Annotated in this window: 49 protein-coding genes and 3 pseudogenes (2 of these 52 cut by a window edge); 39 read left to right on the top strand and 13 right to left on the bottom strand. The window is 65.3% G+C overall.

Features of this window, described 5'->3' with window-relative positions; all coding sequences use genetic code 11:
- The 3 genes from NG698_RS06580 to NG698_RS06570 form a co-directional block, all read left to right on the top strand.
- Positions 1 to 848, top strand: partial view of an NAD(P)-dependent alcohol dehydrogenase gene (locus NG698_RS06580; RefSeq protein ID WP_252599423.1) — the 3' portion only. Its footprint begins 214 nt before the window's first position; the window shows 848 of its 1,062 coding nt (coding positions 215-1,062); the start codon falls outside the window, past its left edge; the stop codon is at positions 846 to 848.
- Complete coding sequence (locus NG698_RS06575) at positions 848 to 1,513, top strand: nucleoside/nucleotide kinase family protein (RefSeq protein ID WP_252599422.1); 666 nt, start codon at positions 848 to 850, stop codon at positions 1,511 to 1,513. The genes NG698_RS06580 and NG698_RS06575 overlap by 1 nt, the downstream gene beginning before the upstream one ends.
- Positions 1,514 to 1,740: 227 nt before the next feature.
- Complete coding sequence (locus NG698_RS06570; RefSeq protein WP_252599421.1) at positions 1,741 to 3,219, top strand: mannitol dehydrogenase family protein; 1,479 nt, start codon at positions 1,741 to 1,743, stop codon at positions 3,217 to 3,219.
- Positions 3,220 to 3,468: 249 nt separating this feature from the next.
- Here the strand turns inward: NG698_RS06570 and NG698_RS06565 are convergent, their stop codons facing one another.
- From NG698_RS06565 to NG698_RS06555, 3 genes are all read right to left on the bottom strand, one after another.
- A complete protein-coding gene (locus NG698_RS06565; protein WP_252599420.1) occupies positions 3,469 to 6,516 on the bottom strand; it encodes a Tn3 family transposase in 3,048 nt (1,015 codons plus the stop codon).
- Positions 6,517 to 6,734: 218 nt separating this feature from the next.
- Positions 6,735 to 7,217 carry an SRPBCC family protein gene (locus tag NG698_RS06560; RefSeq protein ID WP_252599419.1) on the bottom strand — a complete coding sequence of 161 codons (483 nt, stop codon included), beginning with the start codon at positions 7,215 to 7,217 and terminating at the stop codon, positions 6,735 to 6,737.
- Positions 7,214 to 7,573 (bottom strand): ArsR/SmtB family transcription factor, encoded by a 360-nt coding sequence (locus NG698_RS06555; RefSeq protein WP_252599418.1) that lies wholly within the window; start codon positions 7,571 to 7,573, stop codon positions 7,214 to 7,216. The genes NG698_RS06560 and NG698_RS06555 overlap by 4 nt, the downstream gene beginning before the upstream one ends.
- Positions 7,574 to 7,743: 170 nt before the next feature.
- Between NG698_RS06555 and NG698_RS06550 the strand changes: the two genes are divergently transcribed.
- From NG698_RS06550 to NG698_RS06510, 9 genes and pseudogenes are all read left to right on the top strand, one after another.
- Entirely contained in the window at positions 7,744 to 8,148 is a 405-nt protein-coding gene (locus tag NG698_RS06550) for a tautomerase family protein (RefSeq protein ID WP_252599417.1), read from the top strand.
- Positions 8,149 to 8,335: 187 nt separating this feature from the next.
- Positions 8,336 to 9,370, top strand: coding sequence for a 5-dehydro-2-deoxygluconokinase (iolC, locus tag NG698_RS06545; protein WP_058932781.1), 1,035 nt, complete (start codon positions 8,336 to 8,338; stop codon positions 9,368 to 9,370).
- Positions 9,367 to 10,290, top strand: a complete 924-nt coding sequence (locus tag NG698_RS06540; RefSeq protein ID WP_252599416.1) for a Cgl0159 family (beta/alpha)8-fold protein — start codon at positions 9,367 to 9,369, stop codon at positions 10,288 to 10,290. Before iolC ends, NG698_RS06540 begins: the two co-directional genes overlap by 4 nt.
- Before the next feature lie 34 nt (positions 10,291 to 10,324).
- Positions 10,325 to 12,253 (top strand): 3D-(3,5/4)-trihydroxycyclohexane-1,2-dione acylhydrolase (decyclizing), encoded by a 1,929-nt coding sequence (gene iolD, locus NG698_RS06535; RefSeq protein WP_252599415.1) that lies wholly within the window; start codon positions 10,325 to 10,327, stop codon positions 12,251 to 12,253.
- Positions 12,254 to 12,282: 29 nt separating this feature from the next.
- Positions 12,283 to 13,791 (top strand): annotated as a pseudogene (locus NG698_RS06530) (CoA-acylating methylmalonate-semialdehyde dehydrogenase); the annotation flags it as partial.
- Between the two features lie 178 nt (positions 13,792 to 13,969).
- Positions 13,970 to 14,887 (top strand): sugar phosphate isomerase/epimerase family protein, encoded by a 918-nt coding sequence (locus NG698_RS06525; RefSeq protein WP_252599414.1) that lies wholly within the window; start codon positions 13,970 to 13,972, stop codon positions 14,885 to 14,887.
- A gap of 28 nt (positions 14,888 to 14,915) precedes the next feature.
- Positions 14,916 to 15,929 carry a Gfo/Idh/MocA family protein gene (locus tag NG698_RS06520; protein WP_252563952.1) on the top strand — a complete coding sequence of 338 codons (1,014 nt, stop codon included), beginning with the start codon at positions 14,916 to 14,918 and terminating at the stop codon, positions 15,927 to 15,929.
- 114 nt (positions 15,930 to 16,043) lie between these two features.
- Positions 16,044 to 16,916, top strand: coding sequence for a sugar phosphate isomerase/epimerase family protein (locus tag NG698_RS06515; RefSeq protein WP_252599413.1), 873 nt, complete (start codon positions 16,044 to 16,046; stop codon positions 16,914 to 16,916).
- 32 nt (positions 16,917 to 16,948) lie between these two features.
- Complete coding sequence (locus NG698_RS06510) at positions 16,949 to 18,391, top strand: sugar porter family MFS transporter (RefSeq protein ID WP_252599412.1); 1,443 nt, start codon at positions 16,949 to 16,951, stop codon at positions 18,389 to 18,391.
- Positions 18,392 to 18,525: 134 nt separating this feature from the next.
- Here NG698_RS06510 and NG698_RS06505 read toward each other — a convergent pair whose 3' ends face one another.
- From NG698_RS06505 to NG698_RS06495, 3 genes are all read right to left on the bottom strand, one after another.
- A complete protein-coding gene (locus NG698_RS06505) occupies positions 18,526 to 19,167 on the bottom strand; it encodes a Gfo/Idh/MocA family oxidoreductase (protein WP_374209878.1) in 642 nt (213 codons plus the stop codon).
- A 145-nt stretch (positions 19,168 to 19,312) separates the two neighbouring features.
- Entirely contained in the window at positions 19,313 to 20,332 is a 1,020-nt protein-coding gene (locus tag NG698_RS06500) for a sugar phosphate isomerase/epimerase family protein (RefSeq protein ID WP_252563947.1), read from the bottom strand.
- Positions 20,329 to 21,516, bottom strand: coding sequence for a Gfo/Idh/MocA family protein (locus NG698_RS06495; protein WP_252563944.1), 1,188 nt, complete (start codon positions 21,514 to 21,516; stop codon positions 20,329 to 20,331). Before NG698_RS06495 ends, NG698_RS06500 begins: the two co-directional genes overlap by 4 nt.
- 154 nt (positions 21,517 to 21,670) lie before the next feature.
- Here NG698_RS06495 and NG698_RS06490 point away from each other — a divergent pair, with 154 nt between their 5' ends.
- From NG698_RS06490 to NG698_RS06455, 8 genes and pseudogenes are all read left to right on the top strand, one after another.
- The gene (locus tag NG698_RS06490; protein WP_252608902.1) at positions 21,671 to 22,684 is read left to right on the top strand and encodes a LacI family DNA-binding transcriptional regulator; all 1,014 of its coding nucleotides are present in this window, start codon (positions 21,671 to 21,673) and stop codon (positions 22,682 to 22,684) included.
- Between the two features lie 148 nt (positions 22,685 to 22,832).
- Positions 22,833 to 23,828, top strand: a complete 996-nt coding sequence (locus NG698_RS06485) for a substrate-binding domain-containing protein (protein WP_205630641.1) — start codon at positions 22,833 to 22,835, stop codon at positions 23,826 to 23,828.
- Positions 23,829 to 23,892: 64 nt separating this feature from the next.
- A complete protein-coding gene (locus NG698_RS06480; RefSeq protein WP_058929934.1) occupies positions 23,893 to 24,960 on the top strand; it encodes an ABC transporter permease in 1,068 nt (355 codons plus the stop codon).
- Between the two features lie 13 nt (positions 24,961 to 24,973).
- Positions 24,974 to 25,909 carry an ATP-binding cassette domain-containing protein gene (locus NG698_RS06475; RefSeq protein WP_252608899.1) on the top strand — a complete coding sequence of 312 codons (936 nt, stop codon included), beginning with the start codon at positions 24,974 to 24,976 and terminating at the stop codon, positions 25,907 to 25,909.
- Between the two features lie 103 nt (positions 25,910 to 26,012).
- A pseudogene (locus tag NG698_RS06470) lies at positions 26,013 to 26,997 on the top strand (Gfo/Idh/MocA family oxidoreductase).
- The gene (locus NG698_RS06465; protein ID WP_252599408.1) at positions 26,994 to 28,055 is read left to right on the top strand and encodes a Gfo/Idh/MocA family protein; all 1,062 of its coding nucleotides are present in this window, start codon (positions 26,994 to 26,996) and stop codon (positions 28,053 to 28,055) included. Before NG698_RS06470 ends, NG698_RS06465 begins: the two are co-directional and overlap by 4 nt.
- Positions 28,056 to 28,093: 38 nt before the next feature.
- On the top strand, positions 28,094 to 29,212 hold the full coding sequence (locus tag NG698_RS06460) for a Gfo/Idh/MocA family oxidoreductase (RefSeq protein WP_252599407.1): 1,119 nt from the start codon (positions 28,094 to 28,096) through the stop codon (positions 29,210 to 29,212).
- Positions 29,212 to 30,009, top strand: coding sequence for a TIM barrel protein (locus NG698_RS06455; protein WP_252599406.1), 798 nt, complete (start codon positions 29,212 to 29,214; stop codon positions 30,007 to 30,009). The genes NG698_RS06460 and NG698_RS06455 overlap by 1 nt, the downstream gene beginning before the upstream one ends.
- 9 nt (positions 30,010 to 30,018) lie before the next feature.
- Here the strand turns inward: NG698_RS06455 and NG698_RS06450 are convergent, their stop codons facing one another.
- Positions 30,019 to 31,041: a LacI family DNA-binding transcriptional regulator gene (locus tag NG698_RS06450; protein WP_252563923.1), complete on the bottom strand. Its 1,023-nt coding sequence runs from the start codon at positions 31,039 to 31,041 to the stop codon at positions 30,019 to 30,021.
- A gap of 134 nt (positions 31,042 to 31,175) precedes the next feature.
- On the opposite strand from NG698_RS06450, the gene NG698_RS06445 reads away from it, so the two are divergent.
- Positions 31,176 to 32,210: a Gfo/Idh/MocA family protein gene (locus NG698_RS06445; RefSeq protein ID WP_252563921.1), complete on the top strand. Its 1,035-nt coding sequence runs from the start codon at positions 31,176 to 31,178 to the stop codon at positions 32,208 to 32,210.
- Between the two features lie 77 nt (positions 32,211 to 32,287).
- On the opposite strand, the gene iolB is transcribed toward NG698_RS06445, so the two are convergent.
- Both iolB and NG698_RS06435 read right to left on the bottom strand, forming a co-directional pair.
- Complete coding sequence (gene iolB, locus NG698_RS06440) at positions 32,288 to 33,181, bottom strand: 5-deoxy-glucuronate isomerase (RefSeq protein ID WP_252599405.1); 894 nt, start codon at positions 33,179 to 33,181, stop codon at positions 32,288 to 32,290.
- Between the two features lie 16 nt (positions 33,182 to 33,197).
- Positions 33,198 to 33,938, bottom strand: coding sequence for a GntR family transcriptional regulator (locus NG698_RS06435; protein WP_252563916.1), 741 nt, complete (start codon positions 33,936 to 33,938; stop codon positions 33,198 to 33,200).
- A 184-nt stretch (positions 33,939 to 34,122) separates the two neighbouring features.
- Between NG698_RS06435 and NG698_RS06430 the strand changes: the two genes are divergently transcribed.
- From NG698_RS06430 to NG698_RS06410, 5 genes are all read left to right on the top strand, one after another.
- Positions 34,123 to 34,611, top strand: a complete 489-nt coding sequence (locus tag NG698_RS06430; RefSeq protein ID WP_252574941.1) for an SRPBCC family protein — start codon at positions 34,123 to 34,125, stop codon at positions 34,609 to 34,611.
- Between the two features lie 129 nt (positions 34,612 to 34,740).
- Positions 34,741 to 35,448: a FadR/GntR family transcriptional regulator gene (locus NG698_RS06425; RefSeq protein ID WP_104062788.1), complete on the top strand. Its 708-nt coding sequence runs from the start codon at positions 34,741 to 34,743 to the stop codon at positions 35,446 to 35,448.
- Positions 35,449 to 35,647: 199 nt separating this feature from the next.
- Positions 35,648 to 37,033, top strand: a complete 1,386-nt coding sequence (locus tag NG698_RS06420; protein ID WP_252599404.1) for an MFS transporter — start codon at positions 35,648 to 35,650, stop codon at positions 37,031 to 37,033.
- Between the two features lie 26 nt (positions 37,034 to 37,059).
- Entirely contained in the window at positions 37,060 to 37,833 is a 774-nt protein-coding gene (locus NG698_RS06415; protein ID WP_252599403.1) for an SDR family NAD(P)-dependent oxidoreductase, read from the top strand.
- A 146-nt stretch (positions 37,834 to 37,979) separates the two neighbouring features.
- Positions 37,980 to 39,113, top strand: coding sequence for an LOG family protein (locus tag NG698_RS06410; protein ID WP_252608896.1), 1,134 nt, complete (start codon positions 37,980 to 37,982; stop codon positions 39,111 to 39,113).
- A 22-nt stretch (positions 39,114 to 39,135) separates the two neighbouring features.
- Here NG698_RS06410 and NG698_RS06405 read toward each other — a convergent pair whose 3' ends face one another.
- Complete coding sequence (locus NG698_RS06405; protein WP_252608893.1) at positions 39,136 to 40,275, bottom strand: VIT1/CCC1 transporter family protein; 1,140 nt, start codon at positions 40,273 to 40,275, stop codon at positions 39,136 to 39,138.
- Between the two features lie 268 nt (positions 40,276 to 40,543).
- Here NG698_RS06405 and NG698_RS06400 point away from each other — a divergent pair, with 268 nt between their 5' ends.
- Positions 40,544 to 40,768, top strand: coding sequence for a hypothetical protein (locus NG698_RS06400; RefSeq protein ID WP_252599401.1), 225 nt, complete (start codon positions 40,544 to 40,546; stop codon positions 40,766 to 40,768).
- Positions 40,769 to 40,903: 135 nt separating this feature from the next.
- On the opposite strand, the gene NG698_RS06395 is transcribed toward NG698_RS06400, so the two are convergent.
- Positions 40,904 to 42,445 (bottom strand): sodium:solute symporter family protein, encoded by a 1,542-nt coding sequence (locus NG698_RS06395; protein ID WP_252608890.1) that lies wholly within the window; start codon positions 42,443 to 42,445, stop codon positions 40,904 to 40,906.
- Positions 42,446 to 42,729: 284 nt separating this feature from the next.
- Here NG698_RS06395 and NG698_RS06390 point away from each other — a divergent pair, with 284 nt between their 5' ends.
- Positions 42,730 to 43,305: a helix-turn-helix domain-containing protein gene (locus NG698_RS06390; RefSeq protein WP_058929916.1), complete on the top strand. Its 576-nt coding sequence runs from the start codon at positions 42,730 to 42,732 to the stop codon at positions 43,303 to 43,305.
- Between the two features lie 326 nt (positions 43,306 to 43,631).
- Positions 43,632 to 44,357, top strand: coding sequence for a FadR/GntR family transcriptional regulator (locus NG698_RS06385; RefSeq protein ID WP_252599399.1), 726 nt, complete (start codon positions 43,632 to 43,634; stop codon positions 44,355 to 44,357).
- 49 nt (positions 44,358 to 44,406) lie between these two features.
- Here NG698_RS06385 and NG698_RS06380 read toward each other — a convergent pair whose 3' ends face one another.
- Together NG698_RS06380 and NG698_RS06375 are read right to left on the bottom strand one after the other, a co-directional pair.
- Positions 44,407 to 45,528: a Gfo/Idh/MocA family protein gene (locus NG698_RS06380; protein ID WP_252599398.1), complete on the bottom strand. Its 1,122-nt coding sequence runs from the start codon at positions 45,526 to 45,528 to the stop codon at positions 44,407 to 44,409.
- 2 nt (positions 45,529 to 45,530) lie between these two features.
- On the bottom strand, positions 45,531 to 46,733 hold the full coding sequence (locus NG698_RS06375) for a Gfo/Idh/MocA family protein (protein WP_252599397.1): 1,203 nt from the start codon (positions 46,731 to 46,733) through the stop codon (positions 45,531 to 45,533).
- A gap of 236 nt (positions 46,734 to 46,969) precedes the next feature.
- Here NG698_RS06375 and NG698_RS06370 point away from each other — a divergent pair, with 236 nt between their 5' ends.
- The 10 genes and pseudogenes from NG698_RS06370 to NG698_RS06325 form a co-directional block, all read left to right on the top strand.
- The gene (locus NG698_RS06370) at positions 46,970 to 48,031 is read left to right on the top strand and encodes an ABC transporter permease (RefSeq protein WP_252608888.1); all 1,062 of its coding nucleotides are present in this window, start codon (positions 46,970 to 46,972) and stop codon (positions 48,029 to 48,031) included.
- The gene (locus tag NG698_RS06365) at positions 48,028 to 48,825 is read left to right on the top strand and encodes an ATP-binding cassette domain-containing protein (RefSeq protein ID WP_252608886.1); all 798 of its coding nucleotides are present in this window, start codon (positions 48,028 to 48,030) and stop codon (positions 48,823 to 48,825) included. Before NG698_RS06370 ends, NG698_RS06365 begins: the two co-directional genes overlap by 4 nt.
- Positions 48,826 to 48,841: 16 nt before the next feature.
- Positions 48,842 to 49,795, top strand: coding sequence for a sugar ABC transporter substrate-binding protein (locus tag NG698_RS06360; RefSeq protein ID WP_252608884.1), 954 nt, complete (start codon positions 48,842 to 48,844; stop codon positions 49,793 to 49,795).
- Between the two features lie 191 nt (positions 49,796 to 49,986).
- Positions 49,987 to 50,805 carry an HpcH/HpaI aldolase family protein gene (locus NG698_RS06355; RefSeq protein ID WP_256470834.1) on the top strand — a complete coding sequence of 273 codons (819 nt, stop codon included), beginning with the start codon at positions 49,987 to 49,989 and terminating at the stop codon, positions 50,803 to 50,805.
- A gap of 46 nt (positions 50,806 to 50,851) precedes the next feature.
- Positions 50,852 to 52,024 (top strand): M24 family metallopeptidase, encoded by a 1,173-nt coding sequence (locus NG698_RS06350; protein ID WP_252599392.1) that lies wholly within the window; start codon positions 50,852 to 50,854, stop codon positions 52,022 to 52,024.
- Between the two features lie 178 nt (positions 52,025 to 52,202).
- Complete coding sequence (gene speB / locus NG698_RS06345; RefSeq protein WP_056347317.1) at positions 52,203 to 53,267, top strand: agmatinase; 1,065 nt, start codon at positions 52,203 to 52,205, stop codon at positions 53,265 to 53,267.
- Positions 53,268 to 53,272: 5 nt separating this feature from the next.
- Positions 53,273 to 54,967: a thiamine pyrophosphate-binding protein gene (locus NG698_RS06340; protein WP_252599391.1), complete on the top strand. Its 1,695-nt coding sequence runs from the start codon at positions 53,273 to 53,275 to the stop codon at positions 54,965 to 54,967.
- A 343-nt stretch (positions 54,968 to 55,310) separates the two neighbouring features.
- Positions 55,311 to 56,018, top strand: a pseudogene (locus NG698_RS21935) (MFS transporter); the annotation flags it as partial.
- A complete protein-coding gene (locus NG698_RS06330; RefSeq protein WP_374210085.1) occupies positions 55,966 to 57,003 on the top strand; it encodes an MFS transporter in 1,038 nt (345 codons plus the stop codon). The pseudogene NG698_RS21935 and the gene NG698_RS06330, both read left to right, overlap by 53 nt.
- Positions 57,004 to 57,249: 246 nt before the next feature.
- Positions 57,250 to 57,671, top strand: partial view of an ABC transporter ATP-binding protein gene (locus tag NG698_RS06325; protein WP_058929912.1) — the start only. The gene runs 1,312 nt beyond the window's last position; only the first 422 of its 1,734 coding nucleotides appear in the window; its start codon is at positions 57,250 to 57,252; the stop codon falls past the right edge of the window.

The raw sequence follows: 57,671 nt of genomic DNA, 5'->3' as shown, positions 1-57,671 counted from the left end.
TTGTGGACCACCCGCTGATCCTCGGCCATGAACTCTCCGGCCGGATCGCCGCCGTCGGAAGCGCCGTTGACCCGTCCCGCATCGGCAAGCGGGTCGCCGTCGAGCCCCAGCGGCCCTGCCGCACATGCAAGCAGTGCAAAGCGGGACGGTACAACCTGTGCCCGGACATCGAGTTCTACGCCACCCCGCCGATCGACGGCGCGTTCGCCGAATACGTGAGCATCCAGAGCGACTTCGCCTACGACATCCCGGAGAGCGTCAGCGACGAGGCAGCCGCCCTGATCGAGCCGCTCTCCGTCGGGCTCTGGGCCTGCGAACGCGCCGAGATCAGGCCCGGCAGCCGTGTGCTGATCGCCGGCGCCGGCCCGATAGGCATTATCGCCGCCCAGGCAGCCCGGGCCTTCGGCGCCACCGAAATCTACATCACCGACATCGCAGAAGACCGGCTCGCTTTCGCCCTGGAACACGGCGCGACCCACGCGCTCAACGCCAAAACCGACAGCGTGGAGGGCCTGGACGTCGATGCGTTCATCGACGCCTCCGGCGCGCCGCAGGCCGTCCGCTCCGGCATCAAGGCCGTGGGGCCGGCCGGCCGGGTCATCCTGGTGGGGCTTGGGGCCGACGACGTCGAACTCCCCGTCTCGTTCATCCAGAACCGGGAGATCTGGCTCTCCGGGGTGTTCCGCTACACCAACACGTGGCCTTTGGCCATCCAGTTGATAGCCGACGGCAAGGTGGATCTGGACGTCCTGGTCACCGGCAAGTTCGCCCTCGCCGAATCCGAGGAAGCGCTCAAAGCCGGCAAGCAGCCCGGCCAGCTCAAAGCCGTCGTCTACCCGGGCCGCTGATGGACCTCGCTGACACCGGACTGCCGGGGACCCGGGGGCCCCGGTCACCGGAGGCGGAACGGGCCGTGGCGGATCTCCGGCTTCGCCTCGCCGACGGGAACAGAATGCTGCTCGGTATCGTGGGAGCCCCCGGATCGGGTAAGTCCACCTTCTCCGCCTGCCTGCAGAAACTTCTCGGAGCCGGGTCCGCCGTCGTGGTGCCGATGGACGGCTTCCACTTGGGAAACAAGATCATCGACGGCACACCGCTCAGGGAACGCAAAGGCGCCATCGACACGTTCGACGTCGGCGGATACCTCTCCCTGTTGCAGCGCCTCGCACGGCGGGACGAGCACGTGGTCTATGCGCCCGATTTTCGCCGCACCATCGACGAACCGGTGGCCGCGTCCATTGAAGTACCCGCAGCCGTACCGCTCGTCATCACCGAGGGCAACTACCTCCTCGCGGAACTGCCCCCGTGGCAGCAGGTCCGGGCGCAGCTGGACGAGGTGTGGTTCCTGGATACACCCCGGCACCTGCGCCTTTCCCGGCTCGTGGACAGGCACATCCTCTTCGGCAAAGACCGCCCCGCAGCGCAAGCGTGGGCGGCCGGTTCCGACGAAACCAACGCCCAGCTGATCGAAGCCACCCGCCATGCGGCAGACCGGATCATCCCGTGGTCCTGACCCCTGCACAAGCAAGGAGGCAGTAAATGCCACCACCTGAAGCTCTTCCACCGGGCGTTCAGCCGAAAACGGCAGGCGCGGCTCCATCCCGGACACGTTCAACGCACTTTCTGTCCTTCCCGGCAAGGCAAGAATCATTGGCTGTTTCCGGGAAGAGGCCAGCCCGCCATGGGCCCGGGAACCGGGCTCCATGCCGATCGACCAGCACATTCTGAAAGGCTAAACACATGCATTCACTCACCAGCTCAACTCTCCCGGAACTCCCCGCTGCTGTGGGCAAACCCTCTTATGACCGCTCAGCTTTGACGGCGGGAATTGTCCATTTCGGCGTCGGCGGCTTCCACCGCGCACACCAGGCCATGTATCTGGACCGCTTGATGAGCACCGGCCACGCACTTGACTGGGCGATCTGCGGCGTTGGGGTCCTGCCCGGCGACGCCCGCATGAAGCAGGTAATGGACAGCCAGGACTGCCTCTACACCCTCGTGGTGAAAAACCCGGACGGCACCCGGGAGGCGCGGGTCATCGGCTCCATCATTGAATACCTTTTCGCCCCCGACGACCCGGATGCTGTTATCGAAAAGATGGCCTCGGACGCCGTCCGCATCGTCTCGCTCACCGTGACGGAGGGCGGCTACAACTTCCACCACGTCACCGGGGAATTCAACACCGAGAACCCGGACGTCATCCACGATCTCCAGCCCGGAGCCGCACCGCGGACAACCTTCGGGCTGGTCACCGAGGCCCTTGCCCGGCGCCGCGAACGGGGTTTGGAGCCATTCACGGTGATGTCCTGTGACAACATTCAGGGCAACGGCGACGTCGCACGGAAAATGTTTACCGCCTTCGCATCTCTCAAAGATGCCGAGCTTGGCGGGTGGATCGAGGAAAACGTGCCTTTCCCCAACAGCATGGTGGACAGAATCACCCCCGTGACCACGGACGAGGACCGAGGCGCCATTGAGGAGGAATTCGGGGTGAAAGACGCATGGCCCGTGGTCTGTGAGCCCTTCGAACAATGGGTGCTCGAAGACCATTTCAGCCTCGGCCGTCCGCCCTTCGAAGACGTCGGGGTCCAGCTGGTGGAAGACGTGGAACCCTATGAGCTCATGAAGCTGCGCCTGCTCAACGCCAGCCACCAAGGCATGTGCTATTTTGGCTACCTCGCCGGCTACCGCTACGCGCATGAAGTCTGCCAGGACCCGTTGTTCTCCCAGTTCCTGCTCGACTACATGGACAAGGAAGCCACGCCGACCCTGCAGCCCGTTCCGGGCATCGACCTCGACGCCTACAAGCACACTCTCATCGAGCGCTTCTCCAATGAATACGTCCGCGACACCCTGGCCAGGCTGTGCGCCGAGAGCTCAGACCGTATTCCCAAGTGGCTCCTGCCGGTGATCCGCATCAATCTGGCAAACAACGGCGAAATCCATCGCTCTGCAGCAATTGTGGCCAGCTGGGCGCGGTACGACGAAGGCACCGACGAGCAGGGCAACCCCATCGAAGTGGTTGACCGCCTGAAAGATACCCTGATGGCCGCCGCCGCCCGGCAGCGCCAGGACCCGCTGTCCTTCATCTCGGACCGCGAAGTCTTCGGCGCCCTCATCGATGATGAACGGTTTGTCATGGCCTACTCCGACGCCCTGACGGGCCTCCATGACCATGGCGCCAAAGATACCCTTCGATCCCTAAAGCCGGGGCTCTAGACTCCACGAATCGTATCTTATGGAGGGGCGCGACCGACTGCCGAGCTCCTGACCGGCCCGAAATTCTAATCCCTCGAGCGCCCGTTCAAGTTTCCGCATGACCGACGCCGAAACCGGCAACTCATCCCGCGAATTAACCGCCTTTCTCGGCTAACAATCACACGCCGGCAGTGACCGGGTGTCGGTAGATGATCGTTTTCCGACACCCCTTAATGCCCCGGTTTCTTTCCGTTGCCTCTCAGGCTCTTCTTACTCCTCGTTGCTGTCGCGGTGGTCGGGATCGCGCAGAGTGCGCCGGCCACCGGCGAGGTCGGGAAGTTGGAAGGAGTAGTGACCGTGGACGTTGATGTGCCGGCGCACGTACGCCGACAGGCGGGCGACATCGGCATCGAGCACCGGGTAGCCCTGTTCCCGCAGCGTGGTCAGGGCGTGGTCAAGGTAGACCGTGTTCCACAACGTCACACAATTCAAGACAAGGCCCAGGGCGCCGAGTTGGTCTTCCTGCCCGTCACGGTACGCCTGGTGGAGCTTGCCCTCCCGGCCGTGGAAGATGTGCCTGGCCAGGGCGTGGCGGCCCTCCTGGAGGTTGCGCAACGCTTTCATTTCCCGGCGGTAGGCCGGGTCATCGACGAAGGTGAGGATGTGGAGGGTTTTGAAGATCCGCCCGTAGTGTGCCACCGCCTCGCCCAGATCAGTCGGTCGTCCGTCGCGTTGCAGGATACGGATCACATCGTGGGCGGAGACCTCGCGGGTGTGGATCGAGGCGGCGATCCGGCAGATGTCCGGCCAGTGCCGACGGACCTTCTCGATGTCGATCTTTCCCCGGGCGGTCCTGTCGAGCCTGCCGTAGTCGGCTGACCGGTTGATCCGCCACAGCTTGGCGTCGGGCAGGTCCGCGAGCACCGGCCGGTAGTCGAATCCCAGCAAGGTGACCAGGCCGAACACGATGTCGGAATAGGAGCCCTGGTCGGTGATCAGCACCTCGGGCCGGTGGCTACCGTCGGGGTTGTAGAGCAGGTCCACGAAGTGAAGGGTGTCCTTCGGCGTGCCCGACACCACCTTGGCCGCCAGCCCGACGGACTGATCGGAGATCATGTTCAGCCAGGTCACGCCCTTCTTTCGGTGGAAGTACTTCGGGTTTGGGCGGGCGTCGACGGAGCGGACCGGCACGATGAACCGGATCCCGTCGACGGCGGCAACCAGCCCGCCGCCCCACTCCTGCGCCAGGTCGCTGGCGCCCTGGGCCTCGATGAGCACCGCGTTGGCTGCGGCGTAGGAGTCCGAGCCGAGGTAGTGCTGGTCGACGTGGGAGAGCCGGTCGCGGGTCAGCGCGGGAGCGTCGGCGATCACCGGTCCGAACCCGATGTTGAGCGCGTGCGCGGTCAGCAGCGCGGCGACCGAGACGTGCAGGTCGGTCAGCCGGGAGGACACGCCTGCTGCGGAGGTGAAGGAGGCGGTGAAGTCCGGGTGCCAGCCCATCACCTCGAGCACCAGTTCGGACAGGTCCACGCGCGGGATCATGCCCGCTACACGGGTGCGCAGGTCTTTCAGGCTGGGCGACTCCTCCAACGCGTCGTCCTTGCCGAGGTGCATCCGGCCGTCGGTGTCCACGGTGATGTCCCCGCCGGCGGTCATCCCGCCGGACACCGTTCGCCACGCCGCATCCAAGGTCCCGGCATGCTCGGCGAGCAGCGAATCGGGCTGCTCCGGCAGCAGCAACGCGCCCAGCGCCGGGCCCTTCGCGTTCTCCCACGCCGGGCCAGATAGCAGCCGGGCCCGGGGATCTGACCAGCGGTCGGAGGTGGCCGCGAAGATGTCGCGGTGCTTGAGCGCGGTGTGGAACTGCTCCAGAACGCAGAACACGTAGGCGTTGCGGTCCACCGTGCCCCCGGGCCTGCCGGCGGGGAACACCAGCTTCTGCCACCAGCCCTTCGGCACCACCGACAGGTCGACCTTGCGGGCATCCAGGTAGCCCTTGGGCACCTTCACCGTCTCCCGCAGGTCCAGCAGATGCGCCAGATCCTGCATCGCCCCCAGGATCTTGTGTGCGTCGGCGGTCGCCGCGAACCCGACTACCTCGCACAGCATCTTGGCGAAGCCGCGCACCGTGGCGTACCGCTCCACGACCGCCTCCCGCCACTGCCCCTCCGGTTCGGCCTGCGGCGGCGGGATGATCTCCCGGATTCCCTCCACCGCCGCAGCGATCTGTGCCCGGGAGCCCACCTGGTGCTCGATCATCGCCCACACCATGCCCAATGGCATCGTCTCACTCGCATCCTCGGCCTCGAGCAGAAGTTCCACCACCGACTGGAGTATCCGGGCGTGCCGGGCGACCATCGGCGCCCGCTTTATGGTGGCCTTCTCCGCGGCCTTGTTTGCCCGCCCGATCAGCTCGTTAGACATGAATACGTCGAACAGTTCCAGGGCATCGTCGGTGGCGCTCACCTCCAGCCACCGCACCGTGGCCAGCAGCGTGGCGATCTTCTTCTCGTACGGCAACCGGTCAAGCTTGGTCGCCGTCTCGTTCCTGCCCTCCTTCGCCAGGGCGATCAACCGCCGCTTGGGCACCCCGGCCACATCCACCTCGCCCAGGTGCATCCCGGCGATCTCCGATACCCGGTTCAGCGCCATGACCATGCCGCGCCCGGTCGTGTTCTTACCCGCCTTGCGCCACATCTCCAACTGCGACCAACGGCTACCCCCGGGCACCTGCAGCAGTTTCTCCAGCTCAAGGGCCTGCCCGCCGGTCACGGCCCGCGCCAGGGCGGCGTACAGCCTGGTTTCGGCCTTTTTACGGACGCTGGCCACCTCGTCCCGTAACGTCGTGACCCCCGGCAGGAGTGCTCTCCGCGCCCGTAGCCATCCCACCGCTGCGTAGAACAGCGGCTTCGGTTGATCACCGGTCGTCCACGCCTGCCCGTCCAACCAGCCGATCAACTCCGCTTCCGCCGAGGCGTAGGAAACGTAACCGTATACCTTGGCGATCTCTGCCTGATGCTCAAACCGTGTCGGCCGCCGCTCCAAGTACCCCTTCACGCACGACGGATCGGCCACCCCGACTTGTCCGGCCACATAATCCACCACCGCAGTCGGTACGTCGAGAGGATCTTCCAGGAACGTGCCCAGGCGCCGGACGGTCACCAACTGGAGACTGAACCCGAGCCGGTTGTGATCACCGCGCCGTTTCGCTACGAGGTCCAGATCGGCGTCGTCCAGGAAGAAGAACCGTTCCAACACCGCCTGTTCCGGGGCCTGCGCCTCGAATCGCCCGTACGAGGCCTCCTCGGCCGCAGTCAAATATTTATGTTTAGCCACACAGGCTCAACGAACCGAGGCAACCATCGTTACCGCCGGAGATCGGCTTAGCGTGACTTTCCCGAGCATTGGTCCTCAAGCCCCGGCTCGACCACCGGTGCAGCGACGGGTCTCGACGGGCTCGACCACGAGTACGACGGCGGCCGGTTACCTTCTCCAGGAAGGTGACCGGCCGCCGTCGTACTTGTTTAAGGGCTGTTCTAGACCTTGGCGCCGCTGAGCAGTTCGTCGAGCCGCTCGTAGCCCTCGGACATGCCGCCCTCCATGCCGGACTGCGCCATGCCGTCGCGGGCCTCCTGGGTGGGGTAGACGGAGTGGCCCCGGACGCGGGACCGGCCGTTGCCGAGGTCTTCGAAGGTGAGGAACTCGAGGCTGACAACGTCAGGGTAGCCGCCGAATTCGAAGGTCTGGATGGCAAATTCGTTCTCGCGGACGGTGTGATAGACGCCGCTGAATTTGTAAGCGACGCCGTCGGGCCCGGTGTGCAAGTAGCTGTAGCTGCCACCGGTCCGGAAATCGAGATGGTTGATTTCCATCTTCATGCCACGCGGGCCGAGCCACTGGATGACAAGGTCCGGGTCCTTGTGCGCGCGGAAGACGTCCGCAACCGGGAAATCGAATTCGCGGTCGTAGTCGATGAAGGGGAGTCCTTCAGGAATGGTGAGGTTCAGCGGATTGCTCATGATGATTCCTTTAGGTGGTTGCCGCCGGTTGCGGCATTGGATCTGAGCACGGCGTCCAGGCTGCGGAACTGCTCTTCGCGGACCAGCCGGTACTGGTCGATCCACGCTGTGAGAGCCTCCAGCCGTGCGGGATTCAGGTGGACGGGCCGGCGCTGGGCTTCCCTGCTGCGGGTGACGAGCCCTGCCTGCTCGAGGACCTGGATGTGCTTCGAGACTGCCTGTTTGGTGATCGCGAAGGGTTCCGCCAATTCGTTGACTGTGGCCTGCCCGCGGCTGAGCCGGGCGATGATCCGCCGCCGCACGGGGTCGGCCAGGGCCATAAAGGCCGAGTCCAGGGTGCCGTCGTCGGGGTTCATCGTGGTGCAGGCCTTTCTGGATTATTAATCAACTAAATCATTGATCAACCATTTGGTTGTTTAACCATACTCCCGGCCTCGCCGGGGCGGAAGGGCTATCTGGGGATTTTCCTTGCCGATCCTCTCGGAAGTTTGTTAGTATGTCAGGACAAACTTCAGGGAGATGAAAAATGCCGCTGGTACGAATCGATGTTAACCAAGGGCGCAGCGCCGAACAGTTGCAGCGTTTGAGCCGGGGCATACATGATGCCATCCTCGCAGAGTATGCCATCCCGGAGCGCGACTACTTCCACGTTCTCACGGAGCACCCGCAGGGCCAGATTGTCGCCCAGGATGCAGGGCTCGGCTTCGAGCGCACCCCCAACGTGGTGATGATCCAGATCTTTACGCAAGGCGGTCGGAGCCAGGCCGCCAAGCAATCCCTCTTTGCGGCGATCGCCGACCGGCTGGCGGAACTTGATGTTGCCGGTGAGGACGTGTTTATCGGATATGTGGAGAATGCCGCCGGTGACTGGTCGTTCGGCTTCGGGCGGGCGCAGTACGTCACGGGTGAACTGGCCGTCCCCCGGAAGTGATCCCGACGGCGCCAATTCGGCGCCTTGTGCAGGTTGTAAATATGTCAGTACAAACCTTTGACAGGACAATGATTCTAGGGCAAGGTAGTGGTTGTGGCCCCGCTCACGGGGGCCCGGCCAGGAACCCGAGCTCTAGCTCTTGCAGTACAGGGGTATGGAGCTCAAACCAGAAAGGTCCGCGATTACCGTGACCCACGAACTGCTCACGATCGGGCGCATCAGCGTTGATATATACCCGAACGACATCGGGGTGGATCTGGAGGACGTGACGTCCTTCGGAAAGTACCTCGGAGGTTCCCCGTCCAATGTGGCCGTGGCCGCGGCGCGGCATGGCCGCAACGCAGGCGTCATCACGCGCACCGGCGACGACGCCTTCGGAAAATACCTCCACCGTGAACTGCGCAAGTTCAACGTGGACGATACATTCGTTACGCCGGTGAAGGAATGGCCCACCGCGGTGACGTTCTGCGCCATTATGCCGCCGGATGATTTTCCGCTCTACTTTTATGGGCGTTTCCCCACGGCGCCTGACCTGCAGATCAAGGCCGCGGAGCTGGACCTGGTAGCCATCCGCGAGGCCGGGATCTTCTGGTCGACGGTGACTGGTTTGTGCCAGGAGCCCAGCCGCGAGGCCCACCTGGCCGCCCATGCTGCCCGTCCCCGGACCGGTCTCAAGGAAGGCCAGTACACCATCCTGGACCTGGACTACCGGCCCATGTTCTGGGCTTCCGAAGAGGAAGCCCGGGCCGAGGTTGCAAAGATCCTGCCGCACGTCACGGTGGCTATCGGCAACGACAAGGAATGCGCCGTTGCCGTGGGCGAAGGAACCCCTGACGAACAGGCCGACCGGCTGCTGGCCGCCGGCGTCGAGATCGCCGTCGTCAAGCTTGGGCCGGAAGGTGTGATGGCAAAGACCCGCACCGAACGCGTTGTCTCCGCGCCGGTCCCGGTGGAAACCCTCAACGGCCTTGGTGCCGGCGACTCGTTTGGTGGAGCCTTCTGCCACGGACTGCTGTCCGGCTGGCCGCTGGCCCAGGTCCTCGATTACGCCAACGCCGCCGGCGCCATTGTGGCCTCCCGTCTTTCCTGCGCCGACGCCATGCCGACGCCGGAGGAAGTCACCTCGCTGCTGGCCGAACGCGGCCGCCTGGTACCCGCCCTGGCCGGTGCCGCCGCCTCACGCCCGTCCCACACCACAGTTTCCGAAGGAGCAGCGTCTTGAGCGCCAACGATGATCCCCGCCGCTACCAGCACCTGAGCGCCCTCCGGCTCGAAGACCCCGACGCCGTTGCCCGCGCGGCAGCCACCCGCCGGCGCCATCCGGGGCTGAAGTACGGTGTGCAGAACTTCATCGTTGCCGCCGACCACCCCGCCCGCGGAGCCCTCTCCGTGGGGAACGATCCGGTGGCCATGGCGGACCGCCGCGATTTGTTGGACCGCCTGCAGATCGCCCTGGCGAATCCCGCCGTCGACGGTGTCCTCGCGTCCCCGGACATCATGGACGACCTGCTCCTGCTGGGGGCGCTCGAAGGCAAGCTGGTCTTCGGCTCGATGAACCGCGGTGGCCTGGCCGGGCTCGTCAACGAAATCGATGACCGCTTCACCGGCCACACGGCCGCAGCCTTGGAAGCCCTGGGCGCCGACGGCGGCAAGATGCTGACCCGCATCTGCCTCGGCGACCCGGACACCGCCTCCGCCCTGGAAGCCACGGCTCGGGCCGTCAACTCCCTCGCCGCACGCAAGCTGATCGCCATGGTGGAACCGTTCCTCTCGATCTGGCAGAACGGCAAGGTCCGCAACGACCTCAGCCCGGACGGGGTCATCAAGTCCATCGCGATCGCCCAGGGTCTGGGCTCCACGAGCGCCTACACCTGGATGAAGCTGCCCGTAGTGGCCGAGATGGAACGCGTCATGGCGGCCACCACGTTGCCCACCGTGCTCCTCGGCGGGGACCCGGAAGGCACCCAGGACGAGGTCTTCGCCAGCTGGCAGGCCGCCCTGGCCCTGCCCGGCGTCCAGGGCCTCACCGTGGGGCGGACGTTGCTGTACCCGGCCGACGGCGATGTGGCAGGCGCCGTCGCCACCGCCGCCTCGCTGCTCAAGTCGCCGGTGCTGCAGTCATCAGCGAAAGTATCGGAGTAACGTCTCAATGAGTACAGGAACAGCAACACGCAGAATGACAGTCGCCCAGGCCGTCGTCGAGTACCTTTCCAAGCAGTACACGGTGGACCGCATCGGCACCGAGGACTACCGGGAGCGGCTGATTCCGGGGACGTTCGGCATCTTCGGGCACGGGAACGTTGCCGGCGTCGGCCAGGCCCTGAAGCAGTACCAGGCCGCGGACCCGTCCATCATGCCGTACTACCAGGGCCGCAACGAGCAGGCCCAGGTGCACCAGGCCGTGGGCTACGCCCGGCACACCCGCCGCCGCCAGACGTTTGCCATCAGCACCTCCATCGGTCCGGGATCCTCGAACCTCCTCACCGGAGCCGCACTAGCCACCACCAACCGCCTGCCCGTGCTGCTGCTGCCCAGCGACACCTTTGCCACCCGTGCCGCGGACCCGGTCCTGCAGCAGCTCGAGCAGCCCTACGCGTACGACATCACCGTCAACGACGCGTTCCGGCCGCTGTCCAAGTTCTTCGACCGGGTGACCCGCCCGGAGCAGCTGTTCTCGGCGTTCCACCACGGCCTGCGTGTCCTGACGGATCCGGCCGAAACCGGTGCCGTGACCATCTCGCTGCCGCAGGATGTCCAGGCAGAGGCATTCGACGTGCCTGAGGAGTTCCTGGCCGAACGCGAGTGGCGCATCCGCCGTCCCGAGGCCGACGACGAGGACATCCGCCGCGCCGCCGAGGCCATCCGTGCCGCGAAGCGCCCGCTGATCATCGCCGGCGGTGGCGTCCTGTATGCCTACGCCAACGAGGAACTCGCTGCATTCGCTGAGTTGACGGGCATCCCTGTGGGGAACACCCAGGCCGGCGTCGGCGTCCTGCCATGGGACCACAAGTTCTCGCTCGGTGCGATCGGCTCCACAGGGACGACGGCGGCGAATGCCATCGCTGCCGAGGCGGACCTGATCATCGGCATCGGTACCCGCTACGAGGACTTCACCACGGCGTCCCGGACCGCGTTCCAGAACCCGGACGTGCGGTTCATCAACATCAACGTCGCCCCCATCGACGCGTACAAGCACGGCACCTCCCTGCCGATCGTCGCCGATGCCCGCAAGGCCCTGGTCAAGCTGAATCAGGCCCTGGGTGGCTACCGCGTCGGAGCGGACCTGGAAGCGAGGATCGCCGCGGAGAAGAAGCGCTGGGACGCCACCGTTGATGAAGCCTTCGACACCCGCTTCACCCCGCTGCCGGCCCAGAACGAGATCATCGGCGCCACGTCCCGGGCCATGGACGCGGCGGACGTCGTCATCTGCGCCGCAGGCTCCCTGCCCGGTGACCTGCACAAGATGTGGCGCGTCCGGGACCCCTTCGGATACCACGTGGAATACGCGTACTCCTGCATGGGCTACGAAATCCCCGGCGGGCTAGGCGTCAAGCGTGCAGCGCTGGCAGAGGCCGCGCGCGGCGGGGCGCAGCGCGACGTTGTGGTCATGGTGGGGGACGGTTCCTACCTGATGATGCACACCGAACTGGTGACCGCCGTCGCCGAACGGATCAAGCTGATTGTGGTCCTGATCCAGAACCACGGCTACGCCTCCATTGGATCCCTGTCCGAGATGCTGGGTTCGCAGCGGTTCGGCACCCAGTACCGGGCGCTGAACGAGGAGCAGCACAGCTTCGACGAAGGCGAGACCCTGCCGGTGGACCTGGCCCTGAACGCCGAAAGCCTCGGCGTGAAGGTGATCCGGATCGAACCGGGGGAGAAGGTCATTGCCGAACTCGAGCAGGCCATCCGGGACGCCAAGGCCGCGCCTGAACGCAGCGGGCCCATCCTGATCCACGTCGAATCCGATCCGCTGCTGGACGCGCCCAGCTCCGAGTCCTGGTGGGACGTTCCCGTCTCCCAGGTCTCGAACCTCGACTCCACGCAGCAGGCCTTCAAGACCTATACCGACCACAAGAACCGCCAGCGCAAACTGCTCGGTTAGACCCCACAGACCAAAGGAAGTCCAACACCATGTCAACGACGACCGTCACCACCACCATCAACCACTTCATCAACGGGGCAGAGACCGCCGGCGTTGGCACCCGCACCCAGCCGGTCTACAACCCGGCCACGGGCGCCGTCTCCGGCGAGCTGCGGCTGGCCAACCGGGCGGACCTCGATGCCACTGTTGCCGCTGCCCGTGCCGCCGCCGACTCCTGGGGTGACATCTCCCTGGCCAAGCGCACCGCAGTGCTCTTCAAGTTCCGCGAGCTCGTCGCGTCCCATGTTGGCGAGCTCGCCGAGCTGATCACCGCCGAGCACGGCAAGGTCCTCTCCGACGCCAAGGGCGAGATCGGCCGCGGCCTGGAGGTCATCGAGTTCGCCTGCGGCATCCCGCAACTGCTCAAGGGCGACTACTCCGACCAGGTCTCCACCGGCATCGACGTCTTCTCGTTCCGCGAGCCCCTGGGCGTCGTCGCCGGCATCACCCCGTTCAACTTCCCGGTCATGGTGCCGCTGTGGATGGCGCCGATGGCCATCGCCACCGGCAATGCCTTCATCCTCAAGCCCTCCGAGCGGGACCCCTCCGCGTCGATGCTGCTGGCGAAGCTGTGGAAGCAGGCCGGCCTGCCCGACGGCGTCTTCCAGGTCCTGCACGGCGACAAGGAAACCGTCGAGGGTCTCCTGACCCACCCTGACGTGGATGGCATCTCCTTCGTGGGTTCCACCCCGATCGCCCAGTACGTCCACGAGACCGCCACCAAGCACGGCAAGCGCGTCCAGGCCCTGGGCGGCGCGAAGAACCACGCCATCATCATGCCCGACGCCGACCTGGACAACGCGGCAGACCACCTCGCCGCCGCAGCGTTCGGCTCCGCCGGGGAGCGCTGCATGGCCATCTCCGTGGCCGTCGCCGTCGGGGACGCCGCAGACCTGATCGTGAAAAAGGTCGAGGAGCGCGCGCTCGCCGTGAAGGTCAACAACGGCACCGCTCCCGACGCCGAAATGGGCCCGGTCATCACCCCGGCCTCCAAGGAACGCATCGTCCGGATCGTCACCGAAGCCGAAGCTGCGGGAGCGGCGATGGTGGTGGACGGCCGCGACCTGGTGGTCCCCGGCCATGAAGACGGCTTCTGGGTCGGCCCCACCGTCCTGGACCACGTCAAGACCGAAATGACCGCCTACACGGAGGAAATCTTCGGCCCCGTCCTCGTCGTGGTCCGGGTGGAGGACCTGGACGCAGGCATCGCCCTGATCAACGCCAACCCCTACGGCAACGGCACCGCCATCTTCACCTCCTCCGGCGCCAACGCCCGCAAATTCCAGCGCTCCGTCACCGTCGGCATGATCGGCATCAACGTGCCCCTGCCCGTACCGGTCGCCTACCACTCGTTCGGCGGCTGGAAAGCCTCACTCTTCGGCGACAAGCACATCTACGGCCCCGAAGGCGTCTCCTTCTACACCCGCGGCAAAGTCATCACGTCACGCTGGCCTGAAGCCAGCCACGCCTCCGGCGCCTCCTACAACTTTCCCTCCCACGCCGACGACAGCCACCAAGTCCGGCACGATGGAATCGCGGAGGGACTCCCTGACGAGCTGGCCGTAGGAGAGGACGCCGTCCCTGGACGGGCCGACGATGCTTCCGAAGGGCGCGGACGGCGGGACTGACCCACGCCCGACCCTACCGGCCCGACAACACAGAAAAGACAACGCTGTCATGACAGACAAAGAGAACAAACTCATCATCGGCACCGCGCCGGACTCCTGGGGCGTCTGGTTCGCCGACGACCCCAAGCAGACCCCGTGGGAACGGTTCCTCGACGAAGTGGCCGAATCCGGCTACAAGTGGATCGAACTGGGCCCCTACGGCTACCTGCCGAACGATCCCACGCGGCTGGCCGAGGAGCTCAAGGCCCGCGATCTGAAGGTCACCGCAGGGACGGTCTTCACGGCATTCCACCGCGGCGCCAAGCAATACGACGAAGCCTGGGAGCCGGCCCGCAAGGTGGCCGAACTGACGGCAGCCATGGGCGGCGAGCACATTGTGGTCATTCCCGCCATGTGGCGCGACGATGTCACCGGTGAGGCAGTGGAGAACGGCGAGCTCTCACAGGAACAGTGGGCTGACCTCTTCGCCGGCCACAACCGCATGGGCAAAGTCCTGCTGGAGGACTTCGGCCTGAAGCAGCAGTTCCACTCACACGCCGATTCGCACGTTGGCGCGCAGCAGGACATCGAGACCCTGCTGGCCTCAACGGACCCCGAATACCTGAATCTGTGCCTGGACACCGGCCACGCCGAGTACTGCGGAGCGTCCAGCCTTGAGCTGATCAAGAACTACCCGGACCGCATCGGCTACCTGCACCTGAAGCAGATCAACCCGGACATCCTCAAGAAGGTCAATGCGGAAAACATGACGTGGGCCGCTGCCAACCTGGCCGGCGTCATGACCGAACCGCCCAACGGTCTTCCGGACCTGCGTGCGGTCATCGAGGCGGTCGAAGGACTCAACCGTCCGATCTTCGGCATCGTGGAACAGGACATGTACCCAGTGGCCTTCGACGTCCCGATGCCCATTGCCAAGCGCACCCGCAACTACCTGCTCTCGTGCGGCTCCCGCACCAGGGTCAGCTAGTACCCCCTGATACCTAAAGGACAGAACAATGACTGATACTCTCCGCGTTGCCGTTATCGGCGCGGGCCGCATGGGCGCCGACCACATCAAGCGGCTCAGCACCCGCATCCACGGCGCCGAAGTGGCCGCCGTCGTCGACGTCGACCTCTCCCGGGCGCAGGCCGCCATCGAAGGGATCGACGGCGCCGTGGCCCTGGCCAGCGCCGACGAGGCACTGAACAACGGCGACGTCAACGCCGTGCTGATCGCCACGCCGGGCTTCCTCCACGAGGAAATCTTGTACAAGGCACTGGAGAAGGGCTTCCCGATCCTGTGCGAAAAGCCGCTCACCCCTGACGCCGAAAGTGCGTGGAAAGTTGTCCAGGCCGAAACGGCGCTGGGACACAAGCGCATCCAGGTGGGCTTCATGCGCCGCTTCGACGCCGAATACGCCGCCCTGGGCTCCGTCATCCGCGACGGCGAACTGGGCGAGCTGCTGATGCTCCACCACCAGCACCGCAACCCCACCACGCCTGCCGGCTTCACCAACGAGATGCTGATCAACGACTCCGTGGTCCACGAGTTCGACGCCATCCGCTTCTTCACCGGCGAGGAAATCACCTCCGTGCAGGTCCGCCTGGGCAAGGCCACCCGCAACGCCCCGAGCGGCCAGCACGATCCGCAGCACGTACTGCTCGAAACCGAATCCGGCGTCCTGGCCGACGTCGAGATCTACGTCAACGCCAAGTTCGGCTACGAAGTGGCCACCCAGGCCTCGTTCGAGGACGGCATCGTTAGCATCGGCGGGGACAAAGGACCCTACACCCGCAGCGCCGGCCGCTGGGGCGGGAACGTCACCCCCGGCTTCGAGGAGCGCTTCGGCGCAGCGTACGACGTCGAGGTCCAGGCCTGGGCGGACGCTGCCCGCCGCGGCGAAATCGGCGGCCCCACCGCCTGGGACGGCTACGCCACCGCAGCCTGCTGCGAGGCCGGCGTCGAGGCCCAGAAGTCGGGCGAAAAGGTCAAGGTCCAGCTGAACGCTAAGCCGGACCTCTACAGCTAAAGCCCCGCCCGCTCCCGTAGTTTTTGTCCAGATAATGCGACTTTGAGGCCCTTTCGGCGCATTATCTGGACAAAAACTCAGTTAGATCACTGACTCGTTCACAAAGGAGTGACCATGAAAATCGCCTTGGACCCCACCCCGTTCCACCACAGCCACAGCCTGCTGGAATTTCCGCGCGTGGCCGCCGATCTCGGTTACAAGTACCTGCAGCTGACCCCGCATGCGGACATGATCCCGTTCTACAACCACCCCAAAGCCGACGATGAGCTTGTGGCCCAGATGAACAAGGCCTGCAAGGATGCCGGGGTTGAAATCGCGTCGGTGCTTCCCGTGCTGCGCTGGTCGGGTCCGGACGAGGATGCCCGCGAGGCAGCGGTCCGCTACTGGAAGCGCGCCATCCAAATTGCCGTGGACCTTGGCGTCAGCACCATGAACACCGAATTCAGCGGCCGCCCCGAAAAGGCCGAAGAATCCGAGCGCGCCTTCTACCGCTCCATGGAAGAGCTGCTGCCGATCATCGAGCGTGAAGGCCTGGATGTCCTGATCGACCCCCACCCGGACGACTTCGTCGAAGACGGCCTGGCCGCCATCCGCGTCATTCGTGGCATCAACTCGCCCAACATCGGCATGGTCTACGTTGCCTCGCACTCGTTCCACATGGGCAACAAGCCCCTTGAAATCATGCGGGCAGCGGGGGACAAGCTGCGCCTGGTCCACGTCTCGGACACCATGGACCACCACGCCTCCCACGGCCTGCGCTACATCACGAATCCGCCCGGAAACGCCGTGCGGGTGCACCAGCACCTGAAGATCGGCGACGGCGACGTGAACTGGGACGAGTTCTTCGGCGGGCTCAAGGAAATCGGCTTCCTGGACAAGGACAACACCGTCATGGTGTCCAGTGTCTTCGCCGAAGACGACAACGCCGAGGACGTGTCCCGCTACCAGCTGGAGACAATGCGCAACTACGCCGCTCAGGCCAAGTAGTGGTGGGGAAGACGGACCAAAGCAACGGAACCATGACGAATCCCGGCACAGTCCAATCCGACGCGCCCGGCACCACCAAGCCGAACAACCCGGCCAAACCGGCAAATCCGAAGAAGTTCATGCGGAAGGTGGCGCTCTTCTCCACGTTCGGCGGGCTCCTGTTCGGCTACGACACCGGCGTCATCAACGGCGCCTTGCCGTTTATGCAGCGGGACCTCGGACTGACGCCGCTCACCGAAGGGCTGGTCACGTCCACGCTCCTGTTCGGCGCGGCCTTCGGCGCCATCAGCGCAGGCCGGCTCTCGGACCGCTTCGGCCGGCGTAAGACCATCATGGGACTGGCCCTGATCTTCGTCATGGCCACCATCGCCTGCACCATCTCGCCGAACACGGAGCTGCTCATCGCGGCCCGGACATTCCTGGGCCTGGCCGTGGGCGGCGCCTCCGTGATTGTCCCCGTGTACCTCGCGGAAATGTCCCCGGCGGCCCAACGCGGCCGCATCGTCACCCAAAACGAGCTGATGATCGTCACCGGCCAGTTCCTGGCCTTCACCTTCAATGCAGTACTCGGCAACGCTTTCCCCGAAGAAACGCACGTGTGGCGCTGGATGCTGGTTATCGCCACGCTCCCGGCCGTGGTCCTGTGGTTCGGCATGCTGGTCCTGCCGGAGAGCCCGCGCTGGCTGGCGTCGGCCGGCCGCTTCGGGGCCGTCCTTGAGGTGCTGCGCTCCACCCGCGCCGCCGGCGACGTCTCCGCGGAGTTCGACGAGGTACGGCAGGCAGCCCGGGAGGATTACCAGGCCAGGATGGGCACGTTCAAGGATCTCACCGTTCCGTGGATCCGCAGGATCTTCGTGGTGGGCCTGGGCATGGCGATCATCAACCAGATCAGCGGCGTCAACGCCATCATGTACTACGGGACGTCCATCCTTTCCTCGTCCGGATTCGGCGACCAGGGCGCCTTGATCGCCAACGTCCTCAACGGCGTCACGTCGGTGGCGGCCGTCGTCGTTGGCATGTATCTGATGACGCGGGTGCCCCGCAAGCCCATGCTGATCGTGGGACTGTGCGGCACGGCGTCGTCCCTGACGGCCATCGCGCTCGTCTCCATGCTCCTGCCGGAGAGCACGTTGCGCGGCTACCTAGTGCTGCTGTTCATGGTGACATTCCTGGCTTCCATGCAGGGCTGCATCGGCACTGTCACCTGGCTCACCATGTCCGAGATCTTCCCCATGCACGTCCGCGGCATCGCGATGGGCATCTGCGTCTTTGTGCTTTGGATGATCAACTTCCTGATCGGGTTCTTCTTCCCGCAGATGGTCTCGTGGATCGGGGTTTCGGCGACGTTCTTCATCTTCGTGGCACTGCAGCTGTGTGCCATTGTCTGGGTCAAGCGCGTCGTTCCGGAGACCAAGGATAAGTCCCTGGAGGAGCTCGAGCACCTGTTCAAGCAGCGCTCAGGCGTGTCTGTCTAAGGTGACGCCGCACCCCAAGGTGACGCGGGTGCGGGGCCATGGACGCTCTCTCACTTCCTGCAGGAAAATCCGGATCCCTCTCTCACCAGGTGAGAGAGGGATCCGGGAAAACGCGCAGGAAGTGAGAGAGGGTGCTAGAGCGCGACCACCGCGTTCTCCAGCGCACTGCGGCGGGCCGCATCCAGCACTTCCAGGGTGCGGATTCCTTCGGTTGCCGGTACGGGCTCGGGTCCGTCGCCGCGGACTGCGCGGGCGAACTCTGTATAGAAGCTGGCATAGTTCCCCTGTGCCGAGGCAATGGCCTCGCGGCCGTCCCTCGTGGACAGGGTGCCCCAGTTTTCGGCCGAGTCGATGCCCCACGTTGCCGGTTCCTCGATCGGACGGCGTCCCGACATCAGGGCGTCAGCCTGAACGTCGGCGCCGGAGGCGATGTAGCTGCCCCTGCTGCCATAGGCCCGCAGCTCCCGCGTGGTGGAATGGTTGAGTTTGCTGGCGGACACCGTGGAGACGGTTCCCGACGAATGCGTCATGGTGACAACAAAGCCGCAGTCCGTCCGTTCGCCGAAACGGTCCGTCCAGTCCAGGGTCGCGTGCACGTGGCTCGCCGGTCCGAGCAGCCACAGCATCTGGTCAACCAGGTGGCTGCCCAGGTCCCGCAGGAGTCCACCGCTGGCACCGAGCTCAAGGTTGTCGGCGTTGTCCTGGTCCATGGTCGAATGCACCCGCCACGTCTCACCGAGTTCCCCTGAGGCCAGCACGTTTGCGAGTGTGAGGATATCCGCGTTCCGTAACCGACAATGCCAATACGCATGTTCGTTTCCTTCTCTTTTAGGGATGGCCTGCCTCCGGTCACAGCAAGGGGGCGACGCATATGCGCCGCCCCCTTGCTGTTCACAGGCCTTTGCCTGACGAATTGGATGGCTAAGCCGTCAGGTTCAGCGAAGACCTGAGCGCGGCGTCAGCATCCCGCAGCACCTTGGCCGCCACCTGCAGGCCCTCGATCCGGCCCAGTGAGACGTCCTCGTGCTCGATGTTGACCAGCATCTCCGGGTCTACCTCGTGCAGGGCCCGGAGGAACTCTGTCCAATAGGCGGTGTTATGCCCGCGGCCCAGAGCCACGAAGTCCCAGGCAGAGTTCTTGGGCCACTCGTTGGCCCACTCGTCGCCGCCGAGGTTGGTGCGGTTTTCCTCCGGCGCGAGCCGGCGGAAGCTGTTGTCCAGCACGCCGTACAGCGCAGCGTTTTCGGTGTTAACACGGACATCTTTCGCCGCCGCCTGAAAGACGAGCGGTCCGAGTTCGCGTACGACGGCAACCGGGTCCATCTGCTGCCAGAACAGGTGGGAGGCATCCAGTTCGACGCCGACATGCGTTGCGTTGGTCAGCTCGATCAGCTTGTGGACGTCGGCGGTGTTGAAGACGAGGTTCTGCGGGTGCAGTTCGAGAGCCACCTTGACGCCGTGGTCAGCGGCCAGGCGGTCGGTTTCCTTCCAAAACGCTGCGGCCACGCCCCACTGGTAGTCCAAGACGTCCAATGCTGCCGAGTTCCAGGCGTTGACCACCCAGTTGACGGTGGTGGCTCCGGGCTCTCCGCCGGGCAGGCCGGACATCGTAACTACCCGGTCCTGGCCGAGGCGGCTGGCCAGACGGATGGAGCGACGAATATCTTCGGCGTGCTTCTCGCCGATCTCACGGTTGGGGTGCAGCGGGTTGCCGTTGCAGTTGAGTCCTGCGATGGAAACTCCGGTGCCCTCGAAAAGGGCCAGGTAGTCGTCGCGGGCGGCGTCGCTTTCCAGGATCTGGTCCATGGTGGGGACGTGCACGGCGGGGAGAAAGCCGCCAGTGTTGATCTCGATACCGGTGAGGCCAAGCTCGGCAATGACCTTCAGTGCTTCGGGAAGTGGCCGGTCATGCAGGACTGCGTTGTAGATACCGAGCCTCATAGCGTGATCTTCTTTCCGTTGTTGAGGGCGGATTCGGCCACTGCGCCGAGCAGTTCCATGTTGCGCACGCCTTCGTCGAACGTGGCGCAGCGGGGGAGGGACTCTTCTTCGCTGAGACCGGCGACCTCTTCGAGGAACGCGCGGGCCTGGTAGCCGAAGGCGTCGTTCTGGCCGAAGCCGACTTCGGGGGCGTCCATGGCAAGACCCCCGGCGATGTAGGGGTGCCCCGGGCCGAGGATGACCTGGCGGTAACCGTTCTCGTTGCCGGAACCGTCGTTGAGGAACAGCTGGATCTCGGCCGGGCGGCGCTGGTCAAATTTGGCGGCACCGTTCTCGCAGAACACCTCGAACTGCAGGCTGTTGGCGTGCCCGGCCGCAACCCGGGAGACCTCAAAACTGCCGGCGCCGGTTCCGAACTCCGCGTTGAAGGCTGCGTAGTCGTCGTTCTCGACGGCTTCGAAGGTGTCGCTGACGGCAGCATGGTCGTGGCCCATAACGGCCGCGAGCGGCAGGGGCCGCTTGTCGATCACGGTGCTGAGGCTGCCGCCGGTGATCGACTTGATGTCGCCACAGAGGAACTCGGAAATGTACGTCAGGTGGCTTCCAACATCGGCGAGCGCACCGGAGCCGGGGCCGCCCTTGTAGCGCCAGCTCATGGGAGCGGAGGGGCTGAAGCCGTAATCGGTCCAGTAGCGGCCGCTGAAGTGCAGGACATTACCGAGGACGCCGTTGCGGATCAGGTCCCGGATGTAGGCGATGCCGGGGGTGCGGCGGAACGTGAAGCCAATACGGGCGATCGTTCCGCCGGCCTCGGCCGCGCGGGCTGCCTCGGCCATGGCGCGGGCGTCTGCCAGGGAGTCGCTCAGCGGCTTTTCGCACAGCACGTGCTTGCCGGCCGCGAGCAGGCCCTCCACAACTTCGCGGTGAAGCGAGTTGGCGATGACCACGCTGACGACGTCGATGTCATCGGCTTCGGCGATTGCCTGCCATGACGTGTCGTTGCGTTCGTATCCGAAACGGCGGGCGGCCAACGAGCCGAATTCGGCGTTGACGTCGCCGATCGAGACCAGGCGCACCGGGGGAAGTACCGGGCTGTAGAGGGCAGACGCGGTGCGGTATGCAGCAGCGTGGGCTTTGCCGGCCATGCCTGCACCGATGACGGCGACGCCTAGGCTTTCAGCCATTGATTTCTCCTTTGAAATTCAGCCGCGGCGGGAAGTTCCAACGGCATTTTGTAGCGCTACAATTTAGTGCACTGGATCTGAGCGTATCCATGTATGTATGTCCTGTCAATCAACTGGCGGATATCCTCAAGGGCAGACACGAAAGGCACCTCCGATGACGTTGCACAGCCCCAAGGCACGACGCCCGACGATCTATGACGTGGCGAAGCAGGCGGGCGTCTCGCCGTCGCTGGTTTCACTCGTACTGCAGAATCCCGCGAGGGTGAGCGAGAAGCGCCGCGAAGCCGTCCAGGCGGCCATCTCGGAGCTCGGGTACCGCCCCAGCCGCGCCGCCACTACGCTTGCCAGCAGTCGCACGAAGAGCATTGGGCTGGTGATTGACGACTACCGGAACCTGTGGTTCGTCGATCTGCTGCGGGGGATGGAGTCTGCGCTGACGGAACATGGCTACCAGGTCATGCTGGCTGATTCCCGCCCCGGGGAGAACCGCATCCAGGAAGCTGCCGACGGTTTGCTTGCCATGCACGTTGACGGGCTGGTGATAGCGGCGGAGCCAAGCGCGTCAATGTTGGCTGGGGCGGGGGTTCCGACGGTCGTGGCTGGGTGGCGCGATGGTGTGCCGGCCGGCGCTGATCTGATTACCAACGACGACGACGGTGGCGGCGGCATGGCGGCCAGCCACCTTCTGGGGCTCGGCCACATCCGGATAGGCCACCTTTCCGGATCCGGCGGTGCCGCTGCGCACCGGCGCGCGGGCTTCCTCAGCCGGCTCCGGGAGTCCGGCGCCGAACTTCGGATTGCGGGGGAGTCGGGCGGCACGTCCGAGGAGGATGGCTACGCCTCGACGTGCTGGCTGCTGGACCACTATCCGGACACCACTGCCATCTTCGCCGCCAATGACACCATGGCCTTGGGTGCCTTGGGTGCCATCAAGGCGCGCGGGCTTGCGGTCCCGGCGGACATCTCCGTGATCGGATACGACAATTCAACCCTGGCAAAGTCGCGGTATCTGGAGCTGACCTCAGTAGACAACCGAAGCGATCTGGTGGGCGTGGATGTGGCCAAGGCGCTGCTTGCACGCATTCGCGACGCCGCGGTTGGCCCGCAACGCAAGCTGATTGAGCCGGCCCTGGTTGTTCGCGGGACCACGGCGCGGCCGGCATTTTAGGGCGGCCGCAGTAGGCTCCTAACGTAAAAACATCCTAATGTCAGGACAAACTATTGACATTCGTGAGTTGAATCACCATGATCGAGGTAGACAGTGCTCCGGCAGTTGCAGAGTGGCAGCCCGGACCCTGAGATCAAAGGAGATTAACGTGGCTAATTTTTCTTGGCGCAAGGCGGCTCTCGTGGCGGCAGTTGTTCCCATGATGGCACTCAGCGCCTGCTCCAGCACGGGCGGGAAGCCGGTTGAGGGCGGCGGCGCCGCCGGCGGCGGTCAGGTGGCCACCACAGACCGCATGAAGGTGGCTCTCATCACCCACGCCGCGGCAGGCGACACCTTCTGGGACATAGTCCGCAAGGGTGCCGAGGAGGCTTCAGCGAAAGACAACGTGGAACTGCTCTACACCAGTGACCCGGAGGCCGGACGCCAGGCCCAGCTCGTCCAGCAGGCCATCGATCAGAAAGTCGACGGCATCGCCGTTACCCTCGCAACCCCGGAGGCCCTGAAGGACGTCCTGAAGAAGGCCACCGATGCCGGCATTCCGGTGGTCAGCCTCAACGCCGGCGAGTCCGTGTCGGCGCAGCTCGGCGCATTTACGCACTTCGGCTCGAATGAGCAGCTTGCCGGCCAGGCGGTGGGCACCAAGCTCGCCGAACAGGGCTTCAAGCACCCGGTCTGCGTCATTCAGCAGCAGGGCCACGTTGGCCTTGAAGCACGGTGCGCAGGCGTCAAGGCCAAGGTTCCGGGTGCGGAGATTCTCTACGTCGACGGCAAGGACATGACCGGCGTCCAGTCCACCGCCACCGCGAAGCTCCAGGCAGCCAAGGATGCAGACGTCATCATTGGCCTCGGCGCACCGATCACCCTCACGCTGCTCAAGTCCGTCGCGGACGCCGGCAGCTCTGCGAAGGTTGCCAGCTTCGACCTGAACGCAGAGCTCGCCCAGAAGATCGTGGATGGTGACGTGATCTTCACCGTGGACCAGCAGCCGTGGGCCCAGGGCTACATGTCGGTCGACTCGCTGTGGCAGGCCAAGCGTGGCGGCTTCAAGCTTGGCGGCGGCCAGCCGGTCTTGACCGGTCCCACCATCGTTGACCAGTCCAACGCTTCCGACGTTCTCAAATTCGCCCAGCAGGGCGTCCGCTAGATCCGGGACTCAGGCCGTGCGGCGGGCAACCGCCGCACGGCCTGACCAACAAGGAGTTCTTCCTATGGCAAAAACAGCAACCCTGCCCCCGGCACCGGCTTCAGCAGCCGGGCCACGTGGCGATGAGAGAATTGGGCGGCGGAACCCGCTCCAGACGCTCCTGGGCCGTCCCGAAGTCGGCGCGCTCGTAGGAGCGGTGGTCCTGTTCGTCTTCTTCGCGTTGGTTTCCCCGACGTTTACCCAGCCCAATGCCTTGGCGACCATTCTGTACGGCAGTTCCACGATCGGCATCATGGCGGTGGGGGTTTCCTTGCTGATGATCGGCGGGGAGTTCGATCTTTCCACCGGTGTCGCGGTGATCTCATCGGCACTGACGGCGTCGATGTTCAGCTGGTACTTCAGCACGAATATCTGGGTCGGGGTTCTCCTGGCCCTGGTGGTCTCCGTGGGCATCGGTTATATCAATGGCTGGATTTTGATGAAGACCAAGCTGCCCAGCTTTATCGTCACCCTGGCCACGTTCCTTATGCTGACCGGCCTGAACCTGGGCCTGACCCGGCTGATCGGCGGCTCCGTGTCGTCGCCGTCGATCTCCAGCATGGACGGCTTCGCCTCCGCCCGCGCGGTGTTCGCGTCCTCGGTCTCCATTGGCGGCATCGATGTCAAGATCACGGTGTTCATCTGGATCGCGCTGGTCGCCGTGGCCACCTGGGTGCTGATGCGGACCCGGGTGGGGAACTGGATCTTCGCCGTCGGCGGGGACGAGAATGCGGCCCGCGCCGTGGGTGTGCCGGTCAAGGCCACGAAGATCGGATTGTTCATGGGCGTGGGCTTCTGCGGCTGGATCCTGGGCATGCACAACCTCTTCGCTTTCGATACGGTGCAGTCCGGTGAGGGTGTGGGCAACGAGTTCCTGTACATCATCGCCGCGGTGATCGGCGGGTGCCTCCTGACCGGCGGCTATGGTTCGGCGGTGGGCGGCGCGATCGGCGCGTTCATCTTCGGCATGGCCAACAAGGGCATCGTCTATGCCCAGTGGAACCCCGACTGGTTCAAGTTCTTCCTGGGCCTGATGCTGCTGCTGGCCACCATCATCAACCTCATCGTCAAGCGCCGCGCGGAACTCAAGTAAAGGGGCCGGAGAAATGAACGCCAAAGAGATCGACCAACAGACCCTGCTCAAGGATGAAAAAGATCCCCTCACCCACACCCCCGTCCACTTGCTCTCCCTCGACGGAGTAGGCAAGCACTACGGCAACATCATCGCCCTCTCCGATGTGACCATGGCCGTGGACAACGGCCGTGTCACCTGCGTACTGGGCGATAACGGTGCGGGCAAGTCCACCCTGATCAAGATCATCGCCGGACTGCACCAGCACGACGCCGGGGTGCTGAACATCATGGGCGAGGAACGGAAGTTTGGTTCGCCCCGTGACGCCCTTGACGTGGGCATCGCCACCGTCTACCAGGACCTCGCGGTGGTGCCCCTGATGCCCATCTGGCGGAACTTCTTCCTCGGTTCGGAGCTGACCAGCGGTTTCGGCCCGTTCAAAAGCATGGACGTCGAGAAGATGAAGGCCATCACGCTCAAGGAACTTGCCGAGATGGGCATCGACCTCCGCGACGTGGAACAGCCCATCGGCCAGCTGTCCGGCGGTGAGCGCCAGTGTGTCGCGATCGCCCGCGCCGTGTACTTCGGCGCAAAGGTCCTGATCCTGGACGAACCGACGGCGGCGCTGGGCGTCAAGCAGTCCGGCGTCGTGCTCCGCTACGTCCTGCAGGCTCGCGACCGGGGACTCGGCGTCATCTTCATCACGCACAACCCGCACCACGCCTTCCCTGTCGGGGACCGGTTCCTCCTGCTCAAGCGCGGCAAGTCGATCGGCTACTACGACAAGAAGGACATCACCCTGGACGAGCTCACCGCCCAGATGGCCGGCGGTGCGGAACTGGCGGAACTCGCCCACGAGCTCGAGCAGCTCGGCGGACACGGCGACGTGGTCAAGGAAGTGCAGGCAGAGGTCGCTGACGTTACTCACAACCGAGAGACGTCAACGGAAAGCAGCCCCCGGCACGTGTAACAGGACCGAGGCGGGGCCCGCCGGAAAACCGGACGGGCCCCGCCCGCCGTGCCACGGCGCGAAGGTCACGGCAAAGATAGCGAAAAGTAGACGGGAAGACAGTATGCCGATCCGGGTAGGCGTCATCGGCGCCGGAATCATGGGTGCCGACCACATCAGGAACCTCTCCGGTACCATCGGCGGCGCCGAGGTGACCTTCGTGGCAGACCTCGACGCCGGACGTGCCGCAGCAGCTGCGCCGCCGGCCGCCCGCATCACCACGGAACCGTCGGAGCTGATCAACTCCAGCGAGGTGGACGCCGTCGTTATTGCTTCGCAAGACTCCACGCACGCCGGACTTGTGCTGGAGTGCTTCGAGGCGATGACGCCCGTGCTGTGTGAAAAGCCGCTGGCTCCCACCCTGCTGGAAAGCCGGGAGGTTGTGGCGGCCGACGCCGACATCGTCGCCGCCACCGGGGCGTCCCTGCTGTCGCTAGGCTTCATGCGGCGCTTCGACCCTGGCTACGTGGCGCTGCGCCAGTCTGTGCAGGGCCGCGCCCAGGGGGAACCGCTGATGGTCCACTGCACCAGCCGCAATGCTGCCGCCGGCCCGGGTACCACTGCCGAATCGGCCATCACCAACTCGGCCATCCACGAGCTGGACATCATTCCCTGGCTGCTGGGCTCTCCCATCACGGAAGTCTCATGGCAGGCGGGGAAGAGTTCCCGCAACGCAGGATCCAGCCTTCATGCTGCTCCGCACCGCCGACGGGACCCTGACCACCCTGGAGCTGTTCCTGAACGCCCAATACGGTTACACGACGCGCTGCGAAGTCGTCTCCGAACGCGGTGTCACCGGGCTGATGGACGCGGCTCTGCTGGGTGTCGAAGAGGATGGCATCCGGCGGACCGCCGTGCCCGCGGACTGGCGGCCGCGGTTTGCCGATGCTTACAGGCTGCAGCTGCAGGCGTGGATCACGGCGCTCGGCCAGGGTGATCAGCCGCCGCTGGCCGGGGCAATGGATGGCCTCCACGCCTCGCTCGTGGCGCACGCAATGATCCGCTCCATGCACGGCGACGGCGCCTACACCAAGGTCAGCTACGCGTGAGCGTCCGGAACCTGCCGGCGTCCGCCGTGCCCGCCTCCCGGGATGCCCCGGTGCTGCGCTGGGGAATCATGGGGCCCGGCTGGATTGCCGAACGGTTCACCGAGTCGGTCCAGGCGCACACGGACCAGGTGATCGCCGCCGTCGCGTCCCGCTCGCTCAGCCGCGCCAAGGCCTTCGCCGAATCCTTCGGCATTCCGACGGCCTACGGCAGCTACGAGGAGTTGACGGCCGATCCGGGCATCGACATCGTCTACGTGTGTACTCCGCACACCGGACACCACCAGGCGGCGGTCCTGGCACTCGACGCTGGCAAGCACGTGCTGATCGAGAAGCCCATCGCACTCAACGCCGTACAGGCACGGGACATCGCCGCTCGTGCCGAAGAGGCGGGCGTTTTTGCCGCCGAGGCCATGTGGAGCTTTTTCCTGCCAAAGTTCGATGTGATCCGGCAGGTCCTGGACGCCGGGACCCTGGGCGCCATCACCACGGTAGTCGCGGAATACGGTGAATACTTCGAGCCCACCCACCGCATCTTCGACCGGGAACTGGCGGGCGGCCCCCTGCTGGACCTCGGCACGTACCCGCTGGCCCTGGTCACCGAGGTCCTGGGCCGGCCCGAACGGCTGTACGCCATCGGACAGCCGCACCCGTCCGGGGTCAACGCCCAGCTCTCTGCCGTGATGCAGTTCGCCAGCGGCGCCCAGGCCGTAGTCAACACCCATGTCCACAACTTCACACCCACCGGCGCCACGATCGTAGGATCCGACGCCACGCTGACCATCGACGGACCCTTCAACATGCCGGGCGGCTTCGACATCCGCTACCAGGACGGGACCCGGGTGCGGTACGAGGAAGCGGACGGTGCGCACTTTGAGGGCCTGCACTATGAGGCCGCCGCGGTGGCGCGTGCCGTGGCCGCCGGCCGCACCCAGGCCAGCCAACGGACCCTGGCGGCCTCCATCCGCACCCTGGAGGTTGCCGATGAGATCCGCCGGCAGCTAGGCGTGGTTTTCCCCGGAGAAGCTGCCCTGCCGGGCGAAGCCGCTGCCCGACCCTGATTCATCCATCTGCATACAACTACCGAAAGGACCGGCTCATGGCCTACCTTACTCAAAACCCCGCTGGTGTTCCTGCGCCCGTCCGGATCGGGCTCATCGGCTCCGGCTGGATGGGGGCGTTCCATGCCGAAAGCATTGCCCGCCGCGTCCCCGGCGCTATCCTGGCGGCCATCGCCGACCCCAATGTGGAATCCGCGCAGGCCCTTGCCCAATCGCTGGGCACCGGAAAGGTCACGGCCGACGCCGCAGACATCCTGGCCGATCCGGAGATCGACGCCGTGGTGATCGCGAGCCCGGCCCGCTTCCATTCCGCCCTGATCACCCAGGCTGCCGCCGCGGGCAAGCACGTCTTCTGCGAGAAGCCCGCGGGCCAAGGCCTGGACGAACTCGACGCCGCGCTGGCCGCCGTTGAAAAAGCGGGGGTGCATTTCCAGATCGGCTTCAACCGACGCTACGCGGATGACTTCCAGGCCGCCAAGAAAGACCTAGCGGCCGGCATCGCCGGCCAGCCCCAGCTCCTGCGCTCACTGACCCGCGATCCGGGCAACGGAAGCATCCCGAACGCGGCCAGAGTCCCCGCGTGGACTGTCTTCCTGGAGACCCTGATCCACGACTTCGACACCCTCAACTGGTTCAACGAAGGTGCCGAGCCCGTAGAGGTCTACGCCGTGGCGGACGCCCTCGTGGAACCGGAGCTGCGCGATCAGGGCTTCCTGGACACAGCGGTGGTGACCATCCGCTACAGCAACGGCGCCATCGCCGTGGCGGAAGCAAACTTCAGCGCCCTCTATGGCTACGACATCCGCGGAGAGGTTTTCGGTTCCAAGGGCATGGTCCAGGCCGGCCGTGCCACCGAGACGGCGGCCCGGCGTTACACGGCGGAGGGACTGTCCGCGGACACCCCTCGCCTCAACGTGGAACTCTTCCGGCAGGCCTACACGGACGAACTCGCCGATTTCGCCGCCACGGTTCGTGCGCAGCGGGACGGCACACCGCCGCCGTCGGGCGCTTTCACCCTCACCCCCGGCGCCGCAGACGCCCGCCGCGCGCTGGCCATGGCGCTGGCGTGCATCGAATCGGTCAAACAGGGCGGTCCGGTGGCTGTGGCTGCTGCCCCTGTACCGGCGCTCCGTGACCACACCCGGACCGGCGTCTGATGCGGCTGGCCGTCTGCGCGGAAATGGTCTTCACGGACCTGCCGTTTGTGGAACGGGTGCAGCGGATCCACGACGCCGGATTCGACGTCGAGATGTGGGACTCCAGGGGCAAGGACCTGGCCGCGCTCAAGGCCACCGGCGCGGTGTTCTCCTCCATGACCGGGTACACCTCCGGAAGCCTCGTGGACCCCGACACGGCCGACGACGTGGTGCGGACGGCCGAGTCGCTGATCCCGACCGCTCTGGAGCTCGGCGTCAGCCGCATGGTGGTGCACTCCGCGGAGCTCATCGATGGCCAGGCGGCCCGCCCCCTCTACCGGTCCACCGGCCGCATGTGGAGCACCGGGGCGCGGACCTTGGAACGGCTGGGCAGGCTGGGCGGGAAATACGGCGTGACGTTCTGCCTGGAAAACCTCAACACGGTCCTGGACCACCCCGGCATCCCGCTCGCCCGCGCCAAGGACACCCTGGCGTTGGTGGAAGCAGCCGGGCACCCCAACGTGAAGCTCATGCTGGACCTGTATCACGCACAACTGGGCGAGGGGAACCTCATCGAGCTTGTGCGGACCGCCCTACCGCACATCGGCGAAGTCCAGGTGGCCGACGTCCCGGGGCGGTGCGAACCCGGAACCGGGGAGATCAACTACCGGGCCGTGGCCAGGGCGCTCGCCGACGCAGGCTACGAGGGGACGGTGGGTATGGAAGCCTGGGCCAGCGGTGACGACGAGGAAGCCCTGGCGGCCTTCCGGGCGGCGTTCACGGTGCAGGACGCCAGCGTCCAGATCGCCTCGGCATAGGCGTGCCGTTCAGGCGTGAGGGGCGGCGGTGCTGCCCCTCACTTCCAGCGTCGGCACCAACAGTTCGTCTGGGGGCAGCGTGCTACCGGGCTCCAGCCGTGCGATCAGGAGTTCGGCCGCCCGCTGCCCTGCGGCAAAACTGGCCGTGTCCACGGAAGTCAGGCTGATCCGGCGCAACCGCGCCAGCGGGGTGTTGTCGTAGCCGGCCACCGAAAGATCGGCAGGAACGGCGAGCCTGCATTCCTCGGCAGCCGAGAGAACCCCAAGTGCCGCCATGTCGTTGACAGCGAACACCGCTGTGGGCCGGTCGCCACCTGACAGCAGCTCGAGGGCGGCACGGTGGCCGCCCTCTTCGCTCAGGTCTCCCGGCACCGTCCGGATGAACTCCGCCAGGCCGGCGGCCCTCATCTCAGCCTCATAGCCCCGACGGCGGGCAATCCCGACTGCGGTGGCCGGTGCCCCCACATGGGCGATGCGGCGGTGCCCCAGCGCAATCAGGTGAGCCACCGCGAGGCGCGCCCCGGCGTCGTCGTCGTTGGTCACGACGGTGACGTTGGCACCCGGGCCGGTGGGCGCTCCCAGCGCGATGGTTGGCACCTGCAAGGCTGCTGCCGTCAGGCCGGGGCTCTCCGGCATGGTCCCCACCAGCACCAGGGCCTCGATGTTCATCTCCAGAAGTTTCTTCAGCAGGGATTCGCCGCTGCGGCTGTCCAGGCGGAAGTCGCCCATCAGCATCTGCAGGCCGCGCTCGTTGAGGGTGCTGTTGAGCCCTTCCACCGCGCTGACGAACCAGGGGTTCCGCATGTCGTTGAGTACCACGCCCACGGTGCGGCTCCGCGATTCGCCGAGGGCCCGGGCGGCCGCGTTCGGCCGGTAGCCGAGTTCCAGGACAGCATGCTCGACGGCGGTGCGCTTGGCCGCGCTGACGTAGCCCGTACCACGCAGCACGAGGGACACCACCGATTTGGACACACCCGCGGCGGCGGCCACGTCCAGGATGGTGGCCGCGCGTTTGCGTTCAGGGGCAGTCACAGCGTCCTCCAGTTTGTTAATACAAAGTCTTGACTCCGAATGCGGATTCACCTACTCTAGCAAGACAATGATGGAACGTTCCAACATTGTTTGTCTGCCCGGATTCCGGGGCCGCTACTGCATGCGAGGGAACTATGAAGGACGTCATTCTCGGTCTGGTCGGAGTGGGGCGCATCGGCGTGATGCACGCGAACAACATCGCCGCGCTCAACGGAGTTCTCAACCCGGAGGGCATCAACGTCAGGCTTCTGCTCACCGACGTCGCCGAGGACCACGCCAAGGGCATTGCGGCCGGCCTCGGTGCCGGCTTCCTGCCCTCGGTGGAGGACCTCATCGCCGCCGGCGTGGACGGACTCGTCATCGCCACGGGGACCGCAACCCACCCCGAACTGATCAAGGCGGGCGTGGACGCCGGAATCCCGGTCTTCTGCGAAAAACCGGTGGCCATGAACGTGGCGGACGCCCTGCCGGTGCTGGACTATATCCGCGACAACAACGGCGTGGTGCAGATCGGCCACCAGCGCCGCTTTGACCACGGCTACCTTGAGGCCAAGCGTGCCTACCAAGCGGGCGAGCTGGGCTGGATCCACTCCCTGCGCGCCGTCACCTGCGACATGGCGCCGCCGCCCGTGGAGTTCCTCGCCAGTTCCGGCGGCCTGTTCCGCGACTGCTCCGTCCACGACTTCGACATCCTCCGCTGGCTGACCGGCCGCGAGATCGTGGAGGTCTACGCCAAGGGCTCCAACAACGGAGACCCGGCCATCGGCGCAGTGGGAGACGTGGACACGGCGCTGGCACTGATCACGTTCGACGACGGCACGGTCGGTACCGTCTCAGCCACCCGCTACAACGGCGCCGGCCACGACGTCCGCCTGGAAATCCAAGGCTCCAGCCGTTCGCTGATGGTTGGGCTCGATGAGCACACGGCCATGGCGTCGGCCGAAGCCGTGATTGATTTCCCCGCCGGAGAACCCCACAGGACCTTCGCCGAACGCTTCGACCAGGCGTACCGATCCGAAATGGCCGCGTTTGTGGAGCTGATCCTGGGCCGCCGGGAGAATCCGTGCACCCCGGAGGACGCCGTGGCCGCCTCCCGCGTGGCGGACGCCGCCCAGGAATCACTGGCCACAGGCGTCCCCGTCAGGGTGGCCATCAGCCTAGCCAGGTGAGCATACCGCTGCCATGAAAAATGCCCCTCCGGAATCCGTTCCGGAGGGGCATTTTCTTGATCTCTAGCGCTTGCTCTCTAAGCGCCGAACGGCAGCCGGGGATCAATGTCCTGGCCGTCCCAGCTTTGGCGGACCCAGCCGTGGTGCGGGTCGTCGCTGATGAGCCATTCACGGACCGGGCCGGGTCCGGCCATCACGTTCAGGTAGTACAGGTCGTAGCCCGGGGCCGCCATGGCGGGGCCATGCCACCCGTAGGGGACCAGCACAACGTCGCCCGTGCGGACCTCTGCGGCAACGTCGATGGGACGCTCATCCGAGGCGTAGACGCGCTGGTAGCCGATGGCGTCGGCGTCGGCGGGTGCCCCGGATCCCGCAGCCACCTGCGTCTCGAAGTAATAGATCTCCTCGAGGTTCGTTTCGCCGTCCTTTTCCTCATCGTGCTTGTGCGGCGGGTAGGAGGACCAGTTTCCGGCGGGCGTGAGGACTTCACACACGATGAAACGGTCAGCCTCAAGGGCCGCCGGCGTGCCGAAGTTATGGACCTGGCGGGAGCAATTGCCGGCCCCGCGCAGTTCCACAGGTGTCTCCGCCGCCGTGACCAGGCGCGTGGGATAGGAGGCCTTGGCCGGAGCTGTGGCAACGGCAAACCTGCCGCCGTCCGCAGAGCTGATGGTGACGGACTTGCCGGTGCCCGAATACAGGACATCGCTGGGGCCGTGGAACACGGACGCCCGCCCCTTCAGGACATAGTCTTCACCGTCCACGGATACGGTGAAGGAGCCGTTGAGCGGGACCACTATCCGCTCCTCTTCCGCTGCCGGGAGGACGACGGCGGTACCTGCAGTTAAGGTAGCCACCTTCAGGCCCGTATGGGCCCAGCCGTCCACGGCCAGGGTTGAATCGGAGGTTCCGAGCGAGATATCCCAGTCGCCGTCGTTGGCGGTTCCCTGTGGGTAGACCCAGTTAGTCATTGATGTATTCCTTGTGCTATCGCTGTACGAGTGTCATTTCAAAGCTGTACGAATCCGCCCGGTACACGTGGTGTCCGGTTTCCACCCGTCGGCCGGCGTCGTCTGTTGCGGTGCGCTCCATGGTGACCAGGGCGGAACTGACCTCGGCCTCCAGCAGGCGCGCCTGGTAGTCGTTGGCGATCATCGCGCCGATTCTTTGCGAGGCCAGGCGGAAGTTGACGCCGCCGCGGCGGAGAATGGCGTAGAGGCCCTCAGCGGCGAGCATGGCTTCGTCCATGCTCGCGATGTCGTCCCGGACCCAGTTCTCCATCAGGGCAAGGGGCTTGCCACCCACTTTCCGCAGGCGGGTGAAGTGGTAGACCTTGGAGCCGGCAGGCAATTCGAGGGTGGCGAGCGTCGCTGCGTCGGCCTCCACGTGGGAGAAGGTCAACACCTGGGTGGTGGGCTTCTTGCCGTTATTGGAGAGGTCATCGAACAGGCTGGAGAGCTCCAGGGGGCGGCGGACCTGGCTGGAGACCACCTGGGTGCCCACGCCGCGCTTGCGGACCAGCAGCCCCGAGCGGACCAGTTCATCCATGGCTTTGCGCATGGTGGGCCGGGACAGGTTCAGCTGGGCCGCGAGATCGATTTCGTTTTCCAGCCGGCTGCCGGGTTCCAGGATTCCGCTGTGAATGGCAGCCTCGATACCCTGTACCACCTGGTGGTACAGGGGCACCGGCGAGGAGCGGTCGATGATGAGACCAAGTTGATTCGCCACTAGATATTCCTCGTTCCGTGCCGGAAGCTGGTACCCGCCCGAGGCCCGGGAGGGAATCCATGTCCTACTATGTTCGCTTGATAGGACATACTGCCTTTGTTGATAATATCAGCCGAACTTTAGCGGTCAAGGCTGCCACTGGCGGGCGCACCGCCATTCGTGCCCGTGGTCCTAGGCTGGGGGGATGAACAACCGATACCTCGTGTCCCGCGAACGCTTCATCGCTGCCCCGCCCGAAGTGATCTTTGAAGTCCTGGCCACTCCGGCGCTGCACAGTGCGATCGACGGTTCCGGCACCGTGAAGGGCGCCCAGCCGCGCGGCCCGGAACGGCTGAGCCTCGGAGCCCGCTTTGGCATGGAAATGAACATGGCCGTGGACTACAAGATCCTGAACACGGTCTCCGAATTCGAGGAAGGCCGGCGCATTGCCTGGCGCCATTTCTATGGCCACATCTGGCGCTACATCCTGGAACCGGCCACCGGCGCCGACGGTACTGCCGGCACGCGCGTGACCGAACAATGGGACGCTAGGGCGGTCCGTGGGAAGTTTTTCCTTCGGCTGGCAGGTTACTTGCGCCGCCACCCCGCCAGCATCGAAAAGACCTTGGCCAATCTTGAGGCCTACGTTGCGGCCTCCGGTCGGCGCGAGGCCGGCAACACAGGCATTTCCTGAGACGCCGCTTCTTTCCTGAGACGCCGCTTCAACGGGCGGTGAGGATGGCGGGGGTCCCGGTCCGTACGGCGGCTTCTGTAATGTGGATGGCACCCGGAGTACGGGGTAAGACTAAAGGTGGGAAGCGCGATGGGCCGCAGGACACTTGTTGACGACCTTGTCGACGGCCTGCTCGAAGATATCCTGGACGGCAAACTGCAGCCCCACGTAGCCTTACCGCCCGAAGCCGACATCGCCAAAGCCTACGACGTCAGCCGCCTCACGGTGCGCGAGGCACTCAAGGCCCTGCGGGCACAGAACATCCTCTACGTTAAAGCCGGCCGCGGGACCTTCGTCAACCCGACCGACAACTGGACCGGTCTGGATGCGATCTTCAAGGCCGCTTCGCACGACAATGGGGCGGAGCAGGTCGCAGTGGGGTTGATCGAGATGCGGCGCATGGTGGAAACCGGCGCCGCTGCGCTCGCGGCCAAACGCCATACACCCGAGCATGCGCAGCAGATGCGCGAGTGCATTGCGGACATGAAGCGCTTCCATGATTCCGGCGACCTCGATGCCTTCGTGGCGGCAGACATCGCCTTCCACGACGCCGTGTTGAAGGCTTCCGGCAATCCATTTGTCCGGGCGCTGTTCGCGCAGCTGGGTCAGCTCCTATACGTAAAACGGCGTGAAACGTCCGCCGTCGAAGAGATCCAACTGCACGCCATTGAGTACCACCAAAAGGTCATGGAAAGCATCCTCAGCGGCGAGGCCGAGCTGGCCCGCCGCACCATGGACGAGCATATGGACCAGACATACCGGGACTACGAACGCTACGTGCACCACGCAGCATCCTGACGTTGCAGCCCGCACCAAGCCGGTCTTGACGTAATCCGCATCACTAATCTATGCTTTTTCTCAGTTGTTCGGTCAGATGTCTGACATCTGACTCAAATCGCATTGATCCCGGTTCCATTTGGATTGGGCCTCCCAAGATATCCGCACGGATTCCCGCCACCACCGCAGGTGCCGGACTCCGTTAGACAGAAGGTCGAAGATGACTTCACTCTCCTTAAAATCCGCAGGGCTCGGCGAGCTTGGCGAGCGTACGCTCCGCAAGGTCCGCCGCCGGGTTATGCCACTGATCGTCCTGCTCTATTTCGTTGCCTACCTTGACCGCAACAACGTGGGCTTCGCCAAGCTCACCATGAGCGAGGACATAGGCCTGAATGCCGCAGCTTACGGGCTCGGCGCCGGCATCTTCTTCCTCGGCTATGCGCTCCTCGAGGTGCCCAGCAACGCAGGCATGTACCGGTTCGGCGCACGCAAGTGGCTGGCTCGGATCCTGATTACGTGGGGCATCTTCGCCACGGCCATGTGCCTGGTGAACGGTGAAACCACCTACTACATCATCCGTTTCCTGTTGGGGGCGGCAGAGGCTGGATTCTTCCCGGCCATCCTCTTCTACCTGACGCTGTGGTTCCCCGCCGCTCAGCGCGTCACGGTACTGGGCATCTTCATCCTCGCCCAGCCCATCTCCAACGCCCTCGGCGCCCCGGTCTCCGGACTGCTGCTCCAGATGGACGGCGTCATGGGCCTGCAGGGCTGGCAGTGGCTGTACATCATCGAAGGTATCCCGGCCATCATCCTTGGCCTGCTCACCCCCATCCTCATGACCGACCGCCCGCGGGATGCCAAGTGGCTCAACCCGGACGAGCGCGAATGGCTTGCCACCACCATGGACAAAGAGTTGGCCGTCAAGTCCAGTTCCGGCAGCCACAACTTCCTATCCGGCCTCAAGGACAAGCGCACCCTGACCTACTCGGCCCTGTACTTCGGCCTGGTCTGCGGCATCTACGGACTGGGTCTCTGGATGCCCACCATCGTCGCCGCCTTGGGCAAGTTCTCCACCGCCCAGGTCGGGTTCATCGTTCTCATTCCCTACTCCGTGGCCGCAGTCTTTGTGTACTTCTGGAGCAAGCGTGCGGACAAGACCGGAAAGCGGGCCTGGCACAGTGCGGTCAGCATGGTCCTTGCCGGCATGGGCCTCCTTGCTGCAGGCTACATGCTCCCGGTCAACCCCATACTGGCCCTCATTGCCCTGACCGCCGCGGCCATGGGTATCTACGGGGCCATCGCGCCGTTCCTGTCCATGCCGTCCGCGGCGCTCACCGGGGCAGCTGCTGCTTCCGGCCTCGCCCTGATCAACTCACTGGGTAACCTCGGCGGTTTTGTGGCCCCCTACGCTGTCGGCCTGCTGAACGACGCCACGGGCAACAACCAGAGCGGCCTGCTGTTCCTGTCCTTCTGCCTCTGCGTCACGGCGGTTGCCACCTACCTTTACGCACGCAAGCGCCCCGAAGGCGATGCCGCGCTGGATCCCGCAGTTGCCGCGACTGCCGCTGTGACCCCTGATTCCACGCACGCCGCCAAAATCTCCTGATCTCGAAATCACTGAAGGAAAACCTCATGACCACCAGCAACTTCCCCTCCGAACGCACAGTTGTCCTGACCGGCGCCGCGTCGGCCCGCGGCATTGGCCGCGCCGCCGCTGACCGGATGGCCAGCGAGGGATGGTCAATCGCCATCCTCGACATCAATGCGGAGGACGCCAAGGCCGCCGCCGCGGAGATCGGCTCCAACCGTGCGGTCAAGGCCATTGGCATTGGAGCCGACGTGTCCGACGAGGCGTCCGTTGACCGGGCCATCACCGAGATCGAAGACGCTCTTCCCCCGATTGTTGCGCTCGCCAACCTCGCCGGGATCAGCTCCCCGACGACGTTCATGGAAACCACCGTGGCGGAGTGGGACAACGTCTTCGCCATCAACATGCGCGGTACGTTCATCGTTTCCCAGCGGGTCCTCAAGGGCATGATCGAGCGCAAGCTCGGGCGGATCGTGAGCATCTCGTCCATCTCCGCCCAGCGCGGCGGCGGAACGTTCTCGAAGGTGGCCTACAGCGCTACCAAAGCCGGGATCCTCGGGTTTACCCGCGCCCTGGCCCGCGAAGTCGGCGAGTTCGGCATCACGGTCAATGCGATTGCCCCCGGCCCGATCGACACCGACATCATGGGTGGAACCCTCACCGATGAGCGCAAAGCGCAGCTGTCCGAGGGCATCATGATGGGCCGCGTGGGCACCCGCGAGGAAGTGGCAGCCTTGATCGCCTTCCTGTTGGGCCAGGACTCGGGCTACATCACCGCCGCCACCTACGACATCAACGGCGGCCTCCAGGTTTCCTGACCGGGAACCAGACCCAGGCACGGGCACCCCTCCGGTTTTCCGGCGGGGGTGCCCTCGTGCCGTGCCGTGCCGTGCCGTGCCGTGCCGTGCCGTGCAGTGCCGTGCAGTGCCGTGCCGGAGCCTCGGCCGAAGTCTAGGCTGGCACTATGAACCCCTCCGGCGGCCTGGTCCCCAGCCCGCGGACCCTAGAGGTTGAGAGCCTGGACGCCTTCGACCGGCTGGTCGCCGCCGGCGCGGTGGCCATGCACGGCTGGCACGCCCAGTCCCTGGACCTGCGCGGCCGGAACGCGGCGCTGGAAACCCTGGACGTGGAGGGTGCCATTTTCCTGGGCTGCACCTTCGACCAGGGCGTTGAAGACGGGCTTCGTCGCCGCGGCGCACTAATCTTCCCCAGGCTGCAGGGTGTGCCGTTCGATCCCTACCGGGCCCGGCTCTATACACCGCAGGAACTGTACGCCGGCCTGGAAAACTCACCCTATGAGGAGCTGCCTGACGCCCTGGTGTACCAGTGGAGCATCCGCCCGGGGCAACGCAACCGGCTGGACGCCACACTGGCCTCGGCGCTGCATGACCACGCCATCGGCGACGCCCTGGACGAGTTCACACACTCGGACCCCTACGCCGGCCGCACCGCCGTGGGCGTGATGGGCGGGCATGCCGCCCTGCGGGGAACCCCGGACTTCGCTCAGGCAGCCGAGCTGGGCAGGCTCCTGGCGCAGAGCGGGCGGATCGTGGCAACCGGCGGCGGCCCGGGTGCCATGGAAGCGGCAAACCTCGGCGCGTATCTGAGCCGCGTTCCGCACGCCGAGTTCACGGCGGCGCTCGCCGGCCTTGGAGCCGTCCCCGGCTTCCGCCCCTCGGTGTCCGCGTGGGCACGCGAGGCGGCCGCCGTCGTCGAACGCCATCCGGGCGGAGCGCCGTCGCTGGGCATCCCCACGTGGTTCTACGGGCATGAGCCGCCGAACTACTTTGCCACCCACATCGCCAAGTACTTCGCCAACGCCATCCGGGAGGCGATCCTGCTGGAACTGTGCGACGGCGGCATCATCTTCCTGCCGGGAGCGGCCGGTACCGTGCAGGAAATTTTCCAGGACGCCTGCGAGAACTACTACAGCGCCCGCGAAGCCGTGACGCCGATGGTGCTGGTGGGACGGCAGCACTGGGAGCACGAGTATCCCGCGTGGCCCATGCTCCGGCGGCTGGCTGCCGGACGGGCCATGGAGGACCGGATCTTCCTGGTGGACAGTGTGGACGAGGCGCTCGCGGTGCTGGGCGGCTGACTATTCCGGCGTCCGGCCGTTGCTAACCCACCACGGTGCCGAAGGCCAGGCCCAGCACATAGGTTACGGCGGCGGCGCCCAGGCCGATGCCCAGCTGGCGCAGCCCGCGCGTCAGCGGCGACGTCCCGGACAGCAGGCCCACGATTCCGCCGGTCGCCAACAGCGCCAGCCCCACCAGCACCGCTGCCACCACCAGGGCGGCCACCCCGGTCAGGCCGAACAGGAACGGCAGGATAGGGACCACGGCGCCGGACGCGAAAAAGCAGAAGCTGGACAGCGCCGCCCCCCACGCGGTGCCCACGGCCTCGTGCTGGTCCTCCGCCTCCGGCACCTCGGGCTGGAGCGACAGGCTGGGATCGCAGTCGCAGCTCAGCAGCCCCATGCGTTCGGCCACGCGGTGTGCGGCCGCTTCGTGGGACATCCCGCGCGCCAGGTAGACGAGCATAAGTTCGTTGTGTTCGATGTCCAGTTTCGGGGCCGCCGCGAGGGTGATCTGGGTGGGACGCGTGGCCGCCAGGAGCTCGCGCTGGGACCGCACGGAGACAAACTCGCCCGCGGCCATGGACATGGCACCGGCGAGGAGCCCTGCCACACCGCTGAGCAGCACCACCCCGCTCGCCACTCCCGAAGCGGCCATGCCCACAACGAGTGAGAGGTTACTGACCAAGCCATCATTGGCGCCAAAAACGGCGGCACGGAACGTCCCGGCGAGCCGGTTGCGGCCACGGGTTGCCAGGCCTCGGACCACTTCCTCATGGATCTGTTCATCCGCTGCCATGGCATCCGTGGCGTTGGGATCCAAGGCGTAGGGGGAGCGGCCTTCAGCGCGCTGGGCGAGGGCCAGAACGAAAACGGAGCCGAAGTGGCGGGCCAGGAAGCCCAGGAACTGGCTGCGGAGGGACGCCGGCCGGGATTTTTGGGCGTGGTCGCCTAGAAGCGTGAGCCAGTGGGCCTCGTGCCGTCCTTCGGCTTCGGCGAGGGCCAGCAGGATGGCGCGCTCTTCGCCGTCGCGGTTCTGGGCGAGATCGCGGTAGACGGCGGCCTCTGCCCGTTCGTCCGCCAAGTACTGGCGCCACCGGCGGATGTCGGCCTGTGTGGGCTGCGGCGCGGATGGATTGGGTTCCGCGGGCCGGGCTTGGCTGGGATTGGGGTGCTGAGACACGCAAGGCTCCTGTGCTGGATGGGCATGGTTCGGCCCCATTGCACCGCCCAGCCTACCGCGGAATTCCGCGGATTTTCGGCTGGCTGCCCTCACTGCGGAGTTTAGGTTTCCCTCAAAATTCGGCGGTCTGCCGCGTGTGCCCGGACGGGTTGCGCCGGCTCTTGACCGGGCCCACCGCCGGTGCTGTGATGAAGGAGTGGCGTCCGCCCGCGCCCACCGGCGGCGCCCATCAACAAAGCACGTCAGGCGAACAAACGGAGGTCGAATCATGAGCACCACCGGACAGCACCCGGACATGCCGCACCTGGAATCTGTTGAATCGGATCCCGCTTACGACTACGCCGAGGACGTCCCCATCAGCGTGGACGACTGGGACGCCGAGGACGAATTCCTGGACGCCGACAAGGTGGTGGTTCCCACGCCCCCGGTGGCAGTCGACGCCGAGGAGCGCGTGGTTCCACTCGACGAGGACGAGTTCCGCGGAACCGAATAGAACGAACGACGGCGGCACTCCGGTTCGCGGGGAAGCGAAGGGGAATGCCGCCGTCGTACTTAACTCAGTGAAGCTGCGGGCTCAGTGGCCGCCGGTGACTGAGCCTGTTATCTCCGGTGATCGAGCCTGTCGAGATTAGTGGCTCGGGTGGCTGGCGACCGGGTGGGCCTCCATGGGCAGCTCTTCGGTGACCGCTCCTGCGACCCGCTTCTCCCAGGCCTCGCGGACCTCGGGGTCCGTGGGAGGCGTGAGCAGCGAGATCACGATGTACGAAACCAGCGAGGCGCCGAGGCCCCAGTAGATGGGTTCGTTGGCGTAGACGCCGTCAACGCTGGGGATGACTCCGACGGCGTACATGATCAGCAGGGCCAGGGTCAGGACCGAGCCAACGGCCATGGACCAGGCGGCTGCGATGCCGGTGCCGCGCTTCCAGACCAGGCCGCCGAGGATGGCCACCAGCAGGCCGCCCACCAGGATGTCGTAGGCGATGGTCAGTGCCACGACGACGTCCTGTGCCGCCATGGAGATCAGCACGGCCACGATGCCCAGGCCAAGGACCCAGTAACGGTTGGCCTTGACGTCGTGCTCGGGGTTTTCGGTGTCGTCGGTGTTGATCGTCTTGCCGAACCAGCTCGCGACGAACGGCACCACGTCGGCGCGGGCCACCGTGGCGGCGGCGATGAGGGCGCCGGAGGCGGTGGACATCATGGCGGCGACTGCGGCGGCCATGACCAAGCCGCCGATGCCGATCGGCAGGATCTGGGTGGCGACTTCGGCGTAGACAACGTCCTTGCCGAGGTTGGCGACGTCGATGTCGGGCAGGGCCACGCGGGCGGCCAGGCCGATCAGGGCACCGGCGACGCCGTACAGGATGCAGTAGACGCCGGCCGTTGCGCCGCCCCAGCGGGCCACGGTGGGGGTCTTGGCGGTAAAGACGCGCTGCCAGATGTCCTGGCCGATCAGGAGGCCCAGGGTGTAGACCACGAAGTACGTGATGATGGTCTGCATCCCGATGCCATCAAGCTGGAAGAAGCTGGCGTCAACGCGGCTGCGGATGCCCTCGAAGCCGCCGGCGGCTTTGAGCGTGAACGGCAGCATCAGGGCGAAGATGCCTACGGTCTTGATGATGAACTGCACCTGGTCGGCCAGGGTGATGGACCACATGCCGCCGATGGTGGAGTAGACCAGGACAATGGCGCCGCCGACTGCGATGGCGAGCCACCGCTCCCAGTCGAACAGGACGACGAAGATGGTGGCGTAGGCGCCGGTGGAGGTGGCGCAGAGCATCAGGGTGTAGGCCAGCATCACGATGCCGGAGGTCTGGGTGGCGCGCTGGCCGTAGCGCAGGCTGAGCATCTGGGAGACCGTGTAGATCTTCAGCCGCTGGATAGTGCCGGCGAAAAGCAGGCTCAGGAGGAGCACACCCGCGCCGATGGCAACCACCAGCCACATGCCGGAGATGCCGAACTTGTAGCCCAGGCCGACGCCGCCGACGGTGGAGGCACCGCCCAGGACGACGGCGGCCATGGTGCCGGTGTAGAGCAGCGGGCCGAGGCGGCGGCCGGCAACCAGGAAGTCGCTGTTGTTCTTGGTGCGGGACTTGCCCCACCAGCCGAAGGCCAGCATGGCGATGAGGTACACCACCACGATGGCGATGTTGACGAAGTTGGCGTCCATTTGGGGCTCCTTGGAGCTGATCTGCAGTGTGTCTGGAATCCCGGCGGCGCTGCTGGGGAAGCCGGTATTCCGCTGCTCTTGTGGAATTGGGAGGAAGAGTTCCTCAAATATTGCCTCACAGGCAACACTTGTTGCCCAGAATCGTATGCTGTGACCGACGCAACAGTCAAGATCGGCCGTAGTATCTGTTGTTCGCCGCGGCGCCCGCCACCTCACACGGGTCGGCTGGCCATTAGGATTGCTCCAGAGATGGGGCCGCACCGCCGGCCACGAAAGGTCTGCACATGAAGGCACTGCCAGTTGAGCCGAGCAACGTTCCCGTTGCCATCGGTTCCCGAATCCGTGCCGCCCGGCAGTCGCAGCGGCTGACCATCGAGCAGGTTGCCGACGCCACCGGCCTGACCAAGGGCTTCCTCAGCCGCGTGGAACGTGACCTTACGTCGCCGTCGGTCGCGTCCCTGGTGACGCTGTGCCAGGTCCTGTCCATCTCGATCGGCGACTTGTTTGTGGCCCCGGAAACCCACCTGACCAAGCGGGACGAAGGCCCACGGATCTCCCTGGGCGGCGAAGGCATCGTGGAGCGGCTGCTGACTGCCCGTTCCGAACGGCGCATCCAGATCATCCAGGCCGTCATCGAGCCGCATGGCCGCGGCGAGGCTGAGCTTTACGCCGTGGACTGCGACGTGGATGTGCTCCATGTGATCAAGGGGCGCATCCGGCTGATCCTGACCAATGAGGAATACGAGCTCAGCACCGGCGACACCGTGACATTCCCGGGCCGCGAACCGCATACGTGGGTCAATCCCACCGACGAGGCCGTCGAAGTTCTCTGGGTCCTGGTCCCCGCCGCCAGCCGGTAAAGCCGCTGCCGCTGGGTGACATGCGGCATGAATCGCGTTCCTCTGGGGCCAGTTCTTTTGCGACGGCACGTGACGTGAGTGTCCGCGGTTCAGGAGGCGGGCGGTTGGTGACCAGCAAGCCGTCGCGGTTCCAAAGTTGTGTGCCGCGCGTCGAGCATTGTCAAAACGCTGCAAACATCCGGGCCAGGCCGAGGAAAAGATTGGGCCCGTATATGCTGGCTTCACCCAAATTGCACGGCCGGAAGTGTTGGGAATATGGCTAATCCGACATAGGATTGGTTCACCGGTCTGCCATTAGACTGGGGACCGTCGGCTGAGGAGTATTCATGAGTTTTTCACTTGCGGAGAAAGGTGCGGGCAGGGATACCCCGGTCCGTCAGCCGGCGAGCCAGGAAATAGTCAAGCGCCTCCTGGATGCGTTGCTTTCCGGGGATGTTGCCCCCGGTTCGCGAATTCCGTCGGAGAGGACGCTGGCCGAGGAACTTAAGGTCGGGCGGGGGATGATCCGGGAGGCGATCAAGTCGTTGAGCCTGCTCGGCCTGCTCGAGCAGAGGGTCGGGGACGGCACGTACCTGAGCAAGTCCAGTTCGGATCTGCTGCCACAGGTCATCGAGTGGGGTCTTCTTCTCGGCGAGAAGCGTTTTGATGATCTGCTGGAAGCGCGGTTCATCCTAGAGGTCCAGCTGGCGGGGCTCGCCGCCACGCGCAGGACTCCCGAGCAGCTGGCAACCATCCAGGCCCTGGCTGAAACGATGCGCCTTGCCGAGGATGACATCGACACCTATGTCCAGGCAGACATCGCGTTTCATCTGGAGATCGCCCGTGCCAGTCACAACATCGTTCTCTGCGGGGTCCTGGAGAATATCCGGTCGCTCCTGCAGGCCTGGGCTTCGCGAGTATTGAGGACGGCGGGGGAAACCCGGACCTCGTATGCCGTGCATGAACCCATTCTGAGGGCCATTGAGGCTTCGGACCCGGAAGCGGCTGCCGCGGCCATGACGGCCCATATGGAACGGGCGACCAAGCGTCTGAAGGCCAGTTTCCCAGTGTAGAAATGACAGAAAAAGCGGTGGAGGACCTGAAGGTCCTCCACCGCTTTTCTTATGCGCTGAATGCGACGGGGAGTGTGCGCCGTTCTTTTGCGGCGCGTTCGATGGTGTCGACGATTTCGGCGACCCGGTAGCCGTCTTCAAAGGTTGCTGCGACGGAATCGGTGAGTTGGCCGCTGGCCAGTCCGAGCATGTCGTGGGCTTGGTGGGCGAAGCATTCGTTCCATCCGAGCGGGTGGGAGCCCTGGACGCCGCCGGGAAGCCAGAATCCTTCCAGCGGGTGTCCGGGGCGGCTCACCATCTGTGTCATGGGTCCCTGGCCGGGGCGGCGGATCGTGAGTTCGTTGAGCCGTTCCATGTTCCAGGCGATCGAGCCTTTGGTGCCGTCGATCTCGAATTCACCGGTCAGTGCGTGGGATGCGACGACGCGTGATGCCTCGAATGATGCTGTTGCCCCGTTTTCGAGCCGGCCGATGGCGATGAACGAGTCATCGTTCACGTCGGTGATCAGCTGTGCCGGGTCAACGGTCCAGGTGCCTGTGAGTGCGGCGATTTCCTGGACCTCTCCGACCAGGAACCGGGCGAGGTCGATGTGGTGGGAGCCCAGGTCGCCGATGGCGCCGGCTCCTGAGCGGCCGCGGTCAAAGCGCCAGCTGACGGAGCCGTCGGGGGCGAGCATGTTCATCAGGAAGCGGGAGCGGAAGTGCCGGATTTCGCCCAGCTCGCCTGAGGCGATGAGTTCGCGGGCGAACTGGACGGCGGGGATGAACCGGTGCATGAATGCGCACCGGTGTTCGACGCCGGCTGCGGCGACGGCTTTCCACAGCTTGTAGGCAACGTCGCCGGAGGACGCGAGGGGTTTCTCGCAGAAAACGGGGATTCCGGCCTGTGCCGCGGCGATGGTGGGCGCCGAGTGCAGGTCGTTGGGTCCGGCGTTGACGAAGAGGCCGAGGTCCTCGCCGAGGAGGTCGTTCCAGTCGTTGTGGGTGGCGGCCCATCCGTAGCGTTCGGCGATGTCGGCTGCTGCGGCCTGGTTCACGTCGGCGATGGCCACGAGATCGGCGCGCACCTCGGGCTGCAGCCGCGAGTATCCGGCGTTGCTGAAAGCGAGGGAGTGCATTTGTCCGATGAAGCCGGCACCGAGTTGCCCGACCCGCACAGTCGTCTTAGTCATGTTCAGTTCTCCAATGAGGCGGTGAGCGGCTGGGTATTGAAGGTCACGGGGACCTGCTGGTCGTGGGACCGGACCGCAGCGTCGATGAGGCGCATCGTGCTGAGCCCGTCCTGGGCAGTAGGCAGCGCCTGGAGGGCGGCGCCCGGGTCTTCGCCGAGCAGTTTCAGCAGGACGGCGCTGAAGAAGTCGCGGTAAATGTTCGCGAAGGCCATCAGGTAGCCCTCCGGGTGGCCGGGGCGGATGCGGGTGGCCCCCCGGGACTGCTCGCTGGTGCTGTCCAGGGCGCGTGCGATACGCGTCGCCGCCTGACCCGGGCGGTACAGCCACAGGTATTCCGGCGATTCCTGCTCCCACTTCAGTGCACCCTCGTCCCCGTAAATGCTGAAGGCCAGACCGTGGTCATTGCCGGCGGCCACGAAGCTTGCCCACAGCCGGCCGACGGCGCCGCCGCTGAACCGCAGGGTCAGATAGGCGTTGTCATAGATTTCGCGGCGCTCCGCGACGGTCGTGAGCTGGGCCGATACTTCGGTGACCCGTTGGCCGGTGACGTACTCGACAATGTTGTGGGCGTGCGAGCCCACCTCCCCGAGCACAACGGCCTTCCCCATGGATGATGGCTTGAAATGCCAGTGGCGTTTGGTCGGATCCTCCGGCTCGCGCAGGACCCCGGGGTCGCCGGCGGCGAATTGGCCTTCAATGAGCGTGATGCGTCCGAGGGCGCCGGAACGGATGAGTTCGCGGGCCTCCCGGACCATCGGGTAGCCGGTGTAGCAGTGCGTGACCGTGAACATCGCTTCGGATTCCTCCGCAACGCGGGCGAGGTTTTCGGCCTGTTCCAGGGTCGAGGTCAGGGGCTTTTCGCAAAGAACGTGGATCCCGGCTTCCAGGAAAGCGGCGGAAATTTCGGCATGGAACTGGGGTGGGGTGATGACCACGACCGCTTCGATGCCGTCCTCGCGGGCCGGCTCCGAGGCCAGCATGTCCTGCCAGGTGGGATACCGCCGCGTCGGGTCGATCAGCAGCGCTGCGGCAGACGCATCGGCAACTTGGGGATCGATGCTCATCGCACCGGCGACGATGTCGGCCAGGCCGTCCACGCGCAGGGCCAGGAGGTGGGTTTCACCGATGACGGAGTCCAGGCCGCCTCCGATGATGCCGAAACGGACGCGGCGTCCGAGACGTGAAACAAGCGATTCGTGGGACATGGGTCTGCCTCTTCGTCGAGTGAACATGCCGGGCGGCTGCCCGTACACGCTTTCATGCTAGGCCGATCCGAGGCAATGGGCAACCGGTCGACCATTAATTTCTGCAATGGCTAACCAATTTCGAGCAAATGGTAGACCGGTGAACCATTGGGGCGTAGGCTGTGATTTATGCCACGCAAATCAACATTCCCCTCGTGGGGAACGACAACCCGGCCACCGGAATCTGTAGGAGCGTCATGAGCAATACCACAGCGATATCCCCGCCAAGGGCTACACGGCCCAGTGGGGGCGGTTCGGCCATTTCAGCAGCCTTGTGGCTGATGAAACTGGGCCCGGTCCTGATCCTGGTGGTCCTGGCCATCGGAATGACCATAGCCAACCCCGTCTTCGCCTCGGCCCGGAACCTGCAGAATCTCTCGATGCAGTCCGCCTCCATTGCCATTCTCGCCCTGGGCATGCTGCTGGTGATCCTGACCGGCGGCATCGACCTCTCGGTCGGCTCAATACTCTCCCTGAGCAGCGTCGTCGGGGCCACTGCCTTCGTCACCGGCCTCGGCAACGGCCTGCTGGTGATGGGCGTGATGATCCTCGTCGGCGCCGCGGCCGGATGGATTAACGGTGCGGTGTTCGTGCTGGGCAAGATACCCAGCCCGTTCATCGTGACCCTGGCCATGCTAAGCGTCGCCAGCGGACTGGCCCTGTCCATCTCCCGCGGACAGCCGATCATCGGCGTACCGGACGAGGTGAACTGGCTCGGAAGTGCTTTCATCGGCCCCATCCCGGTATCCCTGCTGTTCGTCGCCGCATTGGCAGCCGCCGTATATGTTCTGACCCGCAAAATGACCTGGGGCCGGTGGATCTACGCGATCGGCAGCAATGAGGAAGCGGCCCGCCGAGTCGGAATCCCCGTCCGCAAAGTGCTCATCTCGGTCTATGTCTTTGCCGGAGTGTCCGCGGCGCTGGCAGCGATCATCGTCTCCGGACGCACCAACTCCGGCTACCCGACGGCCGGGTCCCTGGCCGAACTTGACGCCATCGCAGCCGTCATCATCGGCGGCGCCAGCTTCACCGGCGGCCGCGGCGGAATCAGCAACGCCCTCATCGGGGCGCTCACTCTGGCGGTCATCCGCAACGGGCTGAACCTCCTCGGCGTCGATCCCTTCCTGCAGATCGTCATCATCGGCGTCACCATCGTCCTGGCTGTCCTGCTCGATGTCTACCGCACCCGCGCCGAAGGACGCTTCCGGGCCATTCTGGCCGAGAAATCAATCCTGGCCGACAAAGGAGTCAGCGCATGAACACCACCGAAGCCCCCGTCCTCGAAGTCCGCAACGCCGTCAAGCGCTTCGGCAACGTCGTTGCCCTTGACGGGGCCTCGCTCACGCTGGGCCGCGGCGAGATCCTGGCCCTGCTCGGCGACAACGGAGCCGGCAAGTCCACGCTGGTCAAAAGCATCAGCGGCACGCACCAGATCGACGGCGGTGAAATCCTCATCAACGGTGAGCCTGCGTCCTTCCGCAGCAGCGCCGACGCCCGGGCAGCCGGGATCGAAACCGTCTACCAGGACCTGGCCCTCTTCGACAACCTTCCCGCATCGGCGAACTTCTACGCCGGCCGGGAACTCGTCGGCCCCGGCCAGTTCTCCCGCGGCTGGGGGTTCCTGAAGAACCGCGGCATGCAGGCCGAAACCACCAAGCTGCTCGAGGAACTGAAAGTCAGGATCCCCAGCATGACCATGCCGGTCGGGCTCATGTCCGGCGGACAACGCCAGGCAATCGCCGTGGCGCGGGCCGTGGCCTTCGCCAAACAGGTCGTCCTGCTCGACGAACCCACCGCCGCACTGGGCCTCCGCGAAACCCGAAAGGTGCTCGATCTGATCAAGACCCTTCCCGCGCGCGGTATCTCCGTCATCCTCATCTCCCACCAGCTCGACGACGTCATCGAAGTCGCCGACCGCGCCATCGTCCTGCGCCGGGGCCGGGTCGTCGGCGAAGAAATACCCAGCGCCGCCACCCATGAACGGCTCGTCTCCCTCATCGTCGGGGGCGCTGATGCAACAGCTGCCCGCGAAAAATCAGACTCAACCAACTAGTCAGCAGGAGAATCACATGAAACAACTTAAATGGCTTGCCGCCAGTGCGCTGGCCGGATCCCTCGCCCTCTCAATGACCGCCTGCGGCGGAAGTCCCGCAGCCCCCGGCGGAGAGAGCAAACCCAAAGTCGGCGTCATCCTCAAGACCGCCAACGCGTACTTCAACGCCATGAGCGATGGCATCAACGCCATGCCCAAGGATGGCATCGACTTCCTGGGCGTGGAGGCCCCCGGCGACGGCAAGGACGCGCAGCCACAGATCACCGCCATTGAAGGCATGGTCACCCGCGGCGCCAACGCCATCGCTATCGCACCCATCGGGCCCCAGGTCCAGCCGGCCCTGGACCGTGCCGTCTCGCAGGGCGTGAAGATCGTCCTGATCGACAACGACCTCCCGGGCTGGAAGGGCGCCTCCAGCTACATCGGAACCGACAACCTGGCCGGCGGCACCAAAGCCGGCAATTACATCAACGAACAGCTCAAGGGCAAGGGCACGATCGCCGTTATGTCCGGCGTCCCCGGAGTACCCGCACTGGACGCCCGCGTCAACGGAGTCCTCGACGTCCTCAAAACGACCGACATCAAGGTCGTCAACACCCTCTCCACCAACTGTGACCAGACCAAGGGCGTTGACGTAATGCAGGCCTTCGGATCCGCCAACCCTGAGGTGGACGCCATCTACAGCGCCTGCGGCCCGCCCGTCCTGGGCGCCATCGAAGCCCGCAAAAAGTCCGACCCGTTCAAGGAGAACCTGCTTCTGGTCGGTTTCGACGCCCTTCCCGATGAAGCAAAGGCCATTCTGGCGGGCACGCAGACGGCCAGCATTGCCCAGTTCCCCAAGAAGATGGGCACCACGGCTGTGACGACGGCCGCTGCTGCCGCGCGCGGGGACAAGGTCGAAGCCCGGATCGACACCGGAACCGAGGTTGTCACCAAGGACAACGCCCAAAAGTTCACCTCCTTCCAGTAACCCGGAAACGGAGTACGCGCAGTGCCGGGTCCTCGATGTGAGCGGCCCGGCACTGCGTGGCCGCAGGCGCACAGCCCGAACGGACCGACACCGGCAGCATCCGGAGCGGGTAACGCCCTTCGGGAAATCATCTCCATCCAAACGTATGTGCATCACGACGGCGCCCCCGCGCGTTGAAGAATCGAAGGATTATGACAGCAGACCATTCCCTCCGGGACAGAATTTCCGCCGGAGACTGCCTCTACGGGCTCATTGTAAAAATGCCGAATCAGCCCATGGTTGAAATGGCCGGTTATACCGGTTTCGACCTGGTCATGATCGACACCGAACACGGCATGGCCGATGATTCGGCGCTGGAAAACCATCTGCGGTCGGCCAGGCTGGCCGGCGTGTCAACGCTTGTCCGCCTCGGCCACAATGATCCGCTCCTGATCCTGCGCGCCCTCGATGCCGGCGCCACCGGCGTCGTCGTTCCCCACGTATCCACCGCCGGGGAAGCCGCTGCCGCGGTCGCCGCCGCACACTATCCGCCCATGGGCACACGGGGCCTGGCTGTCAGTACCATCGCCGGCCACCACGGAACGGTGCCGCTGAAGACCCACCTCGACGCGGCGGCGGCAACGACCTTCGTCGTCGCCCAGGCAGAAGACAAAGAAGCCTCCGCCAACAGTGCCGCCATCGCCGCCGTCCCGGGCCTGGACGCCGTCTGGATCGGCCCCAGCGACCTGTCCATGTCCCTCGGACTGCCGGGCCAGACCGCCCACCCGGTCGTCGCGGCCGCCATCGAGCGCATAGCCGACAATGTCACCAGCTCAGCGGACTGCGCCCTGTGCGTCATCGCGGACTCGACCGAAGAGGCAGCCTCCTGGGCACAACGCGGCGCCAGGATCATTCTCTTCAACTCCACCAAACTCCTCGCCGACGCATTCCGCGGCGCCGTGGGCAGCGCCAGAGACGCTGTTCAGGCGGCGGATGCCGGCCCGGGGATGTCCACGAGTTCCCTCACATAATTGGTCGCATCGGCGACGAATAACAAAACGAAGTCTGGAGTATCCAATGGCAGTTTCGGTACCTTTCGATGAGCAGTACCTCGAGGACCTTATGGAGGGAGCGGGCATTGATGCCCTGCTCGCCACGACAAAACACAACGTGCAGCATCTGCTGGGCGGCTACCGGTTCTTCTTCTTCGCTCATGCTGACGCCACCGGGGTCAGCCGCTACCTTCCCGCCGTCGGAATCGTGCGGGGCAAACTCGATGACTCCTTCTACATCGGAGCAGGCAACGAGGACTGGGGAACCGCGGGCGGAGCAATCTGGGTATCCGATATCCAGAACATCAGCTGGACCAGTATCGACACGGCCCGGGCCGCAGCGGCGGCTCTGGAGAAGCGCGGGCTCGCCCGCGCCACAATTGGGGTTGAGAAGTCATTCATCCCCGCGGACGCCCTCGACACCCTGCGCGAGCTCCTTCCCGCAGCGACATTCGTGGAGGTCCATCCGGTTCTGGAATCCCTTCGCGGGGTCAAGTCCGAGAGAGAACTTGAGCTGGTCCGTATCGCGTCCCATGGCATCATCGATTCAATGCAGGCCTCGTTCGGCCTGGTCCAACCCGGAATGACCAAACACGACATCGCCGAGATCTTCCGCCTCGAGCAGACCAGGAGAGGCCTGTTCTACGAATACGCCCTGGTGACTCTCGGCGGAGGATCCATGAACCGGTCCCCGTCCTCCGATGTGTGGCGCTCAGGCACCAGCCTGTCGATCGATTCCGGGGGCATGTACGAGGGATACATCGGCGATCTGTCCAGGATGGCAATTGACACCGAGCCCACCGCGCGACAGACCGATCTGCTGGCACAGATCGAAACCGTGCAGCAGGAGGCACGGACCGCTGTCGCTGCAGGCAAACGCGGCGGCGACATCTTCGTTACAGCGCTCGACACGATCTCGAAGCTGCCTGATGGTGCCAACATGAAATTCGTCGCCCATGGAATGGGCCTGATCACCCACGAAGTTCCCCGGCTGACCTCAACCGGACCCGTTCCCTATTTCGGGGCGCATGCGAATGATCCGTTGAAGTCCGGCATGGTCCTCTCCATCGAGTCGTGGTTCGAGGACCACGAGTCCGGATTCATCAAGCTCGAGGACACATTGATCGTGACCGACGACGGCTGGGAAGCTCCCGGCGACTCCGCACGCGGGTGGAACCGCACCGGCGCAGGCCTCTAGCCCACCGGTGGTCCGTCCGGAAAACACCGGACGGACCGCCGGACCATTAACCCAGGCGGGAACGGTCCGCGAGGCCCCGCCCGGACGGCGTTCTTGTAAACAACTGATGCGCATAAGGAAACTTCAGGCTATGATGGCTGTCACACCCGCCGATCAATCCTCGAAGGAGAGGCTCATCTTGAAAGAGCTGCGCATCGAAGCCAACGGCAACCTTGGCCCCATCGATTCATCCCGTATCCCGCGCTATGCCGGCGCTGCAACCTACGCCCGCCTGCCGCGCCTGGACCAGGTGGCCAAGGCTGACGTGACGGTGGTGGGAGTGCCCTTCGACTCGGGTGTTTCGTACCGCCCCGGCGCCCGTTTCGGGTCCAACCACATCCGGGAAGCGAGCCGCCTGCTCCGGCCCTACAACCCGGCCTGGGACGTCAGCCCATTCGAAAACATCCAGGTGGCCGACGCCGGCGACATGGCGGTCAACCCGTTCAACATCAACGAAGCCATCGAAACCATCCAGCAGAATGCCCTGGACCTCACCGCGGCCGGCAGCAAGCTGGTGACGCTCGGCGGGGACCACACCATCGCCCTGCCGCTGCTCCGCGCGGCTGCCGAGCGGGCTGGCGGACCCATTGCCATGCTGCACTTTGACGCCCACTTGGACACCTGGGACACCTACTTCGGCGCCGAATACACCCACGGCACCCCGTTCCGCCGGGCCGTTGAGGAAGGCATCCTGGACACGGAAGCGATCAGCCACATCGGCACTCGCGGCCCGCTCTACGGCAAAAAGGATCTCGACGACGACCATCGCTTCGGGTTCGGCATCGTCACCTCCGCGGACGTCTACTACCAGGGCGTCCTGGAGACCGTTGCCAAGGTCCGCGACCGGATCGGCAACCGCCCGCTCTACATCTCCGTGGACATCGACGTCCTGGACCCCGCACACGCGCCGGGCACCGGAACCCCCGAGGCCGGCGGGATCACCAGCCGCGAACTCCTGGAGATCATCCGGGGCTTCCGCGGCATGAACCTGGTGGGCGCCGACGTCGTCGAGGTTGCTCCTGCATACGACCACGCCGAAATCACCGGCGTGGCAGCCAGCCATGTGGCCTATGAACTGATCACCCTGATGGCGGACAATGCTGTTGAAGGTGACCGGTTCGGGACCGCCAACGGCTACGCCGCCCAAGCTCTCGGCCAAGAAGCCCGCCAACCTGCCGGTTTCGCCGCCGGAACCAAGGAATAGCCACCATGATTGATTTCGATCCGGGCACAGCAGCACCTACCAAGGGGACCAGCCAGCGCAACGGCGGGGACCTCGTCGTCGAAACCCTTGAAGCGCTCGGCGCCAAGACCGTCTTCGGCATCCCGGGCCAGCACGCGCTCGGCCTGTTTGACGCCATGGGCCGCGGCAACCTGCACTTCGTGTCCTCCCGCGTGGAGAACAACAGCGCCTTCGCCGCGGACGGGTACTCCCGCGCCACCGGCGAAGTGGGCGTGCTGTTCCTGTCCACCGGACCCGGTGCACTGACGTCCCTGGCCGGCCTGCAGGAGGCCTACGCCACGGGTGTGCCCATGGTGGTGGTGGCCAGCCAGATCCCGCTCGAAGGACTAGGCGCCCGCCGCAAGGGCATGCTGCACCAGCTCGATGACCAGAAGGCCTCGGCCGCGAACGTCACCAAGAGCCAGCGCCTGATCCAGCACGCGTCCGGCATTCCGTCGGCCATCCAGGATGCCTGGACCGAAGCCATCTCCTCGCCGCAGGGCCCGGTCTGGCTGGAAATCCCGCAGAACGTGCTGCTGGATCCCATCATGGTGCCCCCGGTGGAGGACGCGCTCGCCGAAGCAGCGGACAACCCGCCGCGCGTGGAGCTGGTCCGGGAAGCAGTGAAATGGCTGTCGACGGCGGAACGTCCCGCCATCATCGCCGGTGGAGGTACCCGGCGGGGCCGGGCCGAAAAATCGCTGCTCTCGATTGCCGAAAAGCTGCGGGCGCCGGTCATCTGCACTCCTGGCGGCAACGGCGCGTTCCCGTGGACCCATGAGCTTTCTCTGCAGTCCTGGATCGAGGACCGGCATATGACGGACCTCCTGGAAGATGCCGACGTCCTGATTGTCATCGGCTCGTCCCTCGGTGAAGTCACGTCCAACTACTTCACGTTCGCGCCCCGCGGCCGCATCATCCAGATCGACGCTGAGCCGCGCGTCCTCGAATCGAACAGCCCCGGTCTGGGTATCCGTGCCGACGCCGGCCAGGCCCTCGCCGCCCTCGACGAGGCCCTGATTGCGCCCGTCGACACCATCCGCAGCTGGCACGGGACCGCCCCGGAGGACCTGGTGAAGGACTCGCTCGCCAAGGTCAAGGCACGGCTGGAATCCCAGGACCTGGGCAAAGAGCTGAAGTTCATGGCCGACATCCGCGAAGCCGTCCCCGCGGACATGCAGACCTTCTGGGACATGACCATTTCCGCGTACTGGGGCTGGAGCTGCTGGGATGCCCGGCAGGGCCAGTTCCACTCGGCCCAGGGTGCCGGTGGCCTGGGCTACGGCTTCCCGGCAGCCATCGGCGGCGCCGTCGGGCTGGAAACAGTCGGCAAGCCCGGCCGGGTCCTCGCCGTGTCCGGTGACGGTTCATCCATGTACTCCATTTCCGAACTCGCCACCGCCAAGCAGCACAACATCCCGGTCACCTGGCTGATCGTGGACGACGGCGGCTACGGCATCCTGCGTGAATACATGGTGGGCGCGTTCGGGAAGGCCACGGCCACCGAGCTTGCGCGCCCCGACTTCGTCAAGCTCGCCGAAGCATTCGGTGTGCCGGCCACACGGGTGGCCCCCGAGGACGTCGGGGACGCGCTCAAGGCGGGCTTCGCGGCGGACGGACCCAACGTCGTCGTCGTCGAAACACTGCTCAAAATGTTCGGCCCCACCCACCTGGACGACTGAACACCCAGCACCAAAGCACCCGCTCCACCACAGCCCCTGCTCTACCACAGCCCCCGCTCCACCACAGCGCGAGAGGACACTTGAGGCCCCATTCCAAAGGGCCCCAAGTGTCCTCTCGCGCTTTAAGAGCTGGGTTACGTCATCCGGCGGCAGGATCCCGACGACGGCCGCGCCCAGTTGGTTGCCCTGTCGCCGGCCGGCGCTGACAAGCTCCGGAAGATCGAAGAGCGCCGCACGGCCACGCTGCAGGAGTACCTCAGCGATTGGAGCCAGGAGGATGCCGAAGACACGGCACTGATCCTGACAAAACTCTCGGAGTCCCTCAAGCATTCAGCCCGGGCACATGCACTCCCGGCACCTTCAACCGCGGCACCAGCCGCCGCACCCCAGAACCTCCAGGAGCACTGATATGTCGAGCCAACCCGCCGCACCGCCCTTGGCTATGACGCACCGCCAGATCATGGAAGCCCTGACCGGGCTCCTCGCGGCGTTCTTCACCGCCATCCTCAGCAGCACCATCGTTGCCAACGCGTTGCCCACCATCATGTCCGATCTGCACGGCACCCAGACCGACTTCGCCTGGGTGATCACCGCCGCCCTGCTGGCCAACGCCGTCACCACCCCCATCTGGGGCAAGCTGTCCGACCTCTTCAACAAGAAGCTCCTGGTCCAGCTGAGCATTGTCATCTTTGTGGCCGGCTCCGTCATGGCCGGACTCTCCGAGACCATCCCGCTGCTGCTCACCGCCCGCGTTATCCAGGGTGTTGCCATGGGCGGGCTCACCGCGCTGGCGCAGGCCATCATCGGCACCATGATCCCGCCGCGGGACCGCGGCAAATACTCCGGCTACATGGGCGCCGTGATGGCGGTAGGCACTGCCGGCGGCCCGCTGCTGGGCGGATTCATCGTGGACAGCCCGCTGGGCTGGCGCTGGACCTTCTTCGTCTGCGTGCCGCTCGCCGTCGTTGCGCTGATCCTGCTCCAGATCACCCTCGAAAATCGAGCGCATCAAGCGCCACGTCAAGATCGACTGGCTTGGCTCCATCCTGCTGACCTCGGGTGTCAGCCTGCTCCTGATCGGGGTTTCCTTCGCCGGCAACCCCGCCTACTACGACTGGGTCTCCTGGCAGTCGGCCGCCATGGTGGGCGGCGGTGTGGTTTTGTTGGCCCTGCTGGTGCTGGTGGAATCCAAGGTGGAGCAGCCCATCATCCCGCTGAAGATCATCTCCGAACGCACCACCGCTTTGGCCATCATCGCTTCAGTGGCCGTGGGCATCGCGATGTTCGGTTCAACAACCTTCCTGGGCCAGTACTTCCAGGTGGCCCGCGGCGCCACGCCTACCGAAGCCGGGCTCCTGACGCTGCCGATGATCGCCGGCAACCTGACCGGCTCCGTCGTTTCCGGTCTGCTCATCAGCCGCACCGGAAAGTGGAAGGGCTACCTGATCGGCGGGTCCACCCTGCTGATCGGCGGCCTCGGCCTGGCCGGCACCATGGACCCCACCACCGAACTGTGGCAGGCCGGGATCTTCACGGCCATCCTGGGCGTGGGCCTCGGCATGCTGATGCAGAACCTGGTCCTGGCAGTGCAGAACACGGTCCGGGCGTCAGATATCGGCTCGGCCAGCGCGTCTGTTGCCTTCTTCCGTTCGGTGGGCGGCGCAATCGGTGTGTCCGTGCTCGGCGCCGTCCTCAGCAGCCGGGTCAGCGAACTCGCCACGCAGGGCCTGGCAGCGGCCGGCATCCCGGTGGCGGGCGGGTCGGCCGGAGCCAGCATGGACCTCGTTGACATGCCCGCACCGGTCCGCGAGATCATGCGCGCCGCTTACGGCGACGCCACCGCCGAGGCCTTCCTGATCTCCGCCGGCGTTGCGGTGGTAGCCCTGATCTCGGTCCTGTTCATCAAGGAGCGCCCGCTGCGGCGCACCGTTGACATCCAGCCGGAGGCCCAGTCAGGGGCGGGGACGGGCGTCGGCGCCGACGCAGGCGCAGACGCTGAAAGCACGACGCCGGAACTCGCATCCGCGAACCGCTGACCGACGCGCGACCGCTGACAGACGCGCGAACGGACACTTGAGGCCCCACGGATCCGGCCGCAAGTGTCCGTTCGCGCAGGTGAGTGGGGAGGAACGTGTGGGGGAGTACGCCGATCGGATGATATTTACCGTAGATGTTTCGCCCGGGCAACGGATTTCGTAGAGTGGGTAGGCTGAGAAATGTCAGCCCCGTCTGTTACCACTTATCCTCATCGTTTCGCGCTCTCTTCCTAAGGATTCACGGGCATGCTCCTCACCCTCATACGGCGCTACTCCAAACCGTACATGCCATACATCGTGGCCGTCGTTGTGTTCCAGCTGGCGTCCACCATCGCAGCGCTCTACCTTCCCAGCCTCAACGCCCAGATCATCGACGAAGGCGTTTCCCGCGGGGACACGGATTTCATTTGGCGGACCGGGTCCGTGATGCTGCTGGTGGCCATTGTCCAGGTGGGCACCGCCATCGCCGGCGTTTACTACGGCTCCAAAACGGCCATGGCCGTGGGCCGCGATCTGCGCCGCGGGGTGTTCCGCAAGGTCACCAGTTTCTCAGCCAAGGACGTGAACACGTTCGGCGCCCCCACCCTCATCACCCGCGGCACCAACGACGTCCAGCAGGTCCAGATGCTCGTGCTGATGGGACTGAACTTCATGGTGGCCACCCCCAT

Origin of the sequence: Pseudarthrobacter raffinosi (assembly GCF_023913735.1) — a bacterium.
Taxonomy (GTDB): domain Bacteria; phylum Actinomycetota; class Actinomycetes; order Actinomycetales; family Micrococcaceae; genus Arthrobacter; species Arthrobacter raffinosi.
Note: the sequence above shows the minus strand (reverse complement) of the source record. Positions and strands in the feature narration are given on the sequence as shown.

Coding starts and splice junctions, on each gene's coding strand:
- NG698_RS06575 (WP_252599422.1), top strand. CDS start 848: ATGGACCTCGCTGACACCGGACTGCCGGGGACCCGGGGGCCCCGGTCA.
- NG698_RS06570 (WP_252599421.1), top strand. CDS start 1,741: ATGCATTCACTCACCAGCTCAACTCTCCCGGAACTCCCCGCTGCTGTG.
- NG698_RS06560 (WP_252599419.1), bottom strand. CDS start 7,217: ATGAGCAATCCGCTGAACCTCACCATTCCTGAAGGACTCCCCTTCATC.
- NG698_RS06555 (WP_252599418.1), bottom strand. CDS start 7,573: ATGAACCCCGACGACGGCACCCTGGACTCGGCCTTTATGGCCCTGGCC.
- NG698_RS06550 (WP_252599417.1), top strand. CDS start 7,744: ATGCCGCTGGTACGAATCGATGTTAACCAAGGGCGCAGCGCCGAACAG.
- iolD (WP_252599415.1), top strand. CDS start 10,325: ATGACAGTCGCCCAGGCCGTCGTCGAGTACCTTTCCAAGCAGTACACG.
- NG698_RS06525 (WP_252599414.1), top strand. CDS start 13,970: ATGACAGACAAAGAGAACAAACTCATCATCGGCACCGCGCCGGACTCC.
- NG698_RS06520 (WP_252563952.1), top strand. CDS start 14,916: ATGACTGATACTCTCCGCGTTGCCGTTATCGGCGCGGGCCGCATGGGC.
- NG698_RS06515 (WP_252599413.1), top strand. CDS start 16,044: ATGAAAATCGCCTTGGACCCCACCCCGTTCCACCACAGCCACAGCCTG.
- NG698_RS06510 (WP_252599412.1), top strand. CDS start 16,949: ATGACGAATCCCGGCACAGTCCAATCCGACGCGCCCGGCACCACCAAG.
- NG698_RS06500 (WP_252563947.1), bottom strand. CDS start 20,332: ATGAGGCTCGGTATCTACAACGCAGTCCTGCATGACCGGCCACTTCCC.
- NG698_RS06495 (WP_252563944.1), bottom strand. CDS start 21,516: ATGGCTGAAAGCCTAGGCGTCGCCGTCATCGGTGCAGGCATGGCCGGC.
- NG698_RS06490 (WP_252608902.1), top strand. CDS start 21,671: ATGACGTTGCACAGCCCCAAGGCACGACGCCCGACGATCTATGACGTG.
- NG698_RS06480 (WP_058929934.1), top strand. CDS start 23,893: ATGGCAAAAACAGCAACCCTGCCCCCGGCACCGGCTTCAGCAGCCGGG.
- NG698_RS06475 (WP_252608899.1), top strand. CDS start 24,974: ATGAACGCCAAAGAGATCGACCAACAGACCCTGCTCAAGGATGAAAAA.
- NG698_RS06460 (WP_252599407.1), top strand. CDS start 28,094: ATGGCCTACCTTACTCAAAACCCCGCTGGTGTTCCTGCGCCCGTCCGG.
- NG698_RS06455 (WP_252599406.1), top strand. CDS start 29,212: ATGCGGCTGGCCGTCTGCGCGGAAATGGTCTTCACGGACCTGCCGTTT.
- NG698_RS06445 (WP_252563921.1), top strand. CDS start 31,176: ATGAAGGACGTCATTCTCGGTCTGGTCGGAGTGGGGCGCATCGGCGTG.
- iolB (WP_252599405.1), bottom strand. CDS start 33,181: ATGACTAACTGGGTCTACCCACAGGGAACCGCCAACGACGGCGACTGG.
- NG698_RS06430 (WP_252574941.1), top strand. CDS start 34,123: ATGAACAACCGATACCTCGTGTCCCGCGAACGCTTCATCGCTGCCCCG.
- NG698_RS06425 (WP_104062788.1), top strand. CDS start 34,741: ATGGGCCGCAGGACACTTGTTGACGACCTTGTCGACGGCCTGCTCGAA.
- NG698_RS06420 (WP_252599404.1), top strand. CDS start 35,648: ATGACTTCACTCTCCTTAAAATCCGCAGGGCTCGGCGAGCTTGGCGAG.
- NG698_RS06415 (WP_252599403.1), top strand. CDS start 37,060: ATGACCACCAGCAACTTCCCCTCCGAACGCACAGTTGTCCTGACCGGC.
- NG698_RS06410 (WP_252608896.1), top strand. CDS start 37,980: ATGAACCCCTCCGGCGGCCTGGTCCCCAGCCCGCGGACCCTAGAGGTT.
- NG698_RS06400 (WP_252599401.1), top strand. CDS start 40,544: ATGAGCACCACCGGACAGCACCCGGACATGCCGCACCTGGAATCTGTT.
- NG698_RS06395 (WP_252608890.1), bottom strand. CDS start 42,445: ATGGACGCCAACTTCGTCAACATCGCCATCGTGGTGGTGTACCTCATC.
- NG698_RS06390 (WP_058929916.1), top strand. CDS start 42,730: ATGAAGGCACTGCCAGTTGAGCCGAGCAACGTTCCCGTTGCCATCGGT.
- NG698_RS06385 (WP_252599399.1), top strand. CDS start 43,632: ATGAGTTTTTCACTTGCGGAGAAAGGTGCGGGCAGGGATACCCCGGTC.
- NG698_RS06380 (WP_252599398.1), bottom strand. CDS start 45,528: ATGACTAAGACGACTGTGCGGGTCGGGCAACTCGGTGCCGGCTTCATC.
- NG698_RS06375 (WP_252599397.1), bottom strand. CDS start 46,733: ATGTCCCACGAATCGCTTGTTTCACGTCTCGGACGCCGCGTCCGTTTC.
- NG698_RS06370 (WP_252608888.1), top strand. CDS start 46,970: ATGAGCAATACCACAGCGATATCCCCGCCAAGGGCTACACGGCCCAGT.
- NG698_RS06365 (WP_252608886.1), top strand. CDS start 48,028: ATGAACACCACCGAAGCCCCCGTCCTCGAAGTCCGCAACGCCGTCAAG.
- NG698_RS06360 (WP_252608884.1), top strand. CDS start 48,842: ATGAAACAACTTAAATGGCTTGCCGCCAGTGCGCTGGCCGGATCCCTC.
- NG698_RS06355 (WP_256470834.1), top strand. CDS start 49,987: ATGACAGCAGACCATTCCCTCCGGGACAGAATTTCCGCCGGAGACTGC.
- NG698_RS06350 (WP_252599392.1), top strand. CDS start 50,852: ATGGCAGTTTCGGTACCTTTCGATGAGCAGTACCTCGAGGACCTTATG.
- NG698_RS06340 (WP_252599391.1), top strand. CDS start 53,273: ATGATTGATTTCGATCCGGGCACAGCAGCACCTACCAAGGGGACCAGC.